This is a genomic window from Actinoallomurus rhizosphaericola (genome assembly GCF_024055675.1).
GTDB lineage: Bacteria > Actinomycetota > Actinomycetes > Streptosporangiales > Streptosporangiaceae > Actinoallomurus > Actinoallomurus soli.
The window spans coordinates 1-54,078 of record NZ_JAMXMW010000036.1; the positions used below are offsets into that span (position 1 = coordinate 1).

A 54,078-nucleotide genomic window follows, 5' to 3' on the forward strand; every position below is an offset into this window, starting at 1 on the left:
TTCAGATGCGGTAACAACACCGCGAACCGCGCCGCGAGCTGATCGCGGACCTCGCCCGGGATGGCCATACCGCCCCATCGAACCGGAAACCGAGAAGCACCGTGTTGTTTCCTTACAAGTCCATCTGCTGCGCAACAGCTTCCGGTATGCCGCCCGGCAGGACTGGGACAAGATCGCCAAGGCGTTCAAGCCGGTCTACACCGCACCGACCGAGGCCGCCGCGATGGAGCGGTGGCTGGAGTTCGCCGAGACCTGGGGACCAAGTATCCGGCGATCGTGCAGTTGTGGGAGAACGCCTGGGCCGAGTTCGTCCCGTTCCTGTAGTTCGACCCTGAGATCTGCAAGGTTGTCTGCAGGCCGTCTGGCCGCCGCCCGCAACTAGACCCTGCAAGATCGAGTTACACCGTTAGCTGGGCAGACCCTTTTGTCAGACAGGCCCTAGCTGTAGGGCGTGGTGATGAACTCGGCCAGGACTGTGCCGCCGGGGTCGAGTGTGTAGAGTCCACGACCACCGAACAGGTGGTTGATCTCGCCTTCACGGGACTTGCCTGGGTTCGGCCAGAAGGGGACGGAGTCCTTCTTCAGACGCGCCAGGATCATGTCGAACTCGTCGTCGGTCACGAGGAAGGCGACGTGGCTTTCGTTGATGCGGTCAGGGGGGACCAGGTCGTCGGCGAAGTCGATGCCGACGTTGTTCGATGTGTTCACCTGGGTGAAGCGGCCGTAGTCGACGGGGGTGGGGGCGGCCATCAGGTCGGCCAGGAACGCAGCGGACTCTCGCCGGTTACGGCAGTGGACGATGAAGTGGTTCAGCTCGTTTGCCATCTCGGTTCCTTCAGTGTGGGAGGCGCAGAGCCCTGGCCGGGCCTCATGGTGTGCGTCGGAACATGCCCGGCTCCCGGCGCATCAGCTCTTGAGCGTGCCGCCGAACTCCTCCGGGACGAGGTCGGCCTGCTCAGCGCCGCTCCTGATCAGGTCGAGGATCGTGTCGGCGACCCCCTCGGGCGACTGGGGCACCAGCCCGCTGGAGGCTTCCATCTGAAGCGCGTCTTCGACGTTGCCGCGGACCGTTCCGACGAACTCGGTCTCGGTGATCGATGGGAACATCATCGACACGGCGATGCCTTCGTCGGCGAGCTCGGCGCGGGCGATGGCCGAGAGCTTCTGGAGAGCGGCCTTGGAAGCGGAGTACGCGCCGGACCCGGGCAGCGTCGACCAGATGATGCCGGAGCCCACGTTCACGATGGCCCCGGTCGCCTGCTTCCGCATGTGCGGGAGGACTGCCTGCGTCGTGACCAGGGGTGCGACGAGGTTGAGTTCGAGGACGGCCCGGAAGTCGTCGGGGTCGATGGCGTCGACGGTGGCCTGGAGTCCTTGCCCTGCGCTGTTCACCAGGATGTCGATCCGCCCAAACTCCTCGATCGCGGCTCGTACAGCCGCCTCAACCTGGGCCCGGTCCGTGACGTCGCACGGCACGGCCAGGGCCACGGACTCGCCGAGTTCCTTGGCGAGCTGCCGGATGCGCTCCTCGCGGCGAGCGATGAGCACGACTCGCGCGCCGGCTCGGGAGGCGGCTCGTGCAGTGGCCGCTCCGATGCCCGACGACGCTCCGGTCACGAGCACTACGGCTCCGTTGATGTCCATGGAGGGTTTCCTCATCCGTGAATCGGGGGTGATTACCCGCGAGCAGTGCCGTGGCCTTCGGGCCGAGTGGCATGTTTGATGCTATCAAGTAATAGCTATCACGTAATAGGAAGGTATCCTCGCGGCATGACCGATGTCAAAGCCGCCAGTCTCCACGAGCTGGCCGACCTGATCTTCGCCGTGGGGCGGCAGTTGCGACCCCCGGCCGACCCCGCCTTCGAGCCGTGCACGCCGATCGAGATCAGCGTCATGCGGTTCATCAACCACAACCCCGGCACCTCAGCGCGGGCCGCGTCGGAGGCGACCCTGCTCCCGTCGAGCAACTTCAGCCGGGTGCTTCGTGGCTTGGAAAAAAGAGGTCTTGTAGATCGCATCGTGGACGACCGCAACGCCAAAGGCGTGCGTCTGTACCCCACAGAGAAGGCCCACCAGAATCTCCAGTACCTCCGCGACAACTGGGATCAGACCCTCCAGGGCATCATCGACGACCCCGCCACCATCGAGATCGTCAACGCCACACTCCGGCGTATCGAGGAGGAACTCATAGCCCGGCGCAGCGGCACAGAGAACCGGGGCACCCGATCCGACTAGAGTGCGTATCCGATGAGGGTGCTGGTTGGTTGGTCAGGCTGCGAGGCTGCAAGCCGGGCGCCACGTCCACGGCAAGATCGTGATCACGCTATGACCCCGTCTCCGTTGAGCGGCCCGGCCGTGCAGTGTCCGTCACCTGTACTACCGTCGGCACACTGGGCGACAGCACCGACCCGGGAACGACCAGGCTGGCCGCCGCTTACCGCCTGAGCCACCCGGCATCGACATCCGCATCCGCGACACCGACCTGACCGACCCGACATGCGGGCTGCGCGCCGGACTGGTCGACGTCGCCCTGACCCGGGCGCCGTTCAACGAGACCGCCCTGACGGTGCGTGAGCTGCGCAGCGATACGGTGGTCCTGCGCGTCGACGATCAGCTGGCCCGCCGCAGCCGGCCGACCTGAGCGACCGCCCCTGGTTCCAGTTCCCGCAGGAACCGACCCGATCTGGCAGTCGTATTGCAACGGCGGCGAGCCACGCGAGGGCGCAGTGGTGCGCGTCGTCCAGGAATGCCCGCAGGCAGTGCTGTGGAACGGCACCGTCGGCCTGGCCCCGCTCGGACACGGGCTGCCCGCCGAGTTGGCCGTGGTGCCGCTGGTCGACATGGAGCCGAGCCGAGGGGCGGCCGTGTGGAACAAGGCTGACACCAACCCGTTGATCCGGTCGTTCATCGACATCGCGACAGCCGCGTACCGAGGTTGAGAGTGCCTGACCATCGGTGCTGCCGCAGCGCATGATCAGCTCAGTGCGCCGCCGCTGACGAGCAGCTGCTGTCCGCTGATCCAGCGGGCCAGCTTGCCGGTGAAGAACTCGACTGCGTCCGCAACGTCATCGACCGTTCCCATGCGCGAGCCGAGGGGGCTGGCGTTCCGCACGAGCCGGCGGAGCCGGTCGTCGGCCTTGCTTTCGGTGAAGTATCCTGCGCCGTCTGTCGCGGTAGGAATGACTGCGTTGACCGTGACCCCTCGTTCGCCGATTTCCTGGGCGAGCACTCCGACCAGGAAGCTCGCTGGCAGCTTGCTCGACGTGTAAAGGCCGAAGCCGGCCGTTGGGCGGAGCGTGGAACTGGATCCGATGTAGACGATCGAGCCGCCGCTGTCGACCATGTGTCCCGCCTTCTGCAGCGTGAAGAACGCGCCTTTGGCATTGACGTTGAACATGCGGTCGTACTCGGCTTCCGTGACGTCCAGCACCGGGCCGAGGCCCTCGTCGAGGCCCGCGTTCGCCACGACGATGTCAAGGCCGCAGAACCGGCTGCGCGCCGTGTCGAGGAGCGCCTCGATCTCGTCCGGCTTTGACACGTCGGCGCGGACGTCGATGGCGCGGGAGCCCGCGGCCTCGATCTCGGCCACCGTCGCGGCGGCCCCCGATGCGTCACGCGAGTAATTGACTACGACGCTTGCGCCGAGCCGTCCCAACCGAACGGCGATGGCCCGGCCGATACCACGGCTGGCGCCGGTGACGACCGCTACCTTTCCCGACAGATCCGTCATCTGTGAGCTCCTTCTCGGTGTCCTGCGACTGTTGGATGAGACCGGCACCGGACGTGTCGCCGGTGACCGGCATGCGGTGCTGGCCGCGGGGAGGCTTTGTCGCGTCCCGGCGGGTGATCAGCCCTTCAGGGCTTGGCGCAGCGCGGCGGTGCGTTCGTCGCGCATCTGCACGCTCGACGGTGCCTGGGGGGCCACGGCGTCCCAGCCGTGGTATGCGCCCGGATAGACGTGAAGCTCGGTCGGCACACCGGCTTGCAGAAGGCGCATCGCATAGGTGATGTCCTCGTCGCGGAAGACGTCGAGTTCACCGACCTGGATCAGGGCGGGCGGAAGACCGGAGACATCCCCGGCGCGGGCGGGCGCGGCGTACGGCTCTACGTCCGGGCCGCCGGCCTTCGCTCCGAGTACGGCCCGCCAGGCGCTGTCGTTGTGCTGTCGGCTCCAGCTGGGAATGCCGTGGAATTCGCGAGCTGAGGGGGTGTTGTTGCGGTCGTCGAGCATCGGGTAGGTCAGCGCCTGGAAGACGAGTCCAGGGCCTTTGCGGTCGCGGGCCAGCAGCGCGGTTGCGGCTGCCAGCCCGGCGCCCGCGCTCTCGCCGCCCACGGCGATACGTGTCGCGTCAATGCCCAGTTCATCGGCGTGCTGCGCGGTCCACACCAGGGCGGCGTAGCAGTCTTCCACCCCGGCCGGGTAGGGATCTTCGGGTGCCAGCCGGTATTGCACGGATACGACCGTGCAGTCGAGGTCGAACGCGTAGCGTTCGCGCACGGGCCGGTCGGCGTCGATGCCGCCGGAGATCATGCCTCCGCCGTGGAGCCACATGAATGCGGGCAGCGCGCCGATGGCGGAGCGCGGCCGGTACAGGCGGATGAGCAGGTCGTCGCCCGTCGGTCCTTGGATCGTGTGATCGTGGCGCGCCACTCGCTCGTCGTGGGGAACATCGGCGAGAAACGCGGAGACGGCCGCTTTGCCCTGGGCGCGCAGGGCGATGATGACGTCCGTCGTCAGATGCTGGTTCTGGGTGAGCCCGAGCGTCTCGTAGAGGGCCAGTCCGCCCCTGAGCGCAGGGTCGACACGGTCACAGAACCTGGGGGGTCTGTTCATGGCCGGGCATGCCTGCTTTCTTGAAGTCTTGAAGGTGGCGGTGTGGGAGCCGTAAGGGCCGCCCGGCAGTACCCGGCCCGGGGGCTGGGTCGCAGGTCTGCGCGTCGCGGAGCCCGCTGGGGTCGCTGGGCGGTCCTTACGGGGTGACGGCTTGGTGCCGCGAGGGTGGGCCTCGGCGGGTGGTGCCGACTGCTCTGGTCAGGCGCCGGCGCCGCCGTCGACCGGCAGGATCGCACCGGTCACGTACGAGGCGCGGTCGCTGAGCAGCCACGCGGCCGCCTCGGCGATCTGCCGGGGCTCGGCCATGTGACCGAGCGGGATCGTGGCGGTCATCTGCTCGACGATGCCGGGAGTCGCCGCCTCCCAGGTGGCGATCATCTCGGTGGAGGTGCCGCCGGGGGTGATGCCGTTGACCCGGATACGGTCACCGGCCCAGTTCACGGCGGCGGTCTCGGTGAGGCTGTTGAGCGCGCGCTTCATGGCGCCGTAGGCGGGCAGGGCGGGGTTGGCACGGCGGCTGCCGATGCTGGAGGTGTTGACGATCGCCCCGCCGCCGTTCTTCCGCATGAGAGCGGCCTCGGCGTTCATAGCGGTCCAGTGCGCGCGGAAGTTCACGGCGAACTGTTCGTCGATGTCCTCGTCGCTGGTGGTACGGACCGGGCCGAACTGCTGCTGGGGGACGGCGCCGTTGTTGAAGGCGCCGTCGAGCCGTCCGTGCAGTCTTTCGACGTGGCCGACCGCGGCACGGATGCTCGCGCGGTCGGCCAGGTCCAGAGTGACGGCGTCGGCGACGCCTCCGTCGGCGCGGATCTCCTTCACGATGCGGTCCAGGGCGTCGGTGCTGCGGGCGGCGAGCACGACGGCGGCGCCCTCGGCGGCGAAGAGCCGGGCCGCGGCCGCCCCGATGCCGCGGCTGGCACCGGTGATGAAGATGACCTTGCCGGTAAGCAGGCCGATGGGTGCGGTGATGGTGGTGTTTTCTGTCATGCCACCACTGTCGTTCCGGTCCGGGACCGGATACAGGCACAGCCAGTACTACGATCCGCCACCGGACAGCGCGCACACTTGGCGTATGGACAAGCAAGAGCTCGGGGCATTTCTCCGCAGCCGGCGTGAGCGGCTGCGGCCGCAGGACGTCGGCCTCCCCTCAGGCCCTCGACGCCGGACACCAGGTCTCCGCCGCGAGGAAGTGGCGGTCCTCGCGCACATCTCCACCGAGTACTACGTCCGGCTCGAGCAGGGCCGGGCGCCACGCCCCTCGGGCGACGTCCTGGCCGGGATCGCAGGCGCGCTGCGGCTCACCGACGCCGAGGCCGACCACCTCCACGTCCTCGCGGGCACCGCGCCGAACCGTACCGGACTGCACCGGCGCGACGTCCGCCCGAGCATCCTCGCGCTCCTGGAGCGGCTGCCGCAGACGGCCGGCTTCGTGATGTCCGCCGCGTTCGAGGTACTCGCCTGGAACGACCTCGCGGCCGCGCTCATGGAGGACTTCGCCCAGCTCGCCCCGAAGGACCGCAACCTCGCGCGCCGGGCCTTCCCCGGACCGGAGCACGCCGATGCGCCGCTGTACGGGATCTCCGACGCCGCCGAGTTCCGGCTGAGCGTCGTGATGCAGCTCCACACCACCCTCGCCCGCTACCCCACCGACCCCGCGGTGACCGGCCTTGTCGACGAACTCCGCGACACCAGCCCCGACTTCGCCCGGCTCTGGGAACGACACGACGTACAGGCCGCGCCGATGCTCACCAAGACCTTCCGCCACCCGACCGTCGGCGAGATCACCGTCGACTGCGACACCCTCACTCTCACCGACCGCGACCAGTACCTCGTGCTCTTCACCGCGCCGCCGCGATCCCCAGGGGCCGAGGCCCTCGCTCTGCTGAACGTCCTGGGAGCAGAGGCCAGTCACTACCCGCGATAGCGCCACAGCCGGCCACCGTCAGCCCTATCGCCCGCAGGAATCGGTCTCACCAAGAGTGACTAGGTCGTACTACCCCGCGGGCCCCAGCCGCGCCCTCGTCCGGCTCACCACCAAGGGCGCGCGCCTCTACAACGCCGTGACCCTCGACGACTCCCCCCGTCGTCCGCCGCGTCAGCCGGCCGCGGCGGCATCGCGGGCGAACCCGGGGCGAGGTGAGGGTGGACACGGACGGCAACCTGGTCGGCAAGGACGATACTGAGGCGCAGGTCCAGCAGGTGTACGCGAACCCGGCCACCGCGCGGGCGGCAGCCGGTTCCGGCCTGGAGCACGTGGTCGAAGCGACGGTCTACCTGACCGATCTGACTGATCTGGCCGCGTTCCGCGGGGTGCGGGACGCGCACCAGGACGCCCAACACCCGCCCGCCTGCTCCCTGGTGGGGGCCGCCGGCCTGGTCCACCCGGACTTCCGGGTCGAGATCGACGCGCCGGCCGTGGTGCCGAGCGCGGGTTGACGGCCCTGTTCTCCCGAAGCTGACATGGCACAGGGCAACGGCGACCCGTCGCTGACCCGGTTCGGTGGCGTACATCCCCTCCTCGGAGTCCGACGGCTGATCGAATCCGGTCCTGCGGATCCGCCACATGGGCGGCACCCTTCACGGGTGTCGCGCCGGGCGAACCACCCGTACCCGGAGGCCGGGTGGTTCGCCCGGCGCGACGGCCGGCTCCGGTGGCAGTGACCCTCAGCGGAAGGCGTCGACGTTACGGGCGGCCCAGTCGGCGAAGGGGCGCGGGGCGCGGCCGAGGACCTGCTGGACGTCCGGGCTGACGCGCAGCTCGGCCGGGCTCGGGGAACCGAGGATGTCCAGGGTGTCGTCGGCGAGTTCCGCCGGCATGCTCTGGGTCATGGCGGCCTTGGCCTCGTCGCGGGTGAGCTCGTGAAACCTCACCGGCGAGCCCAGCGCGGTGGCGATGGCCTCCGTCTGCTGGCGCGGAGTGATCACCTCCGGGCCGGTCAGCTCGTACACGCCGCCGGCGTGCCGGTCCTCCAGCAGGCAGGCCGCCGCGACCGCGGCGATGTCCGCCGGGTCGATGACCGGCACCCCGATGTCGCCGAAGGGCGCGGCGACGACCCGTCGCGTGCGGACGGACTCGGCCCACCACAGGGCGTTGGAGGCGAAGCCGCCCGGCCGCAGGACGGCCCACTCCAGGCCGGACTCCCGCAGCGTGTCCTCCAGCGCGCGCATCGCGATCCGCGTTCGGCCGAAGGGCCTGGTCGCCACGCCCAGCGTGGAGAGCAGGACGACCCGGCGGACCCCGCCGGCCGCGGCTTCGCCGATGATGTCGGCAGGACTGGCTCCAATGGCGTGCAGGTCGCCGGACAGCAGCAGGAACAACGCCTTCGCCCCGGCCAGCACGGGCTTGAGACCGGCCGGCTCGGCCAGGTCGGCCACCACGTGGCGGACGCCGTCCGGCACCTGCGCCGTGTGCCGTGACACCGCCGTCACCTGATGGCCCGTCTCCGCCAGCGCCCGCGTCAACGGCCGGCCGATGTTCCCGGTGGCCCCGGTCACTACGATCATGATCAGCTCCTTGTCGGATGTCCTCTGTGGTCTGCACGCTAAGAGCACGGGCTAACTCTTCGTAAGGACGTACCTGAAGGTAAGCTCACGACATGACGGGAGGCTCGCAGCACAGACAGGCCGAGGCAGGGAAGCGGTATGACGTGTTTCACACCGACTGCCTCGCCCGCGATGTGGTCGACCACGTGACCAGCAGGTGGGGCATCTGGGTGCTGATCTCCTTGCGGAGCAACAGCCTGCGGTTCTACGAGCTGCGCGAGAGCATCCAGGGGATCAGCGAGAAGATGCTCGCCCAGACCCTGCGCGCGCTGGTCCAGGACGGCTTGGTCTGGCGGGAGGTCGAGCCGACGACGCCGCCCCAGGTCACCTACGGGCTGACCGAGTTCGGCCAGGACGTCGGCGAGCCGCTGACGGAGCTGTTCGACCGGATCACCGAGCGACTGTCGCGGCCCGGTGCGGGCTGACCGTACCGGTCCGCGGACATCTCGTGAACGGGTGCCCGGCCGGGCGCCCACCGCTCCCGGCGCGGTGGCCGCACCCGAGATCCGGCAGGTGCGCGAAGACCGTCCCCCACTCGGCGTGCACGGCCCGGAATGCCATCGGCCCCCCTCTGAACGGCCATCACCCCAGAGTGTTGCGGCGACCACCGACAGTCGAGACCCCGAAATTCAGACAGGCGGGCGGAAGTCGATCGCCTGTCCCGTTGTCCCGTCTCATTCGATCTCTCCACCCGGCAACGCTCTGACCTGCGAAGAGGTAAAGCCGAGTGAGACGCGGCAGTCACGCCGTCTCACTTGATGTTGTCGCTCAGGCGCGTTGCCAGGGCGGACGGCCGTCAAACGACAGGTCGTTGACCTGCTCTGTCTCACTCGGCCTTGCCCCTCACGTGCGAATCGGACAGCGTCCGGCGAGACAACGGCAAGATCTCCTGAGACGGGACACCCGTCCGAGCCGCGCGAAGGCCACGGCCCAGCACACCGTCGCTCTCACAAACGTTCCTTTGCGCGAGCACGATCAATCACGGGCCGCCGGACGCCCACCGGCCCCGGATTCGTTCGCAGAACCCGTTCTCACTCAAAAGCGGGACGGGCTCCCTTGTGAGACTTGCATTGCGCGAAAATCCGGGGCCATGACGGGCCCTCAGCAGCCTTCCCCAACCGACCGGTCAGACGCCGACGACGTCGAACGCTTCACCGCGCACGGCCTGGTGCTGGAGATGCTCGCCGGGCCCCTGCCCGGGATCTACGACCCCACCGGTCCGGGGAAGCTGCTGTTCGCGTTCTTCGCGGCGATGGCGGAGACCGAGCGGGAGAACATCCGCGAGTCCAGGCTGGAGGGGCTCGACACCGCGGCCCGCAAGGGCAAGCACGGCGGCCGGCCCCCGGTCATCACCGACGACATGCTCCACACCGTGCTCCGGCGCCGCGCGGGCGGCGAGTCCGTCGAGCAGATCCAGCCCGATCTGATCATCCCCAGCGGCAAGCGCAAGGGACACAACCCCTCCGTCGCCAGCATCTACCGTGCGCTCGCCGAGCACGCCAAGCGCGAGGCGTACCCCGAAGCCGTCGAGCAGGCCCACACCGACTTCGCCGCGCTCCAGGCCGGGGAGCTCCCCGGACCCCGCCCCGCTATCCCTGACCGAGCGGCAATCTGACTACAGAGAGCTACTTGTCACTTGGCCGTAGCTTCGGGAGAACAGGGCCTTGACGGCCGGGGTCCCGGACAAGGCCCCCGTTCCCCCTCGCCGGCACCCGCCCGGACAAGGCCCCCGTTCCCCCTCGCCGGCACCCGCCCGGACAAGGCCCCCGTTCCCCCTCGCCGGCACCCGCCCGGACAAGGCCCCCGTTCCCCCTCGCCGGCACCCGCGCGGCCGCTCGGCGGCTACTCGGCGGACGCGGTCGCCGGGGCGGGCGCGGCGAGGCTGGCCAGGAGGCGCAGGGAGTCCGCGGTGCGGCTGCCGCGCTCGGCCCGGTAGACGAGCAGCTCCTGCCCGTCGGAGCCCCTGATGTCGAACGCCTGGTACGTCAGCTCCAGCGCGCCGACGACGGGATGTGTGAACCGCTTCGCCTCGTAGGTGCGCCCCCGGACCGGGTGGGCGTCCCACAGCTCCCGGAAGTGGGCGTTCGACGCGGACAGCCGCGCCACGAGCTCCGGCAGCCGCGGGTTGTGGGGGCGGCGGCCCTGGGCGAGGCGGAGGGTGGCGACCACGGCCTCGGCCACCTGGTGCCAGTCGGTGTAGAAGCCGGTGCCGGCCGGGTCGCCGAAGGTCATCAGGGCGAGGTTGACCGGGTCTGCGAAACCGGAGTGCATCGCCGCCGCGAGACGGTTTTGCGCCAGGACGTCGAGCGTCTCGTTGAGGACCAGCGCCGGGGTGGTCGTCCACTCCTCAACGAGTTCGAGGACGTCCGGCCGCACCGCCGGCTGCGGGAAGCCGTGGCGGCTCGGCGTCGCCCCGGCGAGCCGGTGCAGGTGCTCCCGGGCGTCGGGTCCGAGGTCGAGCGCGCGGCCCAGCGCGTCCAGCACCTGGAGCGAGGGGTGCCGTTCACGGCCCTGCTCCAGCCGCGTGTAGTAGTTGGCGCTGACTCCGGCGAGCACCGCGACCTCCTCGCGGCGCAGCCCCGGCACCCGGCGCACGCCCGCACTGGGCAGCCCGGCGCGCGCCGGATCGACGCGCGCCCGGGCCGCGCGCAGGAACCCACCGAGACCGGACGTGCTGCGTCCGTGCTGGCTCATGCCACCACGGTACGACGCCCCACCCGCCCCTGCCTGTGTGCGGCACTCCCCCCCACGGTCCGGTCTGGTTGCCCACCGGGGCAACCGGGAGAGTCGAAACCGGCACCGCGGAACGCCTGTTCAGCGGGCCGGCAGGCACACACCGTGTCCGACTACGCAATGAGGGAACGTGTCCGAGGAATTCACCACACTCAACGTCACCGAGAACCAGGGCGTCGCCCGGGTGACGTTCGACAACCCGCCGATCAACCTGTTCGACCCGGCCATGATCGCCGACTTCCGCCGGCTGCTCGACCGGTTCGCCGCGAGCCGGGACACCCGCGTCGTGGTCTTCTCCAGCGCCCACCCCGACTTCTTCATCGGCCACGCCGATCTCAACCTCTTCCTCGACCCGGTGGACCAGATCCCGCCGAAGCCGACGAAGCTCGGCCCGCTCCAGACGCTCTTCGAGGACCTGCGCACCCTCCCCCAGGCGACGATCGGGGTCCTTGAGGGCCGCGCGTCGGGGGCCGGCACCGAGTTCCTCAACTCCTGCGACATGGTCTTCGCCGCCCGCGGCCGGGCCCTGCTCAGCCAGTTCGAGGTGGCGGTGGGCGTCCTGCCGGGGGCCACCGGCTCCCAGCGGCTGCCGCGACTGCTCGGGCGCAGCCGGGCGCTGGAGATGATCCTGGGCTGCGACGAGTTCGACGCCGAGCTCGCCGAGCGGTACGGCCTGGTCAACCGCGCCCTGCCAGCCGCCGAGCTGTGGCCCTTCGTCGACCGGCTGGCCGCGCGCATCGCCACGTTCCCGGCGGCGGCGATCGCCCTGAACAAGGTGGCCGTCGACGCCTCCGAGCTGCCGATCCAGCTGGGCCTGCTGGAGGAGACCCACACGCTGCACCAGACCCTCGTCGGCGGCGAGGCGCAGCGCCGCATGCGGCTCCTGCTCGAACTCGGCGCCCAGGAGGAGGAGTTCGAGCGCGAGCAGTTCACCGCCGCGCTGGAACGCCTCGGCTGACGCGCCCGGCCCCGGCCTCAGGCCCCTCGGCCCCCTGACCCCCTACCCCCGCCCCGATCGGAGACCCATGACCGACACCCGCACCAGCCGCTCCCCCCGCGACGTACTCGCCCAGCTCCTGGACGACGTCAGCGCGGACCGGTGGGAGCACCTGCACGAGCTGTACGCCGACGGCACCGTCGTCCGCCACCCCTTCGCGCGGGACGAATCGCGCCTGCTCGAAGGCCGGGAGGCGCTCCGGCTCCACTTCGACCACTTCGCGCAGAGCGGCCTCAGCCTCCGCGCCCGGGATGTCGTCTGGCACGACACCACCGACCCGGAGACCGTTATCGCCGAGTTCGTCTACGACGGGACCGGTCCCGCCCCCGACGAGCACTTCGAGATGGCTGCCTGCTTCGTCTGGCGGGTCCGCGACGGGCTCATCGTCGACGCCCACGACTATCTCGACCGCCCCCGCCCGGTCGCGGCCCCGCAGCACGCCTGACACCGCGCCGACTCCTGACACACCACTCCCGACACAACCCCTTTGAGAGGAAAACCCCCGCATGTCCGCCAACACCGTCGACCCCGAAGAGACCACCGCCGTCCGCCGCCGCCGCGGCGAGGACATCGTGACGTCCCTCAGCGGCGGCGCCCGCCCGGCCTCGCTCGACGCGCTCGACCGCGACTTCCCGTTCCTGGCCAACGCCGTCAACGCCTACGCGGTCGGCGAGGTCTTCGCCCGGGACGTCCTCGACGTCCGCACCCGCCAGCTCGCCCTCGTCGCGGCCTTCGCCGTCCTCGGCCTGGGCGACTTCATCAAGATCCACGGAGGCTACGCCCTCAACGCGGGCGCCACCGAGGACGAGCTGAAGGAGATCGTCTACCTGACCACCATCCCTGGCGGCTTCCCCCGCGCCATCCAGGCATCGCAGGCGGTCGCCGAACTCCTCGCCTCCCGCAAGGCGGCCTGACACACCCCGAAGCCCGACGGCCGGCACGGCCCCGTACCCGTGCCGGCCGTCGGGCTGTCCTGGATCCGGGCAGGGCGTACCGACCCGTGCCGGTGAAGGCCGAGCCGCCGCGGCGGGACCGTACGCGCAGCCGTGCTGGTGGCAGCCGCTCAGGGGCGGCGCCGGTGCGCGATACCCGGCCCGGGGCCCCACCCCGCGCGGAGCCGGGCGGCACGGATCGGCATCCCTCCGTGGGCCGCAACGATCGACGTCGCCGAAGGACGCGCCCATGACCGGTACGACCGCCCACTACCTCTACCTCTACCTCGCCCGCCACGCCGAGGCGTCGCCGGACGAGAGCGAGCTGACGGCCGCCGCCAGGCCGTTCTGCTGGGGCAGCGGCTCCGCGGGGTTCCGCTGGCGGCGATCACTGACCCCGGGGCGGGAGGCACAAGGCCGTGACGGTCCCCCGGCCCTGGACCGCGCTCCATACGCCCCGGTTGCTGGCGGGGAGTGTGACGGGCGCCGCCCGCACCCTGGCTTCTCCGGCCCGTCCGGGGGCAGGGCGTACGGTGGGAACATGGCCGGGCGGGTGTGTCGCTGCGCGTACATCCTCTGTTCCGAGCCGCTGCCGGTGACGTCCCGCAGTGACAAGCGGTTCTGCTCTGCGGCTTGTAAACAGGCGGATCGCCGCTTGCGCCGCCACGTCGAGGAGGCGGTGGCCATCGGCCTTGGAACGTCCGCCGCTACTTCAAGCCCTCTCCAGAGGCGATCGCCGAGGTGACCAGCCTGCTCGCTCCAGGGGACAGTCGACGCTGAGACTGTTGCAACTGTCGGTCTGGCCGGGACTGCGGCGCCGTGTTTGACCTTGCCCTTGGGGCAAGCCGCAGCATTGTCGCCACCGGCCAGGATGGCCGGGACGAGGAGGAGCGGTGCGGCAGCTGCTGACGATCGGTGTATTCGCCCGAGCCGCGCGGCTGTCGCCGAAGGCGTTGCGGCTGTACGACGAGCTCGGGTTGCTGCGACCGGCCGCGGTGGACGGTGAATCGGGCTACCGGTTCTACGATCCGCAGCAGTTGGAACGGGCCCGGTTGATCGCCTGGCTACGGCGGCTGGACATGCCGTTGGCCCGCATCCGGCGCGTGTGCGACCTGCCGGCGCCGGCGGCCGCCGCGGAGATCGCCGCCTACTGGGAGCAGGTGCTGGCCGAGACCGCCGCCCGGGGGCAGTTGGCCGACTTCCTCGTCGACTACCTGACGGGACGAGGCAGCCCCATGGAAGAGCCCACGACCATGCTCGGGATCCGTTACGCCGCCCGGTCGGAGTTGGGACTGGTACGCACGAGCAACGAGGACACCGCCTACGCCGGGCCCCGGTTGCTGGCCGTGGCCGACGGAGTTCGCGGTTCCGGTGGTGACCTGGCAAGCACCGCGGCCATCGAAGCGCTCAAACCGTTGGAGACCCTGGCCGTACCGGCCGAGGATCTGCTCGGCGTGCTCGCCGACGCCGTCGCCGAAGCCGACGCGGCGATCGGGCGGATCGCCGCCTCGACGTCGGCAGGTGAGGCGCTCACCACGTTGACCGCGCTGCTGTGGTCGGGTTCCCGGCTGGCGCTGGTGCACATCGGTGACACCCGGGCCTACCTCGTACGCGATGGAGAGCTGTTCCAGATCACCCACGACCACACCTACGTGCAGTCGCTGGTGGACGAGGGCAGGTTGACCGCCGAGGAGGCGGCCTCACATCCACAACGCTCACTGCTGGTCCGGGCGCTGACGGGTGCTGGTGGGGCGCAGCCGGACCTGTCGCTGCACGGAGCCATTGCCGGGGACCGGTACCTGTTGTGCTCCGACGGGCTGTCCGCCGTCGTGGCGGCCGAGTCGCTGCGCGAGGTGCTGACCGGGCCGGGCGGCCCGGAGCAGATGCTGGAGGAGTTGGTCACACGGGCGTATACCGCCGGCGCCCCCGACAACATCGCCTGCGTGGTCGCGGACGTGGTCGCGCTGGAAGAACCGGCCGCCACCGATGCCGGCCGTAGCGGCGGCCCGGCATGGTGAGCAGGTCAGGGGTCCGGTCGCTGGGCGGCTACGCGATCGACCGTCGTCCGCTGGCCATCCCGGCGTATCGGCGGCTGTGGGTCGCCTCGGTGGTCTGCGCAGTGGGCGGTTCGTTCAGCGTGGTCGCAATACCGGCCCAGCTGTTCACCATGACCGGATCGTCGGCGACCGTGGGCGCTTCGGCCGTCGTGTCGTTGGTCGCGCTGGTCGCGGCGGCTCTGTGGACGGGTGCCCTCGCCGACGTCAGGGATCGCCGGAAGGTGCTGCTCGCTGCCCACTGCGGCCTCGCGGTGACGTACGCGGCGTTGTGGACCCAAGCGGAGCTGGGCGGCGGTTCGGTCCCTGTCTTGATGCTGTTGGTGGGCTGCCAGGGGCTGACCTTTGGAGCGATCATGACCACAATGGGCGCAGCAGTACCCCGCCTGGTCCCGATCGAGCTTCTACCGGCAGCCAACAGCCTCAGCCAGTTGGTCCGCTACGCCGGCTCGGTCCTTGGGCCGGTGCTGGCCGGTGTCTTGATCCCGGTCGTTGGGCTCAGCACGTTGTACCTGTTCGACGCCGTCGCGCTGCTGGCCGTTGTGTGGGCCGTCGTCAAGTTGCCGCCGCTTCCGCCCCGCCCACACCCGAACGAAGCATCGAACGACCCGGTGAGGCCGTACCGCCAGGGGGGATCCACGCTCAGGCAGGTTCTGGCGGGGTTTCGGTACCTGGCCGCCAGCCGGCTGCTCGTGGCGGTGCTGGCGGTGGACCTCGCCGCGATGGTCCTCGGCATGCCGACCGCCCTGTTCCCGCAACTGGCCCAGCGCACCTACGGCGGCCCGGCGGGCGGCGGCATGCAACTGGGACTGCTCTACGCCGCCTACCCGGCCGGAGTCGTCGCCGTCGGCCTGATATCGGGTACGTTCACCCGCGCCCGACGCCACGGCGCTCTCATGGCCGCGGCCGCCGCCGCATGGGGCATCACCCTCGTGGTCCTCGGACTGGCCCCACGCCTGTGGATCGCGCTGGCGGCGCTCGTGCTCGGTGGCGCGGTCAACTTCGTGCTGAGCACCTTCCGTAACGCGATCTCTCAGGCACTCACCGACGACGTCATGCGCGGCCGGATCCAAGGATCGCTCACCGTCGTACTCATCGGGGGCCCACAGATCGGGAACCTGCTGCACGGGACCAGCGCATCGATCTTCGACCCCCGGATGGTCATCTGCGCTGGTGGGCTGCTCACCACGGTGGTCGTGGCAGTGATCGCATGGGCAGTTCCCGAGCTGAGCCAGTACACCGCTCAGCGAGCACGTGAGGCAAGACCGGAGCCGAGGCACTCCCTCGGCAGCGCATCGATCCAGCCGTCCCGCATGCCTCGACCGTAGTGAGACGACTACGCCGCCTGCCTCGCATTCGGTGAGACTGCCGCAGATTCACCGAGGCAGGACAGGGGGTCCTATCCCGGCCGTCTCCCACGAACGTCAACACGCGTGGTGAACCCGCTGAAGCGGGTTGTAACTTGCGGGAATCATCATTCCCGTGGGTTGCAGTCACTATTTTCTGGGGCTTGTTATTTACTGGAAACAGAAAACCAGAAAATAGTAGGCTGCCTGTGTGACGATTCCGAGCGCCGAAGACTCCGCCACGAACGACGCGCCGCCGGCGGAGCGGCCCTGCCGCTACTGCGGGAAGCCGGTCCCCCAGCGGAGCGGGCGCGGCCGGCCACGCGCGTACTGCCCCGACGCCGACTGCCAGGCCCGCGCCAAACGCGACCGCGAGCTGCGCCGTGCGGTGCCCGGTCTCGAAGGGGCGCTGGCCCGCGCCGAGGATCTGTACGACCGCATGGAGCAGGGCCTGTCCGCGGCCATCGCTCCCCTGGCGGCCGCGCTGGAGACCGAGCTGTCCCCACGCGGGGTCGAGGCCCGGATCAGCGCCGAGCGGGCACAGGCCCAGGCCCGGGTGGCCGCCGCCATGGCCGCTCGGGAGGAGGCGACCCGGATCGCCGAGCAGGCCGGGCAGGCGGCCGCGGAGGCCGACGCCCGCGCCCACGCCGCCGAACAGCGGACGGCGGAGGCCGAGCGTGCCCGTGCCGAGGCGCAGACCTCCGCCCGGCAGGCCCGTACCGAGGCCGAACGCGTACGGGCGGAGGCGTCCGACCTGGTGCGTCAGGCCGAGGACGCCGCCGAAGAAGCGGCACGACGGGCCGCGCAGGAGGTCGAGGACACCCGCCGCGCGGCCGCCGAAGACGTCGAACGCGCCCGAGCCGAGACCGAGCGTGCCCGGCAGGACGCCGAGGCCGCGCGGAGCGCGCAGGCGGAGGCCGTGGCCGCCGTCCGGCGTGCCGAGCGCGAGACCGAGCAGGCCCTCGCACGGCTGGAGCAGGCCGGCGCCGAGCTTGCCGAGGCGCGGACCGCCGCGGTACAGGCCGACCGTGAGCGCACGGCCGCCCATGCCCGTGCGGAGGTCGCAGAGGCCGGCCGGGAGCGCGCCGAGACCAGGGCGGCCGCCGCCGACGCCGAGCGTGCCGCCGCCCTGGCCGTACGGGACGCGGCCCTCGCGGACGCGGAACGGCTCCGCGCCGAAGTCGCCGAGGCCCGCTCTTCCGCCGAGCGCTTGCGCGGCGAACTCGAGCAGACGCGTCTGCGATTGAGCGTCGAGCAGGCCCGCCTGCGTGACCTGGAGCGCGACCGCGCCGCCGCCCGTGCCGAGGCAGAGGCCCAGCGCGAGCGCGCCATCACCGCCGAGCTGCGCGCCGCCCGTCCCCAAGAGGAGGAATCGCCTCGTCGGGAGAAGACCGATCCCGGCGCGGAGGAGTGAGGAGTGGTCGGCGAGTGGTGATGTGAGGCGACGGCGAGGTCGGCGCCTCGGCACTCCACGGCCTTGGCCTTCCAGGCGAGCGGCTCCGTGGCATCCGGCCGGGGAGCCTCCGCGTAAACCGGTTGGCGGACCACGGCGACCACTGCTACTTTTCCGGAGGCCGTGCCAGAGAACGAGGAGGTGGTACCCGTGAACACAGTATCGACATGGGTGCTCCCCTCTGGGGTCACGGTCGGACGATAGGTCGTCCGGGAGCGCCGTTCAGAGCACTCCCGAAAGGCACGACCATGCGATTCACCTCCGAGCAGCGCCTCGACGACGGCGTCCTCGAACGCGAATTCACCCTCGGCGAGATCCCCGGCATCCTGTGGACACCCGCATCCGCATCCGCTCCGGCACCGCTGATCCTGATGGGCCACCCCGGCGGACTGCACAAGATGCGCCCCCGACTGGTCGCCCGGGCCCGGCACTCGGCGGAGTACGGCTTCGCCACGGCCACGATCGAGCTCCCCGGGAGCGGTGACCGGCCCCGCTCGGCCGCCGCCGAGCAGGCCCGCGCCGACCTGCGCCGGGCACTGGAGGCCGGCGAGCCGGTCGACGAGGAGATCATCGACCGGCTCATCCTTCCACTGGTCGAAAAGGCCGTCCCGGAATGGCAGGCCGCACTGGACGCCCTCCTTTCGCTGCCCGAGATCGGCGGCCCGGTCGGATACTCGGGAGGGGTGATCGCCATCGGCGTCCGGCTGGCGGTGGTCGAGCCGCGCATCGCGGCCGCCGTTCTGTTCGCCGGGAGCTTCGTGCCTCGCACCCTGTTCGAGGAGGCCCGGCAGGTCACCATTCCCCTGCATGTCCTGCTGCAGTGGGACGACGAAGGGAACGACCGGCAGGCGGCCCTGGACCTGTTCGACGCCTTCGGCACCAAAGAGAAGACGCTGCACGCGAATATGGGCGGGCACACCGGTGTCCCGCAGTTCGAGGGGGACACCACGGCCCGGTTCTTCACCCGGCATCTGAGCTGACCGCCGACCATCCCCGCCGTCAGGCCGGCCGCAGACGGTGGTGCATGAGAGCACCGATCGCCTCGCCCGCGGGCGGTACGGGATAGGCAGGAGACCCGCTCGTCCAGAACAGCCGATGCCCATCAACGGGCGCAAGGAGAGTGACAGGAACAGCAGAAGACTCAGACCGCAAGAGCAGCCGACCGACCACGCACTTCGGCCCGCGCCACGTAGGGCGGCGCGGGCCGAGGCGTCGTCGGTCCCTCCGTGCCTGTGGGAGGGCCGATCTTGTCGTCGATGACGATCTCGGGGATGGGAGCGCCGTCCAGAGTGCCCGGCTCGACACCTTCGATCACCTGGGCGATTCCCTCGTACACGCGTTCGGCGAGCGCCTGCTCCTCGGCGTCGGGCGCTTCTTTCGCCAGTACAGGGCATCCAGTACCTTCAGCAGCTTCGGCCCGGACAGTTCGGCCTTCGTCAGCGGCGCCGAGTCCGGCTCCAGCACGATGCGATAGGTCCACAAGAACACGATTCACGGTTCATATCGGTGGCGCCACCTGGGTTCGCAAGATCTGAACCGGTCGACCGGGCTGGGCTGTCGAACCGGCCCCGGCCAGGAGGCCCGGGCCTCGACGGCCCGCACGCGGAGTACAAGGGGAACCCGGTCCTGGCGAACCGCGGCCGGATGACGGCCAGCAGGATCAGCGTCGCGGTGGCCAAGGCCCTCCGCTCGGGTCCGTGCGACCAGCCCCAAAGTAGCTCTCGGTAACCGGCGACTTCACATAACGTCCGTACGCGACCATCGCCGGGCCGTCGTCATGACCGGGTGAACCGGCCCGCGACCTGCACTGGTTTCACAGACCCGATCGGATCCGAGGTGCCGCCGCGCGGGTGCCCGCCTTCCCCGCGATCTGACGTCTGAGCTACTGGTTCGCGCTGCGCAGAGGCATCTCGGCCATCTTCATGTTCTTCGCGGACAACTGACCCCGGCTTCGGCACCGCAGCCCCCCGGTTACGGACTAGTACAACCCAGCCGTGATCGCTGCGCCTGGCGGTATGTCTCGCGCACGAAACGTTACCGACTCAAGATCCTTCCCAGCGATAACGGGCTGTGACCCGGCTCGGCTTCGCGGTACAGCCGACGACCGTGCGCTACCTCGGGGTGTTCCCGGACGACCCGACCGATGTGCCGCCCGAAGTCGTCGACTACCTCGCCGAGCAACGGGGCATCGCGGACGCCTCGGTGCTGAAGGCGTACGGCGAACGGGAGAAAACCCGGCTTACCTTCGTTACACAGAGCTGTCTTTCCTCTGGTGACACGGACCCGAGTCCCGAGCCGTGTTGAGCTTCGGGGCGTTGGTCGCGCCGGGGGCGGGGATCTCAGGGGCCTGGTGTCGCGGGGCCGCCCGGGATGACTACGCCGGTTCGGCCGCACGGTGCCGGGCGGTGAGGACGACGATGCCGCCGATGACGGCCAGGCTCATCAGCACGGCGCCGAAGATGGTGGCCCCGGAGGTGAGGCCGACGGCGTCGCTGAGGTAGCCGGCGGCGACGGGCAGGGCACCTGCGGGCAGGTAACCGCCCACGTTCAGGGCCGCGTTGGCCTCGGCCAGACGTTGGGGCGGGACGCTGGAGTTGAGCAAGGACAGCCCGCCGAGCTGGCCCATGCCCTGGCCCGCGCCGGCCAGCAGGGCCGCGGCGATGAGCGCCGGGACGGACGCGGCGTGCACGGCGATGACCAGAGCCGCCATGCTGATGACGGTGCTGACGGCGCCCGCGGTGAGGATGACGCGCCGGCGCAGCCGCTGGACGGCGAACTGCACTCCGGTGGCGGCGAGGAACATCACGAACGCCATGGCGCCCGCGACGATGCGGCTGGTGGTGCCCAGCAGGCCGGACAGCAGCGAAGGTCCCAGCGACAGCACGAACGAGGTCGCGGTGATGCCCGGCGCGAACACGGCGATACCCAGGATGAGCTGCGGGCTGTTGCCGTGGGGGACGCGCGGCAGCCGTACCCATGCGCCCGTGCCGGGACCGGCCGGCCGCGGCACGGGCATGCGCAGCACGGCGAGCACGGCGGTGATCAGCAGCGTGGCCTCGACGACGAAGACGGTGACGGTCGGGCCCGGCAGCGTCTCGGACAGCAGACCGGACAGCAACGGTCCCAGACCCGCACCGAAGACCATGGAGCAGGAGGCGAGCAGCGCGGCGAGCCGCTTGCGGCGCGATCCGGCGACGTCGGTGACCGCCGCCATGCCGGCCGAGACGACGGCGCCGACGGCGATGCCGGTGAACAGGCGCGCCACGATCAGCGCGGCGACGGTATGGGCGATCGCGAAGATCGCACAGGCGGCGAGGGCGAGGACGAGCGTGGGCAGCAGCACGCGCTTGCGTCCCAGCCGGTCGGAGACGACGCCGGAGACGAGCAGGGAGCCGAGCAGCCCGACGATGTAGCAGGCGAAGATCAGGGTGAGCGTGCCCTTGGAGAAGCCGATGTCGCGCTGCCACAACACATACAGCGGCGTGGCCGCGTTGGACAGCATGAAGACGGCGGTGACCGGCCAGGCGGCCAGCCATACCCACCAGGTCGGCACGGGGCACGCGCCCGCCTGGACGCGGTCGGCCACCTCGGTTCGCCGCTGCCCGCCGATCGCTTCCCCACGCATGGTTCGACTCTCTGACACGGATGTCCTCCCTGCTTGACCTCATTACGAGTGGAGTCGAATAAGTACGAACGGAGTCGAACATAACACGCAGTACGATTAGAGTCGAACATAGGGATCGCATGATGAGGAGCCGCCCCGTGCCACCGACCATGGCCGCCCCGCCCGCCATCAAGGAGTTGCCGGAGCCGCCCGGCCTGCCAGAGCCGCTCCCTGAACCGGCGGCAGAGGATCTGCGCCTGGAGACGATCCTGGGGGCACTGAGCGATCCGCTGCGCCTGCGAATCGTTCAGAAACTCCTGCTGGAGCGCGAGCGGTTCGATCACCCGTGCGGCTGGTTCGGGATCGACCGCCCTAAGTCGTCGCTCACCCACCACTTCAAGGCCCTGCGCGAGGCCGGCGTCATCAGGCAGCGCCAGTACGGCCTGGAGCGCCGCAGCCACGTGCGCCGCACCGATCTCGATGCCCGCTTTCCTGGCCTACTGGAACTCGTCGCGGCCTGGACACCGGACGCACCCTGACTGGCGCCGGTTTCGCAGTCGCCCCGGGCAGCCGCGTTACGGCGCCATCGTCCCCAGCACTTCGCTTTCAGATAGGCGACGACGCTGTCGTGAAAGCGCCAGATACGGCGGCTGGCCGACGTCTGCACCGACGGGCCGATAGCAGGTGCCCGCCCCCGGGAGACGGACAGCACGGGGGCGATCTGGGGAGACGCTGCTGGCGACCGCGGTCTACCTGACGACCCGCGCGGTCGATGACGCCTTGGACCTGCTCGAAGTGCTAATCGCGACGAAGCTGCTGGCCCGCGCGGAGCGGGAGACGGCAAAGGAGAAGCTGAAGAGCCTGCCGCGGGTGGAGCGGGCGTCGGCGAAGCTGGCCGCCGCCTTTCGTGTTCGACACCACGTTCGAGCAGGTCGACACCGACACCGGGGAGGTCACCCCGCCCGAGGTGGAGACGCTGGACGCGATGTGGGAGCGGATCGAGCAGGTGGTGCCGCGGCACGAACTGGCCGCCGCGATCGCCGCACTGTTCGAGCTGACCCCGCCGCTCGACTCCGACGCTGCCGCGACCACCGGCCCGGAGTAGACCACCCTCATGTACGCCGACCCCCAGTGCGGGCAGACCGCCCCGCGCTTGCTCGGCAGCCGACGGCCGAGCTCGGCCTCCTCCCGGACCCGCCGCTGTTCCTCCTGCTCGGCGAGGTGGCGTTCCCACACCTCGGCCGCCTCGGCCGGCAGTGTGAGGTCCGGGTTGATCTGGCCATCGCTCATGTCTCTGACCTCCGGTTGGCCAGTTCCCTCCGGACGTGTGGGCGGGCGGCTGTCTCATTTGAAGTGGCCCGGCGACCGGGTCGAGTGCGGTCAGGCGAAGGGTCCGGTGCCACGGGGATGCCGATCGGGAAGGATGAGTCAGCGGCCCCCTCCTGCCCGATCCATCATCGAGCCGATCGTCATGGTCATGCGGCGGCGGCCGGCCAGCCGTCCCGCGTGTGCCATCAGCCGGTTCCTCGTGCCCGTGATCACGCTGGGTGGCGGGGTGCGCCGGTCGAGGGCCTTCAGGGCGATCGCGACGACCTCGTCGGGTCGCATCCGGCTGGTGCCGCCGTCGGCCTGGGCGCCGGCGACGTCGAAGAACTCGGTCTCGGTAGCGCCCGGCGACAGCGCCATCACGCGCAGCCCGGTGCCGCGCGACTCGTACCAGAGTGCCTCGGTGAAGCTAAGCACGAACGCCTTGGTCGCGCCGTAGACGGCCATGGTCGGGATGGCCTGGTAGGCCGCCATGCTCGCGACGTTGACGAGCACGCCGCCGCCGCGGGCGCGCAGCCGCTCGATGAAGACGCGGCTGAGGTCGACGAGGCTGGTGACGTTGACGGCGATCTCCGCCTCCAGCCGCTGCGGGTCCTCCTGGTGGAACGCCGTGTTGGTGGCGAAGCCGGCGTTGTTGATCAGGCTGGTGACAGTGAGGCCGCGCTCGGTGAGCGCGGCGTCGAGTGCCGCCGCGACGCCGGGGGCGGCTAGGTCCATGGCGATCGGGGTCGCGATGATCCCGTACGCCGTCGCGAGCTCGTCCGCGAGGCGCTCCAGTCGTCCCAGTCGGCGGGCGACGAGCACGACGTCGGAACCCCGTGCGGCGAGCTGCCGGGCGAACTCGGCGCCGATTCCCGCGCTGGCGCCGGTGATGAGGGTGGTCTGGCCGTGGTAGTCCACGGGTGTCATGGCTCCTCCAGGGGTCCGGTTCGGGACGACGGTGGCACCGTAAGCCTTTCTGGCACTGAGTGTCAATCGGTCACTGAGGTGCTAGAATGGCGCCATGTCGGCCACTCCTGACCAGAAGCTCTGGGCCCGTACCCGCCAGGCCGTCCACGCAGAGGTCGCCCGGACCGCGATGGGCCTGTTCCTGGAACGCGGTTTCGAGGCGACGACGATCGACGACATCGCCGCGGCGGCAGGCATCTCCCGGCGCTCCTTCTTCCGCTACTTCGGCACGAAGGAGGACATCGTGCTCGGCGACCTCGCCGCCCAGGGCGAGCTGATCCGCAAGGAACTGGAGGCCAGGCCCGCCACCGAGGACGCGTGGACCGCGCTGCTCAACGCATTGCGCCACGCGCCACGGCCCGGCCAGGACGACGCGACCACGTTGAAGATCTCGAAGATGCTCTACGGCACCCCGTCCCTGCGCGCCCGCAGCCTCGAGAAACACCTCCAATGGCAGGCACTGCTCACCCCGGACATCCGCCGCCGCCTCGGCGTCGCCCCGGACGACGAGCACGACCTGCGCGCCGACGCGATCGTCGCCTGCGTGCTCACCTGCCTGGACGTCGCCGGCGAGGCCTGGACCCGCAGCGACGGCACTACGCCACTGGACGACCTGGTCCTCGCGGCGGTCGCGGCGGTACGGGGAAGCGCGGCTGCCTACTGAAGCGCGCCATCATCTCGCAGCCGGGGTTCGGCGGGAGGGGAATAGTCGGTGCAGTGTCGCCGATCTCACCCCGGCTCGACACATCGGGTATGCGCGGGTGTCGACCGGCGGGCAGAAACTTGAGCGGCAGATCGACGCGCTGACCGCGGCCGGGTGCCGGCGGATCTTCGCCGACAAGAAGTCGGGCAAGAACGCGCTACGGCAGCGCGAGATCGGGTTCACCAGCCTGCATGAGAACCTCGACACCACCACGCCTGGCGGGCGGCTGGTCTTCCACGTCTTCGCCGCGCCGGCGGAGTGGCCTTCGGGGAGGCTGGGTGCAGGAATCAGCGGCTCTTCGGGTGCCTCTTCAGGGCCACGGTTTGGGTGGGATCGCGCGCGTCGGCTCTGGAGGCGGGAGAGGGCTTCTGATGGTCGAGGGAGTGCTTACGTCACTCGCCCAGCGCTCGTGAGGCCGCGCGCGCCTTCCTCGGCGACCCCGCCGCACTCGAACCGGTCTCCCACGCCTGGTCGCCTGCACCACCGTCGGCAACGTCGTGGTCGTCGACGTCCGGCAGGGGTATGAGCAGGCCCATCGCCCTCCTCGGGGTTGACGCCGAAAAGTGTGAGTGGTTTATTACTTACATGCCGAACGAGAGTAGCCAGCGGACACTGTCGACCGCCGAGGAACGTCGTGCGACGGTCATGCGGACCGCGATCGCGGCGTTCGCGGCGCGCGGGTTCTACGGGACGACGACCACCGAGGTCGCCAAGCACGCCGGGATCTCGCAGGCGTACCTCTACCGGCTGTTCCCCGACAAGGAGGCGCTGTTCGTCGCCGTCGTGGACTACTGCGCGCTACGGATCCGCGAGTGCCTCGCCGAAGGCGCGGCGCGGACGGAGAGCGGCGACCCGCGTGCGGTGCTGGCCGCGATGGCCGACTCGTACGCACAGCTGATCTCCGACCGAAGCCTGCTCATGGTGCTGATGCAGGCCAACTGCGCCGCGAGCGAGCCGGCGATCCGTGACGCGGTCCAGGCCTGCTACGCCAGGCAGGTGGAGTACGTGCGGGCGGTCTCCGGCGCGCCGGAGGAGCAGATCCAGCAGTTCTTCGCCCGCGGGTTCCTGTGCAACGCGGTCGTCGCGATGGGCGCGACGGACGTGGAGGCCCCGTGGGCGCACACACTGACACTCGACCTGCTCCACTATCCGTCTCACGGCGGATGACGCCCGGCCGTCCCGCACCAGCGGGGGACGGCCGGGCGGCGGCCGCTCGCCGGAGCGGCTTTTCTTTTGACCCAAGAGTGAGTGATCGACCACTCATAGGAGGCTCGTGATGGACATCCGCAACCCTGTGGCACGACTCCCCGCTGCGCGCGCCGGCGCCGTCCCGCTCGCCGTCCTGGCCACGGCGCAGTTCCTCGTCGTGCTGGACACCTCGATCGTGAACGTCGCACTGGCCTCGATCCGCTCCGGCCTCGGCATGTCGTCCGCCGCCCTCTCCTGGGTCGTGGACGCGTATCTGCTGGCGTTCGGCACGCTCCTGCTGCCCAGCGGGCGGGCGGCCGACCGGTTCGGCCGGCGTCGGGTCCTGCTCACCGGCCTCGCGGTCTTCGCTCTCGCCTCGCTGGCCGCCGGCCTCGCCCCGTCGGCCGCCGCCCTCATCGCCGCGCGGGCGGCGCAGGGCGTCGGTGCGGCGCTCCTCGCCCCCGCCGCCCTCTCCCTGGTGCTCGTCCTGTATCCGGAGGGCCCGGCCCGGAGCACCGCCCTCGGCGTCTGGGGCGCGGTCTCGGGGGCAGGCGGTGCCGCCGGCGTCTTGCTCGGCGGCGTGCTTACGCAGACGTTCGGCTGGCCGGCGGTCTTTCTCGCCACTGTGCCCGTGGCCGTCGCCCTGCTGGTCGCCGTGCCACGGCTGATCCCACCGGACGCCGCCCGCTCCGCCCGGGCCCGGAGCGACCTGCCCGGAACGCTCACCGTGACCGCCGCCCTCGTCACGCTGACGTACGGCCTTTCCACGGGCGGCCGGACCGGTTGGACCAGCCCGGTGATCGTCGGCACGCTCACCGCCGCGCCGGTGCTGCTCGGGGCCTTCTGGTGGATCGAGCACCGCTCGCCCGATCCCCTCCTCCCACCGCGGCTCCTGCGCGCGGTCGGCACGCCGCTCCTGGTGATGCTCCTGCTGGGCGCCGCGTGGGTCGGCCTCTTCTACCACCTTCCCCTCTACCAGCAGCAGGTCCTCGGCTACGGGCCGCTCACGGCCGGGCTGGCCCAGCTGCCGCTGGCCGCCGCCATCACGCTCGCCTCCGCGCTGGCCCCGCGACCGGCCCGGCGGTACGGATCCAGGGCGACGCTCGTCACCGCCCTCGTGCTCTTGGCCGGTGGGCTGGCCTGGCTCTCACGGGCCGGTACCGGCGCGGAGTTTCTGACCGGGATCCTCGGGCCTTCGGTGCTGATCGGCGCCGGGCTCGGCGGAGCCTTCGTGCAGCTGACCGCCGCCGCCACCCGCGGGGTCACCGGCAGGGACGCCGGGCTGGCGGGTGGTCTGGTCAACACGACCCGTCAGGTCGGCGGCGCCCTGGGGCTGGCCGTCCTCACCGCCGTCGCCACCGCCCGTACGGACCGGCTCGCCGCACACGCGTCCGCCCGGCAAGCCCTCGTCGCCGGGCACCGCGCGGCCTTCCTCGCCGCGGCACTCCTCGCCGCGCTGGCCGCCCTCCTCGCCCGGACCACCGTCCCCCGCGGGCCGGCAGAAAACTGACCGAACCTCACGAAAGAAGGAAACGACATGTCCATCGAGCTCTCAAAGCCGTACCTCACCGGCCACTACACGCCCGTCGCCGACGAGCACACCGCGACCGCACTGCGGGTGCGGGGGACCCTGCCGCCGGAACTGACCGGCCGCTACTTCCGCAACGGTCACAACCCCAAGCCCGGCGTCACCCCGACGCACTGGTTCCGCGGCAGCGGGATGATCCACGGCCTGCGGCTGCGCGGCGGGCGGGCCGAGTGGTACCGGAACCGCTGGGTGCGCACCCCGGCGTTCGAGCGCGACGCGCCACTCATCCGCGAGGACGGCTCGGTCGACCTGACCGCCAGCGTCGCCGGGACGCACATCATCGAGCACGCAGGCCGGCTCCTGGCCCTCCAAGAGGCGAACCTGCCGTTCGAGGTGACGCCCGAGCTCGACACCGTGGGCGCGTACGACTTCGGCGGCAGACTGACCACGGCGATGACCGCGCACCCGAAGCAGGACCCGGCAACGGGCGAGCTGCACTTCTTCGCCTACTCGCCGTTCCCGCCACACCTCGTCTACTACGTCGCGTCCGCCGACGGCGAGCTGATCCGCTCACAGGTCGTCGAGGGCGCCGGGCCGTCTCTGATGCACGACTTCGCCATCACCGAGAACCACGTCGTCTGGCTCGACCTGTCGGTCGTGTTCGACCCTGCCGAGCACTCCGGCATCCCGTACCGCTGGAGCGACGCTTACGCCCCGCGGATCGGCGTGCTGCCGCGCACCGGCCCTGCCCGTACGACCTGGTACGACGTCGGGCCCGGCGCGCTACTACACGTCGCCAACGCATCGGAGGACGCCGCAGGGCGCATCACGCTCGACGGCCCCCGCTACGACCGCGCGGCCTGGGAGACCAGTTGGAAGTGGTGGGTCGGCGCCTCAGGCCACCCCGCACCACCGGTGAGCGGCGCAGTCGGCACCCGCTGGACCCTCGACCCGGCGACCGGGAAGGCGTCGGAGGAGACCATCGACGACCTGGCCACCGAGTTCCCCACCATCAACGACGACCGGCTCGGCCGCGCCAACCGGTACGGCTACGCGGTGGCATTCCCCGGCGCGGGCCTGGAGGAGTACGCGCTGGTCAAGTACGACTACGTGACCGGGGCGCGGCAGCTCATGCCGGTCGGCCGGGGCGTACTGCCCGGCGAGGCGGTGTTCGTGCCGGCCGATGGCGGCACCGCCGAGGACCACGGCTACCTGCTGACCGTCACCAGCGACCTGGACCGCGACGCCTCCGAACTCCTCGTCATCGATGCGACCGACCTGACCCGCGACCCGATCGCGGTCGTCGAGCTACCCCGCCGGGTCCCCGGCGGTATCCACGGCTCCTGGATCCCCGACACCGACCTCCACTGACCCGCCCATCGTCCCCGGGCCGCTCCCATCGGGCCGCCCGCCCCGCCGAAGATCCCGACTGGCGCGACAACCCCACCCGCTGACGAGGGCGATCCGTTGTTCGAGGCGGGGCGTTGGGAATCGATCGGTTCTTCGATACCCCCGGTGCAGGACACCTGACGAGAGCCCGACGCACCGCAAGGTACCGATCGCCTGGGCCGTAAGCGGGAAATCTCGGCCGGATATGACCACGGCCCCGGTGAGCACTGATACCGGCGGCGACGACGAGGGCGACGATGAACGACCGTGACTTTCTGGCCGAGCGATTCGAAGAGCACCGCACTCATCTCAAGGCGGTGGCCTACCGGATGCTCGGCTCCCTGGCCGAGGCCGACGACGCCGTCCAGGAAGCCTGGCTCCGGCTCTGCCTCTGCCCGCTCCGAGGCCGACGAGATCGGCGACCTCGGCGGCTGGCTGACCCCGCCCGAACGGCTGGCCTTCGCCCGCAGCGGCGGGGATCGAGTCGGCCGGGCGGAGAAGCTCCCTACTCCGGCTGATCGGCACACTCCGCCGCGACGCCGTCGGCGTCCTCACCGCAGCGCGCTTCGATGCGGTCGACCACCTGCCGGCTCCACACGCGGATGGCCGCGGCCTGATCGGGCGTGAGCGTTTCGAAGAAGTAGCGGCGAATGTTGTCCGCATGCCCCAGGATGGCGTTCTCCACGGCGCTGCGGCCCTTGGCGGTCAGTCCGATCCCGATCCGGCGGCCGGATCGGTTCTCGGTCCGATGAACGAGGTCGCGGTTCTCCATTCGCGTCAGCTGGTGCGCCACGCGACTCTTGTCCCAGGCGAGTGACTCGGCGAGCTCGCCCACGCGCATCCGGCCCTCGGCCGCTCGGTGAAGCGTCACGAGCACGCTGAACTCGGTCTTGGAGATACCGAAGTCGCGCTGCAGATCGCGGTCCAGCTCACGGGCCAGGAGGCGCTGCGCCTGCATCCAGCTGTTCCAAAGCTCCCACTGCTCGGGTTCCAGTGTGCGGGGCTTCGCCATGGCACGATCATAATGCCCCGGAGTTGACGCGACAACTTCGCCTGCCTAGAGTTGTCACGTCAACTCAGGGCGTGTCCCGCGTGGCCTCTCGTCATGACGTGCCGCGCATGCCGCCCAACGACGGCAATGCGGTGAGGAGCGGGAATGAACCACACGGTGGCGGTCATCGGCGGAGGGTACGGAGGGTCGCTCGTCGCCAAGGAGCTGGACTCCGACGCGGACGTCACGCTCATCGACCCCCGGGAGGCCTTCGTCAATGCGGCCGCGTCACTGCGGGCACTGACACGACCGGACTGGGCGCCCAACGCGTTCTTCTCGTTCGCGACGCTGCTCCAACGCGGACGGGTGATCCGCGACAGAGCCGTCTCAGTGGACCCGAAGGGCGTCACGCTGGCCTCGGGCGAGCGGGTCGAGGCCGATTATCTGGTTCTGGCCACCGGTTCCGGCTACACGTATCCGGCCAAACCGAACCATGCGTCGACGAGCATCGCCCAGCAACTGGACGATCTGCGCGAGACCCACAGGGAGCTGACCGCCACCGACCGCGTGCTGATCCTCGGCGCAGGCCCGGTCGGCCTGGAGCTCGCCGGCGAGATCAAGGACGTCTGGCCGGACAAGCACGTGGTCATCCTCGACAGGGCCGATCAGTTGCTCCCCGGCTTCCTTCCCGAGGTACGAGACGGGCTGCGCCACCAACTGGACGAGCTCGGCGTCGACGTGCGGCCGGGTACCGGTCTGACCGCGTTGCCGACGGTCGAGGCCGGTCGGGCCGGCCGCTTCGCGGTCACCACCGACAAGGGTGAGCAGATCGTGGCGGACATCTGGTTCCAAGCCTTCGGAGTCGAGATCAACACCGGCTACCTGGCCGACGGACACCTCTCGCCGCTGACCGAGCAGAGGACGGTCCCGGTCACCGAGCGACTGAACGTCCAGGGCTACGAACACATCTACGCGATCGGGGACATCGCCGCTCTCCCCGACCCCAAGATGGCCTCCTACGCGATGGCCCATGCCGACATCGTGGTGAAGAACATCAAAGCGCAGCTCGCCGGCGACCAGCCGAACGCCGTTCACACACCGACGCCCGAGCGGCGGATCCTGCTTCCGCTGGGGACGCGCGCGGGCATCGGCCAGCTCCCCACGCCGGACGGTGTCGCCGCGGCCACGGCGGAGACGGTCTACCAGCGCAAGGGCGCCGACCTGTTCACCGCGCGGTTCGCCGCCCGGTTCGGCCGCGCCTGACCGGTCCGTCGCCTCAACCTGCGGCGCCGGTGTGTTCGAGGATGAGTTCGGCGATGCGGTGAGGCAGCCCGGGAGAGAAGAACCCGTGCCCCATGCCGGGGATGACCCGCAGCCGTGCCCCGGGGATCCTCGCGGCGACGGCCTCGCCGTGGGCCGGTGGGCGGAGCGGGTCCGCCGCGCCGTGGATGACGAGCGTCGGTGCCGTGATGCCGGACAGGGGCACGAGCCGGTCCTCTGTCATCCGTTTGGCGGCCAGGTCATGGTTGGCGGCGGTGGTCTGGTCGGGGTCGCGTTCGTAGGAGAGCTCGACGTTGCGCCGCGCGGCGTCCTCGTCGAAGGCGAGGACGCCGCCGTTCAGTATCCGCCACGTCTCCAGGGCCGCCGCGATGTGCTCCTCGGGCGTCGAGGGCGGTGACCCGGCGAGGCGGGCGAGGTGCGCCAGTACGGCCGGCGCCGGAGGCGGAAGGTCGTCAGGGTCGGGTGACCGTCCGGACATGGCGCGCACCCACGCGTCCCTGGCGTCGTGGCCCATCGGGCCGGTCATGATGGCGGTGAGGGTCGTGACGCGCTCAGGGCGGTGCACCGCCAGCCACTGGGCGATCGCCCCGCCGAGCGAGGCGCCGACGACGTGGGCGGCGGTGACGCCGTGTCCGTCGAGCACGGCCGTGGCGTCGGCGGCCATGTCCGCGAGCGTGTACGGGTGGCTGGTGAAGTCCGCGTGCGTCGAGTGGCCCGTGTCACGGTGGTCGAACCGGATGACCTGCCGTCCGCCCTTCACCAGACCTTCCACCAGTTCGTCGGGCCATCCGATCCCCTGCGCGGAGGTGCCCATGATGAGCAGCACGACGGGATCGTCGCCGTTGCCGAAGCGCTCGGTCCACAGGCGAATGTCCGCCGACGCGACGAATTTCTCCTCGACCAATTCCATGAGGACGAATATAGCGCGGCAACGCCATTCAATGCGGAATCAACATAATGGCGAAAATGTGCTATAATTGCTCCAGCGCTCCTCCGCGGAACGCCCCATTCCGGCCCCGTCACCCCCGAGACGGGCGGACGGCGGTGCCGAGGATCTGCGGGGCCACGGGGAAGGGGATGCCGGTCTCCCGAGGGCCGAGCCGGTCGAGTCGTTCGATCACGAAACCGGCGCGTTCGATCGTGGCGGCGGTGTCGCGTCCGAGGTGGCAGCCGCCGCTCAGCCGCGGCCACAGGACGGCGTCGAGGGCATGTTGTACGCGCCGCCGGGCCGGAGACTCGGCCTGTACGTGTTCGAGGAACCGCAATCGTCCGCCGGGCCGGAGCACCCGGAGGATCTCGGCCAGGGCGGCGTTCGGGTCGGGCACGGTGCACAGCACCAGGCAGGCCACGGCCGCGTCGCAGGAGGCGTCGGCGGCCGGGAGACGGTCGGCGGATCCGTCGGTGACCTCGATCGGCACGGGCGTTCGGGCGGCGGCCGCCTCGGACAGGCGCCGTAGGTACGGTTCGGGTTCGACGGCCAGCACGGCCTCGATCTGGTGCGGGTAGTGGGCGAAGTTCGACCCGGTGCCCGCACCGATCTCGACGACCCGCCCGGACAGGCCGTCCAGCAGGGCGTGGCGGTGCGGGCCCAGACCCCGGTCCATCAGCGGGCAGACGCGGGCGAACAGCGGATGCCGGCGTCGAGCGCTCGCGCGCCCCATGGTGGGTGTCCTCCTTCCTCACCGTATTGAATAACGGGTCAGGGGCGCAGGAGGGTCTTGATGGCGCGGCGCTCGTCCATGGCCTTGTAGCCCTGGGCGGCCTCCTCCAGCGGGAGTTCGAGGTCGAAGACCCGGCCCGGATTGATCTTGCGGTCCCAGATCAGCCGGATCAACTCGGGCAGGAAACGGCGCACGGGCGCGGGACCGCCGTGCAGGTGCACCCCGGAGAAGAACAGCTCCTCGCCGGGGAGCCGGACGTCGTGGCTGACACCGACGTAGCCCACATGCCCGCCCGGACGGGTGGCGCGGATGGCCTGCATCATCGACTCCTGGGTGCCGACCGCCTCGATCACGCTGTGCGCGCCCAGTCCGCCGTTCAGCTCCTTGAGCTCGGCCACGCCCTCGTCGCCGCGCTCGGTGATCACGTCGGTGGCGCCGAACTCGGTCGCGAGCTTCTGCCGGTCGGCGTGCCGGCTGAAGATGACGATCCGCTCGGCCCCCAACTGCCGGGCGGCCAGCACTCCCAGCAGGCCGACCGCGCCGTCGCCGACGACCGCCACCGTCTTGCCCGGCCCGGCCTCGGCCGCCACGGCGGCGAACCAGCCGGTGCCCAGCACATCGGAGGCGGTCAGCAGCGAGGGGATCACGTCCGCGTCGGGCATGCCGGGGGTGGCGACCAGGGTCCCGTCGGCCAGCGGGATGCGGGCCCTCTGCGCCTGAGTGCCCCCGACCAGTTCGGCGTGCACACAGCGGGACTGATATCCGGCCCGGCAGATCTCGCAGGTGTTGTCGGAGGCGAAGAACGACCCGACCACGAAGTCACCGATCTTGACGTTCTCGACCTGGTCGCCGACCTGCTCGACCACCCCGACGTACTCATGGCCCATCGGCTGGTCATGGAACTCGTCGACGCCGCGGTAGGGCCACAGGTCCGACCCGCACACACACGCCGCCGCCACCTTGATGATCGCATCGGTCGGCTCGATGATCCGTGGGTCCTCGCGGTCCTGCACCCGTACGTCACCCGGCCCGTGCATCACCACACCACGCATTACTTTCACTTCCTCGGATTCGTGTGTCGAGGTACTGCGATCACATGCGGAGGTCGCGGCACGCAGACGCCGACTCGGCGAGCCCTCGTCCCGCGCGCAGTGATCCTGGCTCCTTGAGTGGCCACTACCCATCGAAGACGTTGGTCAGCGCAGAAAGAAGGCACTGCTGGAAGGTGTACTGGCAGGGCACCCCCATCCCGCGCAGACGCGGGGCACGACCGAACCGGCTCCCGCAAGCCGATTCCGACGTCAAGGAGCATCGCCAGAGCGGTGCTGGACGGCCGGGCTCAGACCAGCGCGGCGACGGCGGTGTCCACGTCGGCTTCCGTCGTGTAGAGGTGGAAGGCGAGGCGAGCCGCGCCGTTGCGGACGGATGCGCGGATGCCGGCCGCCGCGAGCCGCTCGGCCGCGCCCGGGCGGGTGACGCTGACGATCGCGCTGTCGCCGGGCGGCAGGCCGAGGCCGGTACGGAACCGGTTGGCCAGCCGTACGTCGTGGTCGTGGATCGGACCGATGCCGATCTCCAGGAGCAGCTCCAGCGTCGGGGCGGCCGCGACGTAGGAGAACCACGGGACGGCGATGTCGAATCGCCGGGCGTCCTTCGCCAGCCGCAGCGGCGGGCCGTAGGATGCGTCGCCGTCACCGGCGTACCAGTTGGCGGCGATCGGCCGGATGCGGTCGCGTACGGCCGGGCTCACGTAGCAGAAGGCGGTGCCGCGCGGGCACATCAGCCACTTGTACGCCGAGACGGCGAGGACGTCGAAGGGCGTCGCGTCGACCGGCGTCCAGCCGACCGCCTGAGTGGCGTCGGCGACGACGAGCGCGCCGTGCGCCCGCGCCGCCGTGACGACCTCCTCCGCGGCGGCGACCTCACCCGTCGCGGACTGGACCAGGCTGAAGGCGACGGCGTCCGTGCGCTCGTCGATCGCCGCGGGCAGGTCAGCGGGCGGCACCGTGCGCACGTCGAAATCGTGCACGAGCCACGGGAACAGGTTCGACGTCTGCTCGATGTCCGGGACGACGACGCGCGAGCCGGGTGGCAGTGAGGCCGCGACCGGGGCCAGCACCTGCGCGGCGGAGGCCCCCACGGCCACGTCGTCGGCCGGGACGCCGACCAGACGCGCGAACGCGCCGCGCGCGCGATCGGTGGACCGGTCCCACTTGTCCCAGCCGTTGGCTCCGCGACGCCACTCGGCCAGCGCGCTCTGCAGCGCCTCGAACGCCGGCGCCGGCGGGATGCCGTAGCTCGCGGTGTTCAGCCATCCCGGCTCCGGGTCCCACAGGCGTACCGCTTCGTCAAGATTCATCCTGGTGAGCCTAGGGGCTCGGACGGTGCCGCCCGCGTCCGAGTACCGGCCGACCGCACTCGGACGCGCAACCGGGCGGCTTACCAGGGAAGAGGGCCCTCGATGTCGAAGTAGCCGCCGGTCGGGCCGTCGGGGCCCACCTGCGCCATGCGCACGATGATCTCGGCGCCCTCCTCGACGGTCTGGATGCCCGTGTGAGCGTTCAGGTCGGTGGCGGTGTAACCGGGCTCGACCGCGTTGATCCGCATCTGCGGGAACGCCTTGGCGTACTGCACGGTGACCATGTTGACCGCGGTCTTCGAGGCCGGGTAGGCGATTCCCGGGTAGCCGTACACCGGGGTGCCCTCGGCCGTCGCCCTGGCGAGGGAGGCCAGGCCACTGCTGACGTTGACCACGACCGGTGCCGCGGACCGCTGCAGCAGCGGCAGGAAGGCGTGGGTGACGCGTACGAGACCGAAGAGGTTCGTCTCGAACATCTCCCTCATCAGGTCCGCGGTCGTCTCGGCGGCGCCGACCACTCCCCCGTCCGGCGTCCGCCCTTCGATGCCGGCGTTGTTGACCAGCACGTCCAGGCCGCCGTCGGCCTCGATCGTCTTGACCGCGGCGGCGACGGACGCGTCGTCGGTGACGTCGAGGAGGACCATCCGCGCGCCCAGCCGCTCGGCGGCCCGGCGGCCGCGTTCGGCGTCCCGGCTGCCGATGTAGACGGTGTGACCCGCGGCGATGAGCCGACGGGCGGTCTCGAAACCGAGGCCCTTGTTCGCCCCGGTGATCAGTGTTGTCGTCATGGCTCCAGGTTGCCGCCGCGGGGCGGCGGCACCCAGTCGTCCCGTCTTCCTGGGACTACCGGTACCAGGCAGTTCGCCGGCCCGCCGTGCAGACTGATGGGTGTGGCGACGACAGAGTTCGGACGGACGGTACACCGCTGGCGCGACCGCGTGTCGCCCGAGGCCGCCGGATTGCCCACCGGCGGGCAGCGGCGCGCGCCCGGCCTCCGCCGCGAGGAACTGGCGCTGCTGGCCGGGATCTCCGTCGACTACATCACCCGCCTCGAGCAGGGCCGTGCGTCGAACCCGTCCCCGCAGGTCGTCGAGGCGCTGGCCCGGGCCCTGCGGCTGTCGAGCGGCGAGCGGGCCCACCTGTTCGACCTGGCCGGACTGGTGCCGCCGGGGCCGGACACGGTCCCCGCGTACATCACTCCGAGCGTCCAGCGGCTGCTGGACCGGCTGACCGGGACGCCCGTGGCGGTGTACGACGCGTCCTGGACGCTGCTCATCGCGAACCCGCCGTACGCGGCGCTGATGGGCGACCCGTCCGGTTGGCGGGGCAACGAGCGTAACGGCGTGTGGCGGAACTTCCTGGGCTATGAGAACCGGGTCCGGCAGACGCCGGAGTCCCGGGGCGCGCTGCAAGCGGCTCTGGTCGCCGACCTGCGCGCGACCGTCGGGCGTTATCCGGCCGACCAGCGGCTGCGGCGGCTGGTGGCGGAGCTCCAGGCGCGCAGTGACCGGTTCGCCGAGCTGTGGGACTCCGGTGTCGTCCGCCGCCACGAGGCCGCGCGCAAGACCATCGATCATCCGCAGGTGGGCGCCCTGACACTGGACTGCGACGTGGTGACCGTGGCGGGCAGCGACCTGCACATCATGATCTACACGGCCGAGCCCGGCACCGAGGACGCCGAACGCCTGGAGCTGCTGACCGTCCTCGGCACCCAGTCGCTCCTCGGGTGACGCCCCTGTCCCTGCCGGTCCGCCGGGGGCCGGCCGCGGACGGGCGGTTCTGCGCCCGCGGCCCGGGCTGGGTGAACGTGGCGGTCAGATGCCGCAGAGTTCGGCGAAGCGCCGCGCGCCGATGTTGCCCCCGGAGATGATCACGCCGACGCGGGGCGGCGGGGTGATGCGGCCGCTCAGCAGCGCGGCCAGCGGGCCGGCGCCGCTCGGCTCGATGACGATCTTCAGGCGTTCGAACGCGAACCGCATGGCCTCACGGATCTCATCGTCGGTCACCAGCGCGATCCCGTCGACCAGATGCCGGTTGATGGAGAAGGTCAGCTCGCCCGGGATGTCCGCGGCCTGACCGTCGGCGATGGTGCGGGGCACGGGGATGGACACGCGCCGCCCCGCCTCGAGGGAGCGCTTGGTGTCGTCGCCCGCCTCCGGCTCCACGCCGATCACGCGGATCGCCGGGGTGAGGCCCTTGGCGGCGGTGGCGCTGCCGGCGATGAGTCCTCCGCCGCCGACCGGGACCACCAGGGCGTCGAGGTCGCCGACCTCGTCAAGGAGCTCGAGTGCCGCGGTGCCCTGCCCCGCGATGACGTGCGGATGCTCGTACGGCGGGATGAGCGCCAGGCCGCGGTCGGCCGCCAGCGCCTCGCCGATGGCGACCCGGTCGCCGGTGTAGCGGTCGTAGGTGACGATCTCCGCGCCGTAACCGGCGGTGGCGTCCATCTTGGACGTCGGGGTGTCCTCGGGCATGAGGATCACCGCGGTCGTGCCGAGTTCACGGGCGGCGAGGGCGACGGCCTGGGCGTGGTTGCCCGAGGAGTACGCGGCGACGCCCTTGGCCAGCTGCTCCGGCGCGAGCCGGGAGGCGGCGTTGTAGGCGCCGCGGAACTTGAACGCGCCGATCCGCTGCAGATTCTCGCACTTGAGAAAGACCTCGGCGCCGACGAGCGCGTCGAGGGTGCGCGAGCGCAGCACCGGGGTGCGGTGCGCGACGCCCTCGATGCGCGCGGCGGCGGAACGGACGTCTTCGAGGGTCACCGGGAGTGTGGCGGTCATACTCCGTCTTCCTGCGAGGTCTTCTGCGGTGCGGTGGACGTATGGTCCTGCCTCAGTGGATCGGGAGGACTCCCCGTTCATCGGCGGGACGCGGACCGAAGATACGCCGGTCGGCCTCGGCGATGCGGACGTCGTTGATGCTGGCCTCGCGACGGCTCATCAGGCCTTCGGGGGTGAACTCCCACAGCTCGTTGCCGTAGCTGCGCCACCACTGGCCGGTCGCGTCGTGGCACTCGTACTGGAAGCGCACCGCGATCCGGTTGCCGTGGAAGCTCCACAGCTCCTTGCGGAGGGCATAGTCGAGTTCCCGGTCCCACTTCTCGCGCAGGAACGCGATGATCTCGTCCCGGCCGGTGATCAACCGGTCGCGGTTCCGCCAGACCGAGTCCTCGGTGTAGGCGAGCGCCACCCGCTCGGGATCGCGCGTGTTCCACGCGTCCTCGGCGGCCTGGACCTTCTCCGGCGCGGTCTCCGGCGTGAACGGCGGGAAGGGCGGTCGTCCGGTCACGGCGGTCTCCTCGGTCCGATCTCTCCTAACGCTTGAATCGTAGCAATCCCGTTAGGAGCGCTCGCGGTGACCGGCCGGGCCCTGCCCTCGGGAAAAGCGGTTGCCGGGCGTGCCGGGCGCGGGGCACGATCCGGACATGACCACGACCAGTGCCGTACTGCCGCCGCCCGTCGCCGTCCGTCCGGCGCGGTTCCAGCGGCAGCCGGGGCGACCACGGAGGCCGATCACCGTACGGCCGTGATCGCCGCGCTGGTCGCGGGGCTGCTCGCCGGCTACGGCATCGCGGTCCCCGTCGGAGCGGTCGCGGCGTACCTCATCGCGCTGACGACACGGACGTCCCTGACGACCGGCGCGTGCGCCGCGCTGGGCGTGGCCACCGCCGACGGCCTGTACGCGCTGGTCGCGACGGTGGGCGGCTCCGCGGTCGCGGCCGTGATCCGGCCCGTTCTGGTGCCGCTGCGCTGGTGCTCGGCCGTCGTGCTGATCGTGCTGGCCGTCCGGGGGCTGGCCGGGGCGCTGGCCCGTTACCGCGAGCGCCTGACGCCCACCCGGGCCGGGGAGGCGCCGATCGGCCCGGGACGGGCCTACCTGGGGTTGCTGGGGATCACGCTGCTGAATCCCACCACCGTCGTCTACTTCGCCGCGCTGGTGCTGGGCGGCCACGGAGAGGTGGCCGCCGACCAGACCCGGCGGGCGGTGTTCGTTCTGGCGGCCTTCGCCGCGTCCGCGAGTTGGCAACTCCTGCTGGCCGGTGGTGGCGCGCTCCTCGGCCGTGCCCTGACCGGTGCTCGTGGGCGGCTCGGCACCGCGCTGGCCTCCAGCCTGGTGATGACCGCTCTGGCCGTGCACCTGCTCATCGCCTGATGGAGGCTCCGCCGGGCGAGGACGGTTGCGCGTCGAGCGTCGTGGCCCAGCTGGCGAGCAGACGGAGTTTCTCCTCGGAGTCGCTGCCGGGTTCGGTGCCGTAGGCGACCAGGGTGAGGTCGTCGGTGGGCAGGTCGAGGGATTCGTAGGTGAGCTGGAGGTCGCCGACCAGGGGGTGATGGATGGGTTTGGAACCGATGTGGTGCTGGCGGACGTCGTGACGGGCCCATCGGGTACGGAAGTCGTCGCTGCGGGTGGACAGCTCGCCGATGAGGTCGGTGAGGTCCTTGTCGTACGGGTCCCGGCCGGCCTGAGCGTGCAGGAGGGCGACGGTGTCGTCGGCGGCGCGTTCCCAGTCGCCCCAGAAGTGGTGCGAGCGGGGGTCGAGGAAGATGAACCGGGCGTGGTTGGGGGTGGCGCCGCGGGCCGCGTCGATCATGGGGGCGTACAGGGCGCGGCCGAGGGCGTTGAGGGCCAGGATGTCGCCGCGTCCGTTCATGACGAAGGCGGGCGCGTCGGTCATGGCGTCCAGCATCCGCTGCACCGTGGGCCGTACCTGCCGCGGGGCGGAGCGGCGCCGGCGGCGCGGTCCGGGGCCGGCCGCGCGGGCGAGGTCCTCCAGGTGGATGCGCTCTTCGTCGTTCAGCCGCAGGGCGCGGGCCAGGGCGTCCAGGACGTGATCGGAGACGCCGGACAGGTCGCCGCGTTCCAGGCGGGAGTAGTACTCCACGCTGACGCCGGCCAACTGGGCGACCTCGGCGCGGCGCAGGCCGGGGACCCGGCGGGTGCCGTAGGAGGGCAGCCCGGCCTGCGCCGGTGTGATCCTGGCGCGGCGGGAGGTCAGGAACTCACGGATCTCGCTGCGGTGGTCCACGCTCCCAGGCTAGGCGGCCTTCCGCCTGCCAGGGGTGCCCTGCCAGTACACCCTTCGGCAGTGCCTTCTTCGCATCCGGATCAGAGCCTTCAATGGTCAATGGCCACCGCCCGGCCCCGTGAGGATGCGGGGAGCGGGCTCCGAGATCGAAGGAGCGTTCTTCATGCGTGTCCACGCCTACGCGGCACCGGCCGCCGCCGAGCCGCTGGCCCCGACGATGATCGAACGGCGTGACGTCGGCCCCAACGACGTGCTCATCGAGATCAAGTACGCCGGCATCTGCCACTCCGACATCCACACCGTGCGCGGCGAATGGGGACCCCAGCCCTACCCGCTGGTGCCCGGTCACGAGATCGTCGGCATCGTCGCCGAGGTCGGCGCCGAGGTCACCCGGCACCGGGTCGGCGACCGCGTCGGCGTCGGCTGCATGGTCAACTCCTGCGGCGAGTGCGCCAACTGCCGCAATGGCGACGAGCAGTACTGCCTCGAGGGAATGGTCCCCACCTATGCCGGTACGGACCGGGACGGCACCGTCACGCAGGGCGGCTACTCCACGCACGTCGCCGTCGACGCCGACTTCGTCCTGTCGGTGCCCGAGGGCATCGACTTCGCGGCCGCGGCGCCGCTGCTGTGCGCCGGCATCACCACCTACTCGCCGCTGCGCCGCTGGGGCGCCGGCCCGGGCAAGAACGTCGCCGTGGTCGGTCTCGGCGGGCTCGGGCACATGGCCGTCAAGATCGCCCACGCCATGGGCGCCGAGGTCACCGTGCTCTCACAATCGCTGAAGAAGCAGGAGGACGGCTTGCGGCTCGGGGCCGACCACTACCACGCCACCAGCGACCCCGACACGTTCGAGCAGCTCGCCGGCCGATTCGACCTGATCGTCAACACCGTGAGCGCGGTCATCGACGTCGACGCCTACCTCGGGCTCCTCGCCGTCGACGGCACTCTGGTCAACGTCGGCGCCCCGCCCGAGCCGCTGAGCGTCAACGTGTTCTCCCTTCTGAACTCCCGGCGCTCCTACGCCGGATCGATGATCGGCGGCATCGCCGAGACGCAGGAGATGCTGAACTTCTGCGCCGAGCACCACCTCGGCGCCGACATCGAGCTGATCCCGGCCGACCGGATCAACGAGGCCTACCAGCGCGTCCTGGCCTCCGACGTCCGCTACCGGTTCGTCATCGACATCGCCACCCTCGGCTGACGCGCGGCGCACCCGACCGGAACGCGCGGCAGGGCGCCGGGCGACCGGTCCACGGCCGCTGGGCTCACAGCTGAGAGGCGCCGCCGTCGACGGTGAGCTCGGCGCCCGTGGTGTAGGTGGCGTCGAACGCGAGGAACACGACCGCCTTGGCGACCTCGCCGGGATCGCCGAACCGCAGCATGGGGTTGTTCGCGGTCATCTGCGCCTTGGTCTGCTCGGCGGCCTCTTTCGGCAGCGACCTGTCCAGGATGCCGGTGTCGATCGGACCAGGGCTGATCGCGTTGACGCGGATCCTCCGCGGGAGCAGTTCGCGGGCGAGACCGCGGGTCATGGAGCGCAGGGCCGCCTTGCTGGCCGCGTAGGCGCTGACCATCGGCATGCCCTTGACGTTCGCGACCGAGGTGGTGAGGACCACGCCGCTCCCCTCACTCAGCAGCGGGGCGAGCTTCTGCACGGTGAAGTAGGCGCCCTTGGCGTTGATCGCGAAGAGCTCGTCGTACACCTCCTCGGTCATCGATTCGAAAGGCACGGTCCGGGTGATGCCGGCGTTGACGAACAGGGCGTCGACGGTGCCGAACTCGGCCTTCACGCGGTCGGCGAGAGCGGCGATGTCAGGAAGGGAAGCGGCATCGCTCTGAACCGCCACGGCGTTCTCGCCGAGCTGCTCGCGGGCGGCGTCGAGCCTGGCCTGGCCGCGCCCGGTGATCAGAACGCGTGCTCCGTCGTCCACCAGTAGCCTCGCCGTCGTCAAACCGAAGCCGCTGCTGCCGCCCGTGATCACGACACGCTTGCCGTCGTACCTGCCCATGGCGAACATCCTTTTCAAGAGGCGAAGGCGAACCGGCTCCGATAAGGCACATCGACGGTGCCGCGCCGGTACTCCCAGCCTGCCGCTGGACGGCCTCCCCGATCCAATGAAACCTCTGCAACGCGCGTCGCGGTTCGCGCATCACCACAGGTCACGACTTCAACCGGTCAGAACGAGGACTACTGTGCGGTCATGCCCGACGCGTCGCCGTCCTCGGTGAACCTCGACCTCCAGCTGGTGCACTGCTTCACGGTCATCGCCGAGTACCGGCATTTCGGCCGCGCCGCCGAGGTCCTGCATCTCACCCAGTCGTCGCTGAGCCGGCAGATCCACCGCCTGGAACAGCAACTCGGCGCCCGGCTGCTGGACCGCACCCCGCAGGGCAGCCGCCTCACCGAGGCCGGCGAGGTGTTCCTGCCCGAGGCCAAGGCGCTGCTGCGCACCGCCGCCCAGGCCATCGCGCGTACCCAGGCCGCCGCCCGGCCCAGCCGCATCATCGTCGGCTACACCAACGGCGTGATCATCACACCCGCCGTGCGCGCGATGCGCCACCGGCATCCCGACGCCGAAGTGCACGCCCAGCACATCGCCTGGCACGACGTCCGGCCCGCGCTGCTGGAGCACCGGGTGGACGCGGTGGTCGGCAGGCTGCCCTTCCCCACCGACCACCTCCACGTCACGGTCCTCTACGACGAGCCGCGCGTGGTGATCGTGTCACTGGACCACCGGCTGGCCGGCAAGGAACGCGTCTCCCTCGACGACATCGCCGACGAGCCCCTTCCCCGGCTGCGCGACTCCGACCCGGCGTGGAGCGCCTACTGGCGCATCGATCCCCGCCCGGACGGCCGCCCCGCGCCCGACGGTCCCGTCGTCGACACCGTCGAGGACAAGTTCGAACTCGTCGCCTCCGGACAGGCCGTGGCCATCTCCGCCGCTTACAACCTGGCGGCCCTGCGTCCCGACCTCACCGCCATTCCGCTGGAGGGCGTCGATCCGGCTCACGTCGTGCTGGCCACCCGTGCCGACGACCGCAGCCGCCTGGTCGCCGTGTTCCGCGATCACGCCCGGGCCCACCTCACCGGCCCGGACCCCGGCCCCGCCGAACACGCCGGTTCCTGACCGCGCGACCGGCCACAGAACCCGGCCGGACGAGGGCAACCCGGCACGCCACGTCGCTCACTCTCCTCCCGGCACCGGGCCGAGGCGCTGCTCCAGCCGCTCGATCCGCGCGACGACCGGCTGCAACTGCTGCCGTACGGCGTCGGCCAGGGCCTTGGCGGGGTCGGCTGCGGAGGTCTGGGCCCGCAGGTGCACGTAACCGGCCAGCGCGGCCGTGACCGCGCGCCGGGTCAACCGGGGCTCGGCGCCGAGCCCGCGCAGGACGCGGCCGGCCGTGCCCTCGGGTTCGCCGACCAGTCCCAGGAGCAGATGTTCGCAGCCGACGTAGTTGTGCCCGAGGGCCGTCGCCTCGGTCACCGCCAGTTCCAGCGCGCCGGCGGCGGCGACGCTGAAGCGCGCCGACGAGTCGTCCTGCGCGCCGCCGGCCTCGGGCTCCGTCTGCCGTTCGAGGTCGCGCTGCACCTGAAGAGGGTCGATGTCGATGGCGCGCAGCACGTGCAACGCCAGGTTGCCGCCCTCGGCGACGATTCCGGCCAGCAGGTCCGCCGTCCCGACGCTCGAACGGGCGTCGGCGGACGCGCGATCGACGGCCAGCTTGATCGTCGTGTGGGCCCGTGCGGTGAACGAGGGCAGCCGCTCGCCCAGATCGTCCTGGGACAGCTCGCCCAGTGCGGTCTGACGGATGGCGGTGACCCGCCGCACGGCCTGTTCCAGGGCCCGCTGGCAGATCGCGGACACCGGGACGCCGGCCTCCTTGACGGCTTCGGCGAGTTCGTCGGGCAGGTACACGTTGATCTTCGGCATGGCCGGTCCTCAGGCTCGGGAACGCGATGACGCCTCAGGTATACACCCGTTGGGGTTATTCGTATATAACCCCAACCTCGCGACCCGGTCCTCCCGCGCCCGGATCGGCTAATGGCATCAGGCGGGCTGCGGGGCGGGCGTCGCCGGAGCGGCCGCGACCTTGCGGGTCTCGCGCAACATCAGCAGGCCGTTGACGACCATCAGCGTCGCGGTCAGGCCGTGGACGCCGAGCGCGGTGGCCACGGAGCCGTGGTGGGCCAGCACGTTGGTCATGTCGCCGTACGCGGCGAGGGCCTCCACCAGCAGCACCCAGCCCAGCGCCCGGCGGTGGCCTGTCACCAGCAGGATGCCCAGGACCAGGGCCAGGACGACGTCGCGGATTCCCTTGATGATCAGGAAGCCGCCGCCGTCGCCGGACGGCCAGCTCGGCAGGCCGAAGCCCGGCGCGGTCGTCTCCGGGCTCAGGATGAACTCCGTCCCGAACCAGAGGATGAAGAGGATGAAGGCGGCGGCCAGGACGGTGTTGATCTTCTTCAGTGACATCGTTCTTCTCCGTGCGAGTCTTCGGTGAGCTGGTGAGTCGTGCGTGGGGTTCGGGGTCTGGTCAGGCCGCGCGGACGCGGCGGATGTGGCGGGCGTAGCGGGGGCGGCCGATGACGTGCCAGATGCCGCGCACCGGCGCGGGGAGGGCGGAGAGGAGCGTGGCGCGCTCGGCCGGGTTCGCGTCCTCCAGGACGAGGCCGAAGAGCGTGAGCAGGGTGAGCTTGGGCGTGTTGGCCACCAGATGGTCGCCCTGTGCGGCCCACTCCTGCTCGGTGATGTACTCGGCCGCGAGCGGAAGAAGCGTGGCCTCCTCGTCGTCGAGGTGCTCGAGCAGGACCGCCCGGTGATCGGCGAGAACCGCCACGAGGGTGTCGCGCTCGTCGGCTCCGGCGGTGACCTCCCACGCCGGGACTGCGGCGTCCAGCCTGGCCAGCGTGGCCGCGACGCGCTCGTGCTGGGCCTCCATGCGCAGGACGATGTCCGCCTCCAGATCCACCCGGGACAGGAGCGGCGGCCACAGCAACTCGTCCTCGCCCTCGTGGTGGTTCTTCAGCCCCAGCCGGTAGTCGCGGAAGTGGTCGGCGATCACCTTGGCGCGAGCGGTGTCGCCCGGGGCGACCGCCGCGACGAGCTCCATCAGCAGCCGCGACTCGCGGCGGAATGCCCGGTGGACGATCTCCATGCTCTGGGTGTCGACGCTCATCTGTTCCTGCCCCTTCAGCTGTTCTGTTCGACGTGGTCAAGACTGCTCCCGGGGGTTTGGAAGGCACTTGGAGTCGACTTGGAACGCGTGCGGCGGCCGCGCGTACGATGTGTCACCTCATGATCTTGATCAGGGTGTTGGGCTCGTTCGCGGCCGAGGCCGGCGGCGAGCCCGTTCCCCTCGGCGGACCGCGGCAGCGCGGCGTGCTGGCCCTGCTGGTGGCGGCGCGGGGGCACGTCGTGCCGGTCGACCGGATGGTCGAGGACCTGTGGCGCGGCGAACCACCGTCGCGCGCCCTGGCGTCGTTGCAGGCGTACGTGTCGAACCTGCGCCGCCTGCTGGAACCCGGCCGCCCGCCGCGGACCCCGGCCCGCCTGCTGGTGAGCGCGTCGCCCGGCTACGCCCTGCGGCTGCCGCCGGGGGCGGTGGACGCATGGCGCTTCGAGGAGCTGCTCGACGAGGCCCGTACGCTCACCGATCCCCGTGAGACCCGCGCCCGGCTGGACGAGGCGCTGGCGCTGTGGCGCGGACCCGCGTTCGCCGAGGTCGCCGACGAGCCGTGGGCCGCCGCCGAGACCGCCCGGCTGAACGAGCTGCGCCTGGTCGCCCGCGAACTGCACGTCGCCGCGGGACTGCGGCTCGGCGACCCCGGGGCGGTGGTGGCCGAGACAGAGGGCCTCACCCGCGACGCTCCCCTGCGCGAGGAGGGCTGGCGCATGCACGCTCTCGCGCTGTGGAGCAGCGGCCGCCAGGCCGACGCGCTGGCCGCGCTCCGCCGCGCCCGCGCCACCTTCGCCGACGAGCTGGGCCTCGACCCCGGCCCGCACCTGGTGGCCTTGGAAGAGGCGATCCTCACCCAGCGCACGGACGTCCTCCGCGCGGCCGTCCCTCCGCCCTCCGCGGACACGCCCCGGCCCCGGGCGACCGCGCCGCCGCCTCCGAACCACGGGCCCCGCGTGACGACGTTCGTGGGGCGGGAGGGCGAGCTGGCGGCGCTGGTGGCGGCCGCCGGGGAGGCCACCGTCGACGGGGCGCGCGTCGCGCTCGTCACCGGGGAGGCGGGGCTCGGCAAGTCGACGCTGCTGGAGCACCTCGGCGCGCGACTCGGGCAGGACGGGTGGCTCGTGGCCGCCGGGCGCTGTCCCGAGGTGGACAGCGCGCCGCCCGCATGGGCGTGGGTCGAGGCGCTGCGGAAGGTGGCCGTGAGCGTTCCTCCGGGGGAGTTCGCGGACGACCTGGCGCCGCTGCTCTCCGACTCCGCGCGGGTGGACGACGACGCGGCGGCCGGGCGGTTCCGGCTCCGGCAGGCCGTGTGGAACTGGCTCGCGGCGGCCGCCGCCGACCGGCCCGTCGCCGTCGTCCTGGACGACCTGCACTGGGCGGACGCCGCCACGCTGGAACTGCTCGGCGGCGGCGTCGGCGTGCGGGCCCCGATCCTGGTCGTCGTGGCGTACCGGGCGGACGAGAGCGAGCGCCTCACCGAAACGCTCGGGTCCCTCGCCCGTACCGCGCCCCTCCGGCTGGATCTGCCCGGGCTGAATGGCGACGCCGTCGCGGAGCTCGTACGTGCCGAGTGCGAGGCCGACGACGCGACCGTGGCCGGGATCGCCGAGCGAACCGGCGGCAACCCGTTCTATGTGCGGGAGAGCGCGCGGCTGCTGACCGGCGAGGGCGCGCTGGTCGCGCTCTCCGAGGTCCCCGAGGGTGTACGAGACGTGCTGCGGCGCCGACTGGCACGACTCCCCGAGAGCGGTGTGTCCGTCCTGCGGCTGGCGGCGGTGGCCGGCCGGGAGAGTTCGGTGGACGTGCTCGTACGGGCCGCCGACTCCGACGAGGACGGGGTGCTGGACGCGCTGGACGCGGGCGTCATCGCCGGGTTGCTCGACGAACCCGGGCCCGGGCGTGTCCGGTTCGTTCACGCGCTGGTCAGGGACACGCTGGTCGCCGACGTCACCCGGTTGCGGGCCGCCAGGATGCACGCCCGGATCGCCGCCGCCCTGGAGGGCACCGGCGACGTCGCGGCGCTCGCCCATCACTATGCGCGAGCGGGATCGCCGAAGGCCGTCGCCTATTGCGTACGGGCCGCCGAACTGGCCGAGGCGCGCTACGCCCACGACGTGGCGGCCGTACTCCTCGCCGACGCCGTCGCCAACTCCAGCGATCCGGACGAGCGCGTCGGCCTGCTCGGCAGGCTGCTGCGCGCGCAGATCAGGGCCGGGGCCGTCGCCGCGGCCAGGGACACGCGCGAGCAGGCCGTGGAGTACGCCGAGTCGATCGGCCGCGACGACCTGATGATCGCCGCGTTCACCGCCTGGACCGAGCCCACCCCCTGGCAGGCCCGCACGTACGGCACGGTCGACCGTCCCATCGTCGACCGCCTCAGCCGTCTGCTCGAGCGGACCGACCTCGCCCCCGACGTGCGGTCCCGGCTGCTGGTCGCGTACGCCAACGAGCTGGTGGGCGAGGACGATCCGACGGTCATGGCGGCGGCGCGGGAAGCCCTCGACCTCAGCACCGATCCCCGCCTCCGGGCCGCAGCGCTTCTGGTCCTGGCCGGCGAGCCCGGGCGGGAGGAGTACGCCCGCGAGCTGGTGGAGATCGGCGTCGAGCACGACCTGCCCGTCTACCGCGTGACCGGGCTGCTCGACCAGGCCGCGAACGCCGCCGCGGCCAACGACCCCGCGACCATGCGCCGCGTGACCGGCGAGGCGCTCGACCTCGCCCGCGCCTACCGGATGCCGGAGGCGATCAGCGCCGCCGAGATCGCGCTGGCGTCCCTGGTGCTCATCGAGGGCCGGTTCGCCGACGCTCAGCGCCTCTACACCGAGGCCACCGCACACATGGAACGCGCCGGATCGGTGCACGCCGGCTTCCTCCGCCTCGCGCTGGTGGTGATCTGGCTGAACGACGGCACGCTCGGCGACCACCTGGACGACGTGCGCGCTCTCCACGAGGCGTTGGGCCCGATGGTCGCCGACCTGCTCGCGCTCGCCCTCCACGCCGCCGGCCGCAGCGACGAGGCACGCACGTCAACGGGCCCGATCCGGCCCGACTTCTTCTTCACCTTCCTGACGAGCCTGCGCGCGATGGCGATCGTCGCACTGAACGATCGCGATGCCGCCGCGGAGATCTACGCGGACCTGCTCCCCCACCGCGACGGTCCCCCGGCCGGCGCGGAGAGCCTGTCGCTGGCCCTGCGTCCGGTCGCCCACACGCTCGGCGAACTCGCCCTCCTCCTCGGCCGGGACGACGAGGCCGCCGCCCACTTCGCCCACGCCGCCGCCATCGCCGACCGGTGGAACGCCCCCCACTGGTCCGCCGACGCCCGAACACGCGCCGATCGTGCCCTCGGCGTCCGTGTTCCGCCCCCGCAGGAACGCTGAAGGCAAGAACGGCATCGGGGTGCCTCGGCGTTCAGCCGGCGGCGCGCTCGGCGAGGGGACGGCGCCGCGCCGACAGGTCGGTCAGGGCGGGCGACCGCCAGGCGCCGTCCGCCCGGTACAGGTCGGTTCCGGGAGGCACGATCTCGTCGATCCGGTCGAGGGTCGCGTCGTCGAGGGTCAGCGCGGCGCCCTTGAGCGTGACCCGCAGTTGCTCCATCGTCCGGGGGCCGATGATCACCGAGGTGACGGCCGGGTGCGCGGCGGGGAAGGCGACGGCGAGCTCGGGCAGGGTGCACCCGAGGTCGGCCGCGAGCTCGATGAGCCGCTCGACGGCCTCGTACTTCGCGGCGTTCTCCGGGAGTGCGGGATCGAAGCGCCCCGGGGTCAGCGCGGGACGGCCCGTGGACAGGTCGACGGTGCCGCCTTTGCGGTACCTGCCGGTGAGGAAGCCCGAGGCGAGCGGGCCCCACGTCATCACGCCCATCCCGAGCCGCCGGCAGACCGGCAGCACCGACGCCTCGATGCCCCGGGCGAGCAGCGAGTACGGCGGCTGCTCGGTCCGGAACCGTCCCAGGCCACGGCGCTCGGCCACGTGGTGGGCCTCGACGATGTCCTCGGCGGGGAACGTCGAGCAGCCGAAGGCCCGGATCTTGCCCTGGCGCACCAGGTCGGTCAGCGCGGAGAGCGTCTCCTCGATGTCGGTGGTGTGGTCGGGGCGGTGGATCTGGTAGAGGTCGATCCAGTCGGTCCGCAGCCGGCGGAGGCTCTCCTCGACCTCCTTGACGATCCAGCGCCGGGAGTTCCCGCCCCGGTTGGGTCCCTCCCCCATCGGGAAGTGCACCTTGGTCGCCAGCACCACGTCGTCGCGCCGCCCCTTCAGGGCCTTGCCCACGATCTCCTCCGACTCCCCCGCGGAGTACATGTCGGCGGTGTCGATGAAGTTGACCCCCTCGTCGAGGGCGGCGTGGATGATGCGGGCGCACTCGTCGTGGTCGGGGTTGCCGACGGCCCCGAACATCATGGCGCCCAGGCAGTGGACGCTCACCTGGATGCCGGTGCCGCCGAGAACGCGATAGCGCATGGATCATGCTCCTTCTCGAGAGAGCGCTCGAACGTCGATCGTCGCGTGGGTGGTCGCGACGGTCACGGCTCCGCCGTCCGTACGGGCCGGCGGTGCCGCGCCCGCCGTACCTTAGGAGCTAGAGTCGGCTCTAGATCAAGATCCGGGTGCGCCCCGGCCGAGCGGTCCCCGTGAGCGCGAGCGCGACGGCGAACGGCCGGTCTGCGCGGCGGACGGCCCGCCGGGCCATCAGCCTGCGGCTCTGCGCACGCCGTCGGCCGGAGTGTCCGCGACGCCTTCGCCCCTGGCGTCGGTGGCCGTTTCGGGCGGGCTGACCTCGGCCAGCAGTCCGTCGAGTGACAGGTCCAGCACCCCGGCGACGGCGACGACCGTGAAGAAGGCCGGGGTGGGGATACGGCCCCTCTCGATCTTCCGCAGGGTCTCCGGGGAGATGCCGGCCCGGAGTGCCACGTCGGTGATGCTGCGCGAACCCCTGGCCTCGCGCAGCAGCTCGCCCAGCCGTTCCCCGCGCAGGCGGTCGGCGATCGACAACGGTTCGCGTACCATGAGCCCAATACTAATACCGGTATAGTTATTTGGGCGCTGAGGAGGCAGAAGTTGATCGAGCTCAAGACCGCCGGTGAGGTCGAGGTGATGCGCGAGGCCGGCCGGGTCGTCGCGGCGGTGCACACGCAGGTCCGCTCGTACGCGACCGCCGGGGTGAGCCTGCGCGAGCTCGACGAGCTGGCCCGCCAGATCATGCACGAGGCCGGGGCCGGATCGTCCTTCCTCGGCTACCACCCGACGTTCGGCGCCACTCCCTACCCCGGCGTGATCTGCACCTCGGTGAACGAGGTCATGCTGCACGGCCTGCCCACCGGCTACCGGCTCCGTGACGGCGACCTGCTGAGCATCGACTGCGGCGCGCACATCGACGGCTGGCACGCCGACGGTGCCGTCAGTTTCTGCGTCGGCGAGGCTCGCCAGGGCGACGGCGACCTGATCGCGACGGCCGAGCGCATGCTGGCCGCCGGGATCGAGCAGGCCGTGCCGGGCGCGCGGCTGGGCGACATCGGCCAGGCCATGTCTCGCATCGGCCGCGCGGCCGGGTACGGCATCCAGAACGACTTCGCCGGCCACGGCATCGGGCGGGCCATGCACGAGGAGCCGTGGGTGCCCAACGAGGGCCGTCGAGGGCACGGCCTGAGGCTCCGCTCCGGCATGGTCATCGCCATCGAGCCGAGCCTGATGGCCGGCGGCGATGACGACTACGCGATGGCCGAGGACGGCTGGTCCCTGGTCAGCGGAGACGGCAGCCGCACGGTCCATGTCGAGCACTCGGTCGCCGTCACCGACGACGGGCCGGTCATCCTGACCCTCCCCTGACGCCCGCCGCCGGCGGCGGTACGAACGCTCAGGCGGACGGCGGCGCGGCGCGGAGCCGGTCGACGATCACGGCACGGGCGGCCTTGCCTTCGGGCGTCGGAGTGAGCGGATAGACGTGCACGAGGCCCGGGGCCTCGTGGAACTCGAGGTCGACCCCGGCCTCGGCCGCCTTGCCGGCCAGCAGGTGCGCGTCGGGATTCAGGATGTCCCGGGTGCCGCAGAACATCGTCACCGGCCCCAGCCCGCGCAGGTCGGCGTTCAGCGGGCTGACCCGCGGATCGGTGATGGGCAGGTCGCCGCGCCAGTGCTCGGCGAAGACCCGTCCGCCCGCGCGCCCGAGCCACGGGTCGCTGGGCTGCACGGCGTCGATGCGGGGGTTGGCGAAGGTGAGGTCGAGGGCGGGCGAGATCAGCACGGTCCGCGGCAGCGTCACCTGGTGGTGGTCGCGCAGGAACACCGCGGTCGACAACGCGATCTGCCCGCCCGCGGAGTCACCGGCCAGGCAGGCGGCGCCGTGCTCCTCCCGCCCGGCCAGGACCAGGTCGGCGACGCGCCCGACGACCTCCCCGGCGGTCCCGTACGGGATGAGGGGATAGATCGGCAGGAGCACGGTCGTTGCCGCCTCGGCGGCGATCTGCGCGGCGAGCCGCCAGTGCTGGGAGACGATCTCGTTGACCCATCCGCCGCCGTGGGCGTACACGACGCAGCCCCGGGGCCGGCCGCCGTTCGGGGTGAGGGTGTAGACCGGCCACTCATGCGGCCGCCGCACGGACACCGTCACGTCCGCGCGGAGCCGGCGGGGCGGCCCGTACGGCTGCGGGCGGAGCGTCCGCTCGCGGAGGTGGTCCCGCGCCCCCTCCGCCGTGACGTACGGACGGTTCATCCGCCTGACGCGGACGTAGCCGGAGACGAGCCGGCTGCTCACGCTGACCAACGTTCCCCCACCATCCCTTCTGATCCGCTCCGCCGTGTTCCCCCGTGTTCCCCGGCCTCAACGAGGCTCGTCGTCCGGTGGGGACCCGGGGCCCCGGTAGGGCAGGGTCTGGCTGTAGACCACGCTGGTCGTGGTGCTGCCGAACTGCGCCAGCTCGTCGACGAGGCGTTCGAGGTGGGCCATGGATCCGGCGGCCACCTTGAGCGTGTAGCAGTCCTCCCCGGTGGTCCGCAGGCACTCCAGGACCTCCGGGCGCCGTTCCAGCAGCCGGTGCAGCGGCTCGTGCCGGCTGCCGGGATACTTCAGCCGCACGACCGCCAGGACGGCGTAGCCGACTCGCGCCAGGTCGACGTCGGCGCGGTAGCCCGTGATGACCCCGAGGGACTCCAGCCGCCGGACCCGATCCGTCGCCGCCGAGGCGCTGAGACTGACCCGGCGGCCGAGCTCGGCGAGGGGGACACGGCCGTCGCGCTGCAGCTCGGTCAGGATCGCCCAGTCCGTCGCGTCCAGATCCTCGGTCATTCCGCCAAGATACCGGCGTATCCACGGGGCCAGGCGGCATACGCCGTGGATCGTCCCTTCCCGGCGGCCCGAGGCCCTCGATAGTTTCTTCTCATGCGAGTCGGGGTGAATGTTCCCAACTACGGGCCGGGGACCGGTCCGGAGGTGCTGCGGCGCTGGGCACGGACCGTCGAGGCCCTCGGATACGACCTGCTGACGCTGTCGGACCACCTCGTGGTGACGCCGGACGTCGCGGCCCAGTATCCGGCGCCGTTCTACGAGCCCTTCACCGCGCTGTCCTGGCTGGCGGGCGTCACCGAGCGGATCCGGCTCGGCACCTCGGTGGTCATCGTGCCGTACCGGCATCCCCTCCTGCTCGCGCGAATGGCCGCCAACCTGAACGAGCTGAGCGGGGGCAGGCTCGTCCTCGGCGTAGGCGTCGGCTGGGCGCGCCGGGAGTTCGAAGCCCTCGGGGTGCCCTTCGAGCGGCGCGGCGCGCTGACCGACGAGTACCTGGGAGTCGTCCGCGCCGCGTGGGCGGAGGAGAAGGACTACCGGAGCGGGTCGGTCCCGATCTGGGTCGGCGGCAACAGCGCGGCCGGCATCCGCCGGGCCGTGCGCCTGGGCGACGCGTGGCATCCGCTGCGCGACCTGACCCCGTCCGGACTGCGCGCGTCGGTGCAGCGGATGAACACCGTCGCCGGCGAGCTGGGACGTCCCGTGCCCGCCCTGGCGCCGCGCATCCTCCTGCGGCTGACCGACTCTCCCGTCCCCGGGGCGGACCGCCGGCTCGGCGAGGGCTCGATCGAGCAGGTCGTCGGCGACCTGGAGACGCTGCGCCTGCTCGGCGCCGACACCGTCGTCCTCGACCCGTTCCTCGGCGATCCGGCCGAGACCCTGCATCCGCAGACGGCCTGGAGCGCGCTCGCGACCGTGGCCGACCACTGGAACCTGGACTCACGACCATGACGAACGGAGCGACGATGACACCTGAGGACGAGCGGTTCCTGCGCCGGGCCATCGAACTCGCCGCCGTGGCGACCGGGAAGGGGGACGCCCCGTTCGGCTCCCTGCTCGTCGGTCCGACCGGTGAGGTGCTCGCCGAGGAGCACAACACCGTGATCAGCGACCGCGACATCTCCGCGCACCCGGAACTGAAGCTGGCCCGCTGGGCGGCCCGTGAACTGGACCCCGCCACCGCGGCGGCGACCACCATGTACACCAGCTGCCAGCCCTGCGGGATGTGCTACGGCGGCATTCAGCGCTCCGGACTGGGCCGGGTGGTGTTCGCGCTGTCCACCGAGCAGTTGGACGCCCTGAAACCGGGCGGCGGCTGGCCGGTCGTGCCCCAGGAGGGTCCGGCGCTGTTCGACGAGGCCCGCGTCCCGATCACGGGCTTCTACGGCTGAGGGGCGCGCGTGCGCGGATGAGACCTCGCGGCCGCGCGGCGGGCAATACGATCATGCCGTGCTGAAGCCGGATTACCCGATCGTCACCGAGCGTCTCCTCCTGCGCCCCTACACTCCCGCGGATCTGGACGCCCTGCACGACATCCAGTCCCGGCCGGAGGTCGCCCGCTACCTGTACTGGGACGCCCGTGACCGCGACGAGGTCCGCGAGGCGCTGCAGCGGAAGATCGCCTCCTCGGTGATCGGCGACGAGAACGGTGAGCTGCAGCTGGCCGTCGTGCTCCCGGAGTCCGGCACTCTGATCGGGGACGTCGTGCTGATGTGGACC

Annotated in this window: 59 protein-coding genes and 2 pseudogenes (1 of these 61 only partly in view); 33 read left to right on the forward strand and 28 right to left on the reverse strand. The window is 71.3% G+C overall.

From position 1 onward, the window contains the following. Positions 1–118: 118 nt before the first annotated feature. Positions 119–321 (forward strand): annotated as a pseudogene (locus tag NE234_RS46285) (transposase); the annotation flags it as partial. A 117-nt stretch (positions 322–438) separates the two neighbouring features. Here NE234_RS46285 and NE234_RS43175 read toward each other — a convergent pair. After that, positions 439–825 carry a VOC family protein gene (locus NE234_RS43175; RefSeq protein WP_252786976.1) on the reverse strand — a complete coding sequence of 129 codons (387 nt, stop codon included), beginning with the start codon at positions 823–825 and terminating at the stop codon, positions 439–441. Between the two features lie 81 nt (positions 826–906). Next, complete coding sequence (locus NE234_RS43180) at positions 907–1,644, reverse strand: SDR family oxidoreductase (RefSeq protein WP_252786977.1); 738 nt, start codon at positions 1,642–1,644, stop codon at positions 907–909. Positions 1,645–1,770: 126 nt separating this feature from the next. On the opposite strand from NE234_RS43180, the gene NE234_RS43185 reads away from it, so the two are divergent. Then, complete coding sequence (locus NE234_RS43185) at positions 1,771–2,235, forward strand: MarR family winged helix-turn-helix transcriptional regulator (RefSeq protein WP_252786978.1); 465 nt, start codon at positions 1,771–1,773, stop codon at positions 2,233–2,235. 494 nt (positions 2,236–2,729) lie between these two features. Beyond that, positions 2,730–2,939 carry a type 2 periplasmic-binding domain-containing protein gene (locus tag NE234_RS43190; RefSeq protein WP_252786979.1) on the forward strand — a complete coding sequence of 70 codons (210 nt, stop codon included), beginning with the start codon at positions 2,730–2,732 and terminating at the stop codon, positions 2,937–2,939. A 35-nt stretch (positions 2,940–2,974) separates the two neighbouring features. On the opposite strand, the gene NE234_RS43195 is transcribed toward NE234_RS43190, so the two are convergent. From NE234_RS43195 to NE234_RS43205, 3 genes are all read right to left on the reverse strand, one after another. Continuing rightward, on the reverse strand, positions 2,975–3,730 hold the full coding sequence (locus NE234_RS43195; RefSeq protein ID WP_252786980.1) for an SDR family oxidoreductase: 756 nt from the start codon (positions 3,728–3,730) through the stop codon (positions 2,975–2,977). Positions 3,731–3,847: 117 nt separating this feature from the next. Beyond that, positions 3,848–4,834 (reverse strand): alpha/beta hydrolase, encoded by a 987-nt coding sequence (locus tag NE234_RS43200; RefSeq protein WP_252786981.1) that lies wholly within the window; start codon positions 4,832–4,834, stop codon positions 3,848–3,850. Between the two features lie 198 nt (positions 4,835–5,032). After that, positions 5,033–5,821, reverse strand: a complete 789-nt coding sequence (locus NE234_RS43205; protein WP_252786982.1) for an SDR family NAD(P)-dependent oxidoreductase — start codon at positions 5,819–5,821, stop codon at positions 5,033–5,035. 85 nt (positions 5,822–5,906) lie between these two features. Between NE234_RS43205 and NE234_RS43210 the strand changes: the two genes are divergently transcribed. Together NE234_RS43210 and NE234_RS43215 are read left to right on the forward strand one after the other, a co-directional pair. Further along, complete coding sequence (locus NE234_RS43210) at positions 5,907–6,758, forward strand: helix-turn-helix transcriptional regulator (RefSeq protein ID WP_252786983.1); 852 nt, start codon at positions 5,907–5,909, stop codon at positions 6,756–6,758. Between the two features lie 218 nt (positions 6,759–6,976). After that, entirely contained in the window at positions 6,977–7,270 is a 294-nt protein-coding gene (locus tag NE234_RS43215; RefSeq protein ID WP_252786984.1) for a RidA family protein, read from the forward strand. A 228-nt stretch (positions 7,271–7,498) separates the two neighbouring features. Here NE234_RS43215 and NE234_RS43220 read toward each other — a convergent pair whose 3' ends face one another. Next, complete coding sequence (locus NE234_RS43220) at positions 7,499–8,338, reverse strand: SDR family oxidoreductase (protein ID WP_252786985.1); 840 nt, start codon at positions 8,336–8,338, stop codon at positions 7,499–7,501. Between the two features lie 143 nt (positions 8,339–8,481). Here NE234_RS43220 and NE234_RS43225 point away from each other — a divergent pair, with 143 nt between their 5' ends. Both NE234_RS43225 and NE234_RS43230 read left to right on the forward strand, forming a co-directional pair. Beyond that, positions 8,482–8,802: a winged helix-turn-helix transcriptional regulator gene (locus tag NE234_RS43225; protein WP_252786986.1), complete on the forward strand. Its 321-nt coding sequence runs from the start codon at positions 8,482–8,484 to the stop codon at positions 8,800–8,802. 665 nt (positions 8,803–9,467) lie between these two features. Then, entirely contained in the window at positions 9,468–9,992 is a 525-nt protein-coding gene (locus NE234_RS43230) for a recombinase family protein (RefSeq protein ID WP_252786987.1), read from the forward strand. Positions 9,993–10,219: 227 nt separating this feature from the next. Here NE234_RS43230 and NE234_RS43235 read toward each other — a convergent pair whose 3' ends face one another. Then, on the reverse strand, positions 10,220–11,071 hold the full coding sequence (locus NE234_RS43235; RefSeq protein WP_252786988.1) for a helix-turn-helix transcriptional regulator: 852 nt from the start codon (positions 11,069–11,071) through the stop codon (positions 10,220–10,222). A gap of 169 nt (positions 11,072–11,240) precedes the next feature. On the opposite strand from NE234_RS43235, the gene NE234_RS43240 reads away from it, so the two are divergent. The 7 genes from NE234_RS43240 (at position 11,241) to NE234_RS43270 (ending at position 18,872) form a co-directional block, all read left to right on the forward strand. Next, entirely contained in the window at positions 11,241–12,068 is an 828-nt protein-coding gene (locus tag NE234_RS43240; RefSeq protein ID WP_252786989.1) for an enoyl-CoA hydratase/isomerase family protein, read from the forward strand. Positions 12,069–12,135: 67 nt separating this feature from the next. Beyond that, positions 12,136–12,552, forward strand: a complete 417-nt coding sequence (locus tag NE234_RS43245) for a nuclear transport factor 2 family protein (RefSeq protein ID WP_252786990.1) — start codon at positions 12,136–12,138, stop codon at positions 12,550–12,552. A 61-nt stretch (positions 12,553–12,613) separates the two neighbouring features. Further along, complete coding sequence (locus NE234_RS43250) at positions 12,614–13,021, forward strand: carboxymuconolactone decarboxylase family protein (RefSeq protein WP_252786991.1); 408 nt, start codon at positions 12,614–12,616, stop codon at positions 13,019–13,021. A 911-nt stretch (positions 13,022–13,932) separates the two neighbouring features. Further along, entirely contained in the window at positions 13,933–15,057 is a 1,125-nt protein-coding gene (locus tag NE234_RS43255) for a MerR family transcriptional regulator (protein ID WP_252786992.1), read from the forward strand. Continuing rightward, positions 15,051–16,421 carry an MFS transporter gene (locus NE234_RS43260; RefSeq protein ID WP_252786993.1) on the forward strand — a complete coding sequence of 457 codons (1,371 nt, stop codon included), beginning with the start codon at positions 15,051–15,053 and terminating at the stop codon, positions 16,419–16,421. Before NE234_RS43255 ends, NE234_RS43260 begins: the two co-directional genes overlap by 7 nt. Before the next feature lie 229 nt (positions 16,422–16,650). Beyond that, a complete protein-coding gene (locus tag NE234_RS43265; RefSeq protein ID WP_252786994.1) occupies positions 16,651–17,853 on the forward strand; it encodes a hypothetical protein in 1,203 nt (400 codons plus the stop codon). A 287-nt stretch (positions 17,854–18,140) separates the two neighbouring features. Beyond that, the gene (locus NE234_RS43270) at positions 18,141–18,872 is read left to right on the forward strand and encodes a dienelactone hydrolase family protein (protein ID WP_252786995.1); all 732 of its coding nucleotides are present in this window, start codon (positions 18,141–18,143) and stop codon (positions 18,870–18,872) included. Between the two features lie 161 nt (positions 18,873–19,033). On the opposite strand, the gene NE234_RS43275 is transcribed toward NE234_RS43270, so the two are convergent. Then, positions 19,034–19,387, reverse strand: a complete 354-nt coding sequence (locus NE234_RS43275) for a hypothetical protein (RefSeq protein ID WP_252786996.1) — start codon at positions 19,385–19,387, stop codon at positions 19,034–19,036. 575 nt (positions 19,388–19,962) lie between these two features. On the opposite strand from NE234_RS43275, the gene NE234_RS43280 reads away from it, so the two are divergent. Then, positions 19,963–20,196, forward strand: coding sequence for a DUF4158 domain-containing protein (locus NE234_RS43280; RefSeq protein WP_252786997.1), 234 nt, complete (start codon positions 19,963–19,965; stop codon positions 20,194–20,196). A 70-nt stretch (positions 20,197–20,266) separates the two neighbouring features. Here the strand turns inward: NE234_RS43280 and NE234_RS43285 are convergent, their stop codons facing one another. Next, the gene (locus NE234_RS43285) at positions 20,267–21,517 is read right to left on the reverse strand and encodes an MFS transporter (RefSeq protein ID WP_252786998.1); all 1,251 of its coding nucleotides are present in this window, start codon (positions 21,515–21,517) and stop codon (positions 20,267–20,269) included. A 137-nt stretch (positions 21,518–21,654) separates the two neighbouring features. Between NE234_RS43285 and NE234_RS43290 the strand changes: the two genes are divergently transcribed. Both NE234_RS43290 and NE234_RS43295 read left to right on the forward strand, forming a co-directional pair. Then, positions 21,655–22,035, forward strand: a complete 381-nt coding sequence (locus NE234_RS43290; protein WP_454923410.1) for an ArsR/SmtB family transcription factor — start codon at positions 21,655–21,657, stop codon at positions 22,033–22,035. A gap of 368 nt (positions 22,036–22,403) precedes the next feature. After that, complete coding sequence (locus NE234_RS43295; RefSeq protein WP_252786999.1) at positions 22,404–22,601, forward strand: hypothetical protein; 198 nt, start codon at positions 22,404–22,406, stop codon at positions 22,599–22,601. A 323-nt stretch (positions 22,602–22,924) separates the two neighbouring features. Here NE234_RS43295 and NE234_RS43300 read toward each other — a convergent pair whose 3' ends face one another. After that, positions 22,925–23,731, reverse strand: a complete 807-nt coding sequence (locus NE234_RS43300; RefSeq protein WP_252787000.1) for an SDR family NAD(P)-dependent oxidoreductase — start codon at positions 23,729–23,731, stop codon at positions 22,925–22,927. Positions 23,732–23,825: 94 nt separating this feature from the next. Between NE234_RS43300 and NE234_RS43305 the strand changes: the two genes are divergently transcribed. Continuing rightward, positions 23,826–24,434, forward strand: a complete 609-nt coding sequence (locus tag NE234_RS43305; RefSeq protein ID WP_252787001.1) for a TetR family transcriptional regulator — start codon at positions 23,826–23,828, stop codon at positions 24,432–24,434. 97 nt (positions 24,435–24,531) lie between these two features. Beyond that, positions 24,532–24,579: pseudogene (locus tag NE234_RS46220) on the forward strand (hypothetical protein); the annotation flags it as partial. Positions 24,580–24,865: 286 nt separating this feature from the next. On the opposite strand, the gene NE234_RS43315 reads toward NE234_RS46220, so the two are convergent. After that, on the reverse strand, positions 24,866–25,009 hold the full coding sequence (locus tag NE234_RS43315; RefSeq protein WP_252787040.1) for a hypothetical protein: 144 nt from the start codon (positions 25,007–25,009) through the stop codon (positions 24,866–24,868). A 49-nt stretch (positions 25,010–25,058) separates the two neighbouring features. Between NE234_RS43315 and NE234_RS43320 the strand changes: the two genes are divergently transcribed. The 4 genes from NE234_RS43320 (at position 25,059) to NE234_RS46225 (ending at position 29,096) form a co-directional block, all read left to right on the forward strand. Beyond that, positions 25,059–25,640: a TetR/AcrR family transcriptional regulator gene (locus NE234_RS43320; protein ID WP_252787002.1), complete on the forward strand. Its 582-nt coding sequence runs from the start codon at positions 25,059–25,061 to the stop codon at positions 25,638–25,640. Between the two features lie 109 nt (positions 25,641–25,749). Further along, entirely contained in the window at positions 25,750–27,171 is a 1,422-nt protein-coding gene (locus NE234_RS43325; protein WP_252787003.1) for an MFS transporter, read from the forward strand. A gap of 27 nt (positions 27,172–27,198) precedes the next feature. Continuing rightward, a complete protein-coding gene (locus tag NE234_RS43330; RefSeq protein WP_252787004.1) occupies positions 27,199–28,560 on the forward strand; it encodes a carotenoid oxygenase family protein in 1,362 nt (453 codons plus the stop codon). A 347-nt stretch (positions 28,561–28,907) separates the two neighbouring features. Further along, positions 28,908–29,096 carry a hypothetical protein gene (locus NE234_RS46225; protein WP_406567144.1) on the forward strand — a complete coding sequence of 63 codons (189 nt, stop codon included), beginning with the start codon at positions 28,908–28,910 and terminating at the stop codon, positions 29,094–29,096. Here NE234_RS46225 and NE234_RS43340 read toward each other — a convergent pair. Continuing rightward, positions 29,084–29,590, reverse strand: coding sequence for a MarR family winged helix-turn-helix transcriptional regulator (locus NE234_RS43340; protein ID WP_252787005.1), 507 nt, complete (start codon positions 29,588–29,590; stop codon positions 29,084–29,086). The genes NE234_RS46225 and NE234_RS43340 overlap by 13 nt on opposite strands. 144 nt (positions 29,591–29,734) lie before the next feature. On the opposite strand from NE234_RS43340, the gene NE234_RS43345 reads away from it, so the two are divergent. Further along, on the forward strand, positions 29,735–30,832 hold the full coding sequence (locus NE234_RS43345; RefSeq protein ID WP_252787006.1) for an NAD(P)/FAD-dependent oxidoreductase: 1,098 nt from the start codon (positions 29,735–29,737) through the stop codon (positions 30,830–30,832). Between the two features lie 13 nt (positions 30,833–30,845). Here NE234_RS43345 and NE234_RS43350 read toward each other — a convergent pair whose 3' ends face one another. The 5 genes from NE234_RS43350 to NE234_RS43370 all read right to left on the reverse strand — a co-directional run bounded on the left by NE234_RS43350 (position 30,846) and on the right by NE234_RS43370 (position 35,658). Continuing rightward, positions 30,846–31,760, reverse strand: coding sequence for an alpha/beta fold hydrolase (locus NE234_RS43350; RefSeq protein ID WP_252787007.1), 915 nt, complete (start codon positions 31,758–31,760; stop codon positions 30,846–30,848). Between the two features lie 109 nt (positions 31,761–31,869). Next, positions 31,870–32,511, reverse strand: a complete 642-nt coding sequence (locus NE234_RS43355; protein ID WP_252787008.1) for a class I SAM-dependent methyltransferase — start codon at positions 32,509–32,511, stop codon at positions 31,870–31,872. Between the two features lie 38 nt (positions 32,512–32,549). After that, complete coding sequence (locus tag NE234_RS43360) at positions 32,550–33,563, reverse strand: zinc-dependent alcohol dehydrogenase family protein (protein ID WP_252787009.1); 1,014 nt, start codon at positions 33,561–33,563, stop codon at positions 32,550–32,552. 287 nt (positions 33,564–33,850) lie between these two features. Then, entirely contained in the window at positions 33,851–34,870 is a 1,020-nt protein-coding gene (locus NE234_RS43365; protein ID WP_252787010.1) for an aminotransferase class V-fold PLP-dependent enzyme, read from the reverse strand. Between the two features lie 80 nt (positions 34,871–34,950). Beyond that, positions 34,951–35,658 carry an SDR family NAD(P)-dependent oxidoreductase gene (locus NE234_RS43370; RefSeq protein WP_252787011.1) on the reverse strand — a complete coding sequence of 236 codons (708 nt, stop codon included), beginning with the start codon at positions 35,656–35,658 and terminating at the stop codon, positions 34,951–34,953. Positions 35,659–35,760: 102 nt separating this feature from the next. Between NE234_RS43370 and NE234_RS43375 the strand changes: the two genes are divergently transcribed. Beyond that, positions 35,761–36,600 carry a helix-turn-helix transcriptional regulator gene (locus tag NE234_RS43375; protein ID WP_252787012.1) on the forward strand — a complete coding sequence of 280 codons (840 nt, stop codon included), beginning with the start codon at positions 35,761–35,763 and terminating at the stop codon, positions 36,598–36,600. A gap of 84 nt (positions 36,601–36,684) precedes the next feature. Here the strand turns inward: NE234_RS43375 and NE234_RS43380 are convergent, their stop codons facing one another. Together NE234_RS43380 and NE234_RS43385 are read right to left on the reverse strand one after the other, a co-directional pair. Continuing rightward, the gene (locus NE234_RS43380) at positions 36,685–37,650 is read right to left on the reverse strand and encodes a pyridoxal-phosphate dependent enzyme (protein ID WP_252787013.1); all 966 of its coding nucleotides are present in this window, start codon (positions 37,648–37,650) and stop codon (positions 36,685–36,687) included. Positions 37,651–37,702: 52 nt separating this feature from the next. Continuing rightward, a complete protein-coding gene (locus tag NE234_RS43385) occupies positions 37,703–38,158 on the reverse strand; it encodes a nuclear transport factor 2 family protein (protein ID WP_252787014.1) in 456 nt (151 codons plus the stop codon). 237 nt (positions 38,159–38,395) lie between these two features. Between NE234_RS43385 and NE234_RS43390 the strand changes: the two genes are divergently transcribed. Continuing rightward, positions 38,396–39,022, forward strand: a complete 627-nt coding sequence (locus tag NE234_RS43390; RefSeq protein ID WP_252787015.1) for a LysE family transporter — start codon at positions 38,396–38,398, stop codon at positions 39,020–39,022. Here the strand turns inward: NE234_RS43390 and NE234_RS43395 are convergent. Then, the gene (locus tag NE234_RS43395; RefSeq protein ID WP_252787016.1) at positions 39,012–39,896 is read right to left on the reverse strand and encodes a helix-turn-helix domain-containing protein; all 885 of its coding nucleotides are present in this window, start codon (positions 39,894–39,896) and stop codon (positions 39,012–39,014) included. The genes NE234_RS43390 and NE234_RS43395 overlap by 11 nt on opposite strands. Before the next feature lie 163 nt (positions 39,897–40,059). On the opposite strand from NE234_RS43395, the gene NE234_RS43400 reads away from it, so the two are divergent. Beyond that, positions 40,060–41,100, forward strand: coding sequence for an NAD(P)-dependent alcohol dehydrogenase (locus tag NE234_RS43400; RefSeq protein WP_252787017.1), 1,041 nt, complete (start codon positions 40,060–40,062; stop codon positions 41,098–41,100). Positions 41,101–41,164: 64 nt separating this feature from the next. Here the strand turns inward: NE234_RS43400 and NE234_RS43405 are convergent, their stop codons facing one another. Beyond that, a complete protein-coding gene (locus NE234_RS43405) occupies positions 41,165–41,908 on the reverse strand; it encodes an SDR family oxidoreductase (protein ID WP_252787018.1) in 744 nt (247 codons plus the stop codon). 192 nt (positions 41,909–42,100) lie between these two features. Between NE234_RS43405 and NE234_RS43410 the strand changes: the two genes are divergently transcribed. Further along, complete coding sequence (locus tag NE234_RS43410; protein WP_252787019.1) at positions 42,101–43,027, forward strand: LysR family transcriptional regulator; 927 nt, start codon at positions 42,101–42,103, stop codon at positions 43,025–43,027. A 57-nt stretch (positions 43,028–43,084) separates the two neighbouring features. On the opposite strand, the gene NE234_RS45130 is transcribed toward NE234_RS43410, so the two are convergent. The 3 genes from NE234_RS45130 to NE234_RS43425 form a co-directional block, all read right to left on the reverse strand. Beyond that, a complete protein-coding gene (locus NE234_RS45130) occupies positions 43,085–43,831 on the reverse strand; it encodes a Clp protease N-terminal domain-containing protein (RefSeq protein WP_305886751.1) in 747 nt (248 codons plus the stop codon). A 117-nt stretch (positions 43,832–43,948) separates the two neighbouring features. After that, entirely contained in the window at positions 43,949–44,374 is a 426-nt protein-coding gene (locus tag NE234_RS43420; protein ID WP_252787020.1) for a DUF4267 domain-containing protein, read from the reverse strand. 61 nt (positions 44,375–44,435) lie between these two features. Next, positions 44,436–45,077: a hemerythrin domain-containing protein gene (locus NE234_RS43425; RefSeq protein WP_252787021.1), complete on the reverse strand. Its 642-nt coding sequence runs from the start codon at positions 45,075–45,077 to the stop codon at positions 44,436–44,438. Positions 45,078–45,196: 119 nt separating this feature from the next. Here NE234_RS43425 and NE234_RS43430 point away from each other — a divergent pair, with 119 nt between their 5' ends. After that, complete coding sequence (locus NE234_RS43430; RefSeq protein WP_252787022.1) at positions 45,197–48,460, forward strand: AfsR/SARP family transcriptional regulator; 3,264 nt, start codon at positions 45,197–45,199, stop codon at positions 48,458–48,460. A 31-nt stretch (positions 48,461–48,491) separates the two neighbouring features. Here NE234_RS43430 and NE234_RS43435 read toward each other — a convergent pair whose 3' ends face one another. Together NE234_RS43435 and NE234_RS43440 are read right to left on the reverse strand one after the other, a co-directional pair. Further along, positions 48,492–49,541, reverse strand: coding sequence for an aldo/keto reductase (locus NE234_RS43435; RefSeq protein ID WP_252787023.1), 1,050 nt, complete (start codon positions 49,539–49,541; stop codon positions 48,492–48,494). A 228-nt stretch (positions 49,542–49,769) separates the two neighbouring features. Continuing rightward, entirely contained in the window at positions 49,770–50,087 is a 318-nt protein-coding gene (locus tag NE234_RS43440) for a helix-turn-helix domain-containing protein (protein WP_252787024.1), read from the reverse strand. A gap of 51 nt (positions 50,088–50,138) precedes the next feature. On the opposite strand from NE234_RS43440, the gene map reads away from it, so the two are divergent. Further along, on the forward strand, positions 50,139–50,906 hold the full coding sequence (gene map / locus NE234_RS43445) for a type I methionyl aminopeptidase (RefSeq protein WP_252787025.1): 768 nt from the start codon (positions 50,139–50,141) through the stop codon (positions 50,904–50,906). A gap of 28 nt (positions 50,907–50,934) precedes the next feature. On the opposite strand, the gene NE234_RS43450 is transcribed toward map, so the two are convergent. Then, positions 50,935–51,831: an alpha/beta hydrolase fold domain-containing protein gene (locus tag NE234_RS43450; RefSeq protein ID WP_252787026.1), complete on the reverse strand. Its 897-nt coding sequence runs from the start codon at positions 51,829–51,831 to the stop codon at positions 50,935–50,937. A gap of 66 nt (positions 51,832–51,897) precedes the next feature. Continuing rightward, positions 51,898–52,362, reverse strand: coding sequence for an Lrp/AsnC family transcriptional regulator (locus NE234_RS43455; protein WP_252787027.1), 465 nt, complete (start codon positions 52,360–52,362; stop codon positions 51,898–51,900). 93 nt (positions 52,363–52,455) lie between these two features. On the opposite strand from NE234_RS43455, the gene NE234_RS43460 reads away from it, so the two are divergent. The 3 genes in view from NE234_RS43460 to NE234_RS43470 are tightly spaced (at most 58 nt apart) and all read left to right on the forward strand, a layout consistent with a single transcriptional unit that may run on beyond the window. Then, complete coding sequence (locus tag NE234_RS43460) at positions 52,456–53,310, forward strand: LLM class flavin-dependent oxidoreductase (RefSeq protein WP_252787028.1); 855 nt, start codon at positions 52,456–52,458, stop codon at positions 53,308–53,310. Between the two features lie 14 nt (positions 53,311–53,324). Beyond that, the gene (locus NE234_RS43465) at positions 53,325–53,750 is read left to right on the forward strand and encodes a nucleoside deaminase (protein WP_252787029.1); all 426 of its coding nucleotides are present in this window, start codon (positions 53,325–53,327) and stop codon (positions 53,748–53,750) included. A 58-nt stretch (positions 53,751–53,808) separates the two neighbouring features. Continuing rightward, positions 53,809–54,078, forward strand: partial view of a GNAT family N-acetyltransferase gene (locus NE234_RS43470; RefSeq protein ID WP_252787030.1) — the start only. 291 nt of this gene lie beyond the right edge of the window; only the first 270 of its 561 coding nucleotides appear in the window; the start codon lies at positions 53,809–53,811; its stop codon lies off the right edge, out of view.

What these genes read in the sequence shown, in the direction of transcription:
- NE234_RS43425 (WP_252787021.1), bottom strand. Translation starts at nt 45,077, where the DNA reads ATGAGCGTCGACACCCAGAGCATGGAGATCGTCCACCGGGCATTCCGC.
- NE234_RS43455 (WP_252787027.1), bottom strand. Translation starts at nt 52,362, where the DNA reads ATGACCGAGGATCTGGACGCGACGGACTGGGCGATCCTGACCGAGCTG.
- NE234_RS43205 (WP_252786982.1), bottom strand. Translation starts at nt 5,821, where the DNA reads ATGACAGAAAACACCACCATCACCGCACCCATCGGCCTGCTTACCGGC.
- NE234_RS43460 (WP_252787028.1), top strand. Translation starts at nt 52,456, where the DNA reads ATGCGAGTCGGGGTGAATGTTCCCAACTACGGGCCGGGGACCGGTCCG.
- NE234_RS43245 (WP_252786990.1), top strand. Translation starts at nt 12,136, where the DNA reads ATGACCGACACCCGCACCAGCCGCTCCCCCCGCGACGTACTCGCCCAG.
- NE234_RS43305 (WP_252787001.1), top strand. Translation starts at nt 23,826, where the DNA reads ATGTCGGCCACTCCTGACCAGAAGCTCTGGGCCCGTACCCGCCAGGCC.
- NE234_RS43175 (WP_252786976.1), bottom strand. Translation starts at nt 825, where the DNA reads ATGGCAAACGAGCTGAACCACTTCATCGTCCACTGCCGTAACCGGCGA.
- NE234_RS43400 (WP_252787017.1), top strand. Translation starts at nt 40,060, where the DNA reads ATGCGTGTCCACGCCTACGCGGCACCGGCCGCCGCCGAGCCGCTGGCC.
- NE234_RS43325 (WP_252787003.1), top strand. Translation starts at nt 25,750, where the DNA reads ATGGACATCCGCAACCCTGTGGCACGACTCCCCGCTGCGCGCGCCGGC.
- NE234_RS43440 (WP_252787024.1), bottom strand. Translation starts at nt 50,087, where the DNA reads ATGGTACGCGAACCGTTGTCGATCGCCGACCGCCTGCGCGGGGAACGG.
- NE234_RS43355 (WP_252787008.1), bottom strand. Translation starts at nt 32,511, where the DNA reads ATGGGGCGCGCGAGCGCTCGACGCCGGCATCCGCTGTTCGCCCGCGTC.
- NE234_RS43300 (WP_252787000.1), bottom strand. Translation starts at nt 23,731, where the DNA reads ATGACACCCGTGGACTACCACGGCCAGACCACCCTCATCACCGGCGCC.
- NE234_RS43195 (WP_252786980.1), bottom strand. Translation starts at nt 3,730, where the DNA reads ATGACGGATCTGTCGGGAAAGGTAGCGGTCGTCACCGGCGCCAGCCGT.
- NE234_RS43180 (WP_252786977.1), bottom strand. Translation starts at nt 1,644, where the DNA reads ATGGACATCAACGGAGCCGTAGTGCTCGTGACCGGAGCGTCGTCGGGC.
- NE234_RS43430 (WP_252787022.1), top strand. Translation starts at nt 45,197, where the DNA reads ATGATCTTGATCAGGGTGTTGGGCTCGTTCGCGGCCGAGGCCGGCGGC.
- NE234_RS45130 (WP_305886751.1), bottom strand. Translation starts at nt 43,831, where the DNA reads ATGCCGAAGATCAACGTGTACCTGCCCGACGAACTCGCCGAAGCCGTC.
- NE234_RS46225 (WP_406567144.1), top strand. Translation starts at nt 28,908, where the DNA reads ATGCTCGGCTCCCTGGCCGAGGCCGACGACGCCGTCCAGGAAGCCTGG.
- NE234_RS43185 (WP_252786978.1), top strand. Translation starts at nt 1,771, where the DNA reads ATGACCGATGTCAAAGCCGCCAGTCTCCACGAGCTGGCCGACCTGATC.
- NE234_RS43210 (WP_252786983.1), top strand. Translation starts at nt 5,907, where the DNA reads ATGGACAAGCAAGAGCTCGGGGCATTTCTCCGCAGCCGGCGTGAGCGG.
- NE234_RS43260 (WP_252786993.1), top strand. Translation starts at nt 15,051, where the DNA reads ATGGTGAGCAGGTCAGGGGTCCGGTCGCTGGGCGGCTACGCGATCGAC.
- NE234_RS43420 (WP_252787020.1), bottom strand. Translation starts at nt 44,374, where the DNA reads ATGTCACTGAAGAAGATCAACACCGTCCTGGCCGCCGCCTTCATCCTC.
- NE234_RS43345 (WP_252787006.1), top strand. Translation starts at nt 29,735, where the DNA reads ATGAACCACACGGTGGCGGTCATCGGCGGAGGGTACGGAGGGTCGCTC.
- NE234_RS43360 (WP_252787009.1), bottom strand. Translation starts at nt 33,563, where the DNA reads ATGCGTGGTGTGGTGATGCACGGGCCGGGTGACGTACGGGTGCAGGAC.
- NE234_RS43200 (WP_252786981.1), bottom strand. Translation starts at nt 4,834, where the DNA reads ATGAACAGACCCCCCAGGTTCTGTGACCGTGTCGACCCTGCGCTCAGG.
- NE234_RS43340 (WP_252787005.1), bottom strand. Translation starts at nt 29,590, where the DNA reads ATGGCGAAGCCCCGCACACTGGAACCCGAGCAGTGGGAGCTTTGGAAC.
- NE234_RS43235 (WP_252786988.1), bottom strand. Translation starts at nt 11,071, where the DNA reads ATGAGCCAGCACGGACGCAGCACGTCCGGTCTCGGTGGGTTCCTGCGC.
- NE234_RS43380 (WP_252787013.1), bottom strand. Translation starts at nt 37,650, where the DNA reads ATGACCGCCACACTCCCGGTGACCCTCGAAGACGTCCGTTCCGCCGCC.
- NE234_RS43410 (WP_252787019.1), top strand. Translation starts at nt 42,101, where the DNA reads ATGCCCGACGCGTCGCCGTCCTCGGTGAACCTCGACCTCCAGCTGGTG.
- NE234_RS43465 (WP_252787029.1), top strand. Translation starts at nt 53,325, where the DNA reads ATGACACCTGAGGACGAGCGGTTCCTGCGCCGGGCCATCGAACTCGCC.
- NE234_RS43405 (WP_252787018.1), bottom strand. Translation starts at nt 41,908, where the DNA reads ATGGGCAGGTACGACGGCAAGCGTGTCGTGATCACGGGCGGCAGCAGC.
- NE234_RS43250 (WP_252786991.1), top strand. Translation starts at nt 12,614, where the DNA reads ATGTCCGCCAACACCGTCGACCCCGAAGAGACCACCGCCGTCCGCCGC.
- NE234_RS43220 (WP_252786985.1), bottom strand. Translation starts at nt 8,338, where the DNA reads ATGATCGTAGTGACCGGGGCCACCGGGAACATCGGCCGGCCGTTGACG.
- NE234_RS43285 (WP_252786998.1), bottom strand. Translation starts at nt 21,517, where the DNA reads ATGCGTGGGGAAGCGATCGGCGGGCAGCGGCGAACCGAGGTGGCCGAC.
- NE234_RS43435 (WP_252787023.1), bottom strand. Translation starts at nt 49,541, where the DNA reads ATGCGCTATCGCGTTCTCGGCGGCACCGGCATCCAGGTGAGCGTCCAC.
- NE234_RS43370 (WP_252787011.1), bottom strand. Translation starts at nt 35,658, where the DNA reads ATGACGACAACACTGATCACCGGGGCGAACAAGGGCCTCGGTTTCGAG.
- NE234_RS43330 (WP_252787004.1), top strand. Translation starts at nt 27,199, where the DNA reads ATGTCCATCGAGCTCTCAAAGCCGTACCTCACCGGCCACTACACGCCC.
- NE234_RS43365 (WP_252787010.1), bottom strand. Translation starts at nt 34,870, where the DNA reads ATGAATCTTGACGAAGCGGTACGCCTGTGGGACCCGGAGCCGGGATGG.
- NE234_RS43350 (WP_252787007.1), bottom strand. Translation starts at nt 31,760, where the DNA reads ATGGAATTGGTCGAGGAGAAATTCGTCGCGTCGGCGGACATTCGCCTG.
- NE234_RS43270 (WP_252786995.1), top strand. Translation starts at nt 18,141, where the DNA reads ATGCGATTCACCTCCGAGCAGCGCCTCGACGACGGCGTCCTCGAACGC.
- NE234_RS43315 (WP_252787040.1), bottom strand. Translation starts at nt 25,009, where the DNA reads ATGGGCCTGCTCATACCCCTGCCGGACGTCGACGACCACGACGTTGCC.
- NE234_RS43230 (WP_252786987.1), top strand. Translation starts at nt 9,468, where the DNA reads ATGACGGGCCCTCAGCAGCCTTCCCCAACCGACCGGTCAGACGCCGAC.
- NE234_RS43320 (WP_252787002.1), top strand. Translation starts at nt 25,059, where the DNA reads ATGCCGAACGAGAGTAGCCAGCGGACACTGTCGACCGCCGAGGAACGT.